The following is a 57317-nucleotide window of genomic DNA, read 5'->3' as shown; positions in this document are numbered from 1 at the left end:
CGTGATCACTGATGATGCCGGGGATGTAGCTGTTCGCGATCGCGGTGAGGAGGGCGATCGCCCGTTCGCTGCCGCCGAGCCAGAGACCGGCCGAGGCGAACGCGATGTAGAGCAGCCCGAACACGGCGAAGAGGCCCTGGTAGCTCATGCCCGCGGAGAGCAGGAATCCGTTGCGCTGCAGGAACCGGCGCCATACCCGGATCGGGAACGCCCGCATTGTGCGGCGGGTGAGCGCGGCGGCGCGCTCGATCGGCGCCTCGAGTCGCGCTCTCAGCTCCGAATCGGATTCCGCCACGCACTCACCCTAGCGACCGGCTGACACGCGAAGAGGCGCCACCCGCAAGGGGTGGCGCCTCTTCGACAGGCTCGGGGACCGGCGGCTCAGGGACGGCCGCGCAGGACCGCCTGCTTGACCTCGGCGATCGCCTTGGTGACCTCGATGCCGCGGGGGCATGCCTCGGTGCAGTTGAAGGTTGTGCGGCAGCGCCACACGCCCTCCTTGTCGTTGAGGATGTCGAGGCGCACGTCGGCGGCGTCGTCGCGGGAGTCGAAGATGAAGCGGTGCGCGTTCACGATCGCGGCCGGGCCGAAGTACTGCCCGTCGGTCCAGAACACGGGGCACGACGAGGTGCACGCGGCGCACAGGATGCACTTGGTGGTGTCGTCGAAGATCGCGCGGTCGGCGATCGACTGCACGCGCTCCTTGCCCTTCTCCGGCTCGCTGGTCGCGAGCAGGAACGGCTTCACCTCGCGGTACGCCGCGAAGAACGGATCCATGTCTACGACGAGGTCCTTCTCCAGCGGCAGGCCCTTGATCGCCTCGACGTAGATCGGCTTGGAGATGTCCAGGTCCTTGATCAGCGTCTTGCAGGCGAGGCGGTTGCGGCCGTTGATGCGCATCGCGTCGGATCCGCAGATGCCGTGCGCACAGGAGCGACGGAACGTGAGGGATCCGTCGACCTCCCACTTGATCTTGTGCAGCGCGTCGAGCACGCGGTCGGTGGAGTACAGCTCCACGTCGTAGTCGACCCAGTGCGGCTCGCTGTCGACCTCGGGGTCGAACCGGCGGATGTTGAACGTGACGAGGAAGGACTGCACGCCCGTGTCTTCGACGACGGCCTCTGCGGCGGTTTCCGTGGCGACGGCGGACATCAGTACTTCCTCTCCATCGGCGGGTAGTTCAACTCGCCCTGCTCGTTCTTGGTGAACACGACCGGCTTCCAGTCGAGCTTGATGTGGTCGCTCGGCGTCGACGAGTGCGGGTCGCCGGTCAGGTACGCCATCGTGTGCTGCATGTAGTTCTCGTCGTCGCGCTTCGGGAAGTCGTCGCGCATGTGACCGCCGCGGCTCTCCTCGCGGTTCTGCGCGGCGTAGACGACGACCTCGGCGATGTCGAGGAGGAAGCCCAGCTCGACGGCCTCGAGCAGGTCGGTGTTGAACCGGCTGCCCTTGTCGTCGACGTGCACGTTCTTGTAGCGCTCGCGGAGCTCGGCGATCACGCCGAGCACGTGCTCGAGGGACTCGTGCGTGCGGAACACCTGCGCGCCCTTGTCCATCTCCTCCTGGAGCTTCTTGCGCAGGACTGCGATGCGCTCGGTGCCGGCGTTGTTGCGCAGGCCCTCGAGCATCTCCTTGACCGCGGTCTCCGGGGCCTCGGGGAGGGGCAGGAAGTCGGCGGTCTTGACGTACTCGACGGCGTTGCGTCCGCTGCGCTTGCCGAACACGTTGATGTCGAGCAGGGAGTTCGTGCCGAGACGGTTCGCGCCGTGCACCGACACGCACGCGCACTCGCCGGCCGCGTACAGGCCCGGGACGATCGTGTCGTTGTCGGCGAGCACCTCGCCGTTGTTGTTGGTCGGGATGCCGCCCATGGCGTAGTGCGCCGTCGGCATCACGGGGACCGGCTCGACGACCGGGTCGACGCCGAGGTAGGTGCGCGCGAACTCCGTGATGTCGGGGAGCTTCGTCTCCAGGACCTCGGCACCGAGGTGCGTGCAGTCCAGCAGCACGTAGTCCTTGTGCGGGCCGGCGCCGCGGCCCTCCGCGACCTCCTGCACCATGCAGCGGGCGACGATGTCGCGCGGCGCGAGGTCCTTGATCGTGGGGGCGTAGCGCTCCATGAAGCGCTCGCCCGAGGCATTGCGCAGGATCGCGCCTTCACCGCGCGCGCCCTCGGTGAGCAGGATGCCGAGGCCGGCCAGGCCGGTCGGGTGGAACTGGAAGAACTCCAGGTCCTCGAGCGGCAGGCCCTTGCGCCACACGATCCCGACGCCGTCGCCGGTCAGGGTGTGCGCGTTCGAGGTGGTCTTGAAGATCTTGCCGAAGCCGCCGGTCGCGAAGATCACGGCCTTGGCGTGGAAGACGTGCAGCTCGCCCGTGGACAGGTCGTAGGCGACGACGCCGGCGATGCCGGTCTTGCCCGCCTCGTCCTTCACCGTGATGAGGTCGAGCACGTAGAACTCGTTGAAGAAGTTGATGCCGAGCTTCACGCAGTTCTGGAACAGCGTCTGCAGGATCATGTGGCCGGTGCGGTCGGCGGCGTAGCAGGCCCGGCGAACGGGCGTCTTGCCGTGCTCGGCCGTGTGTCCGCCGAAGCGGCGCTGGTCGATCTTGCCCTCGGGCGTCCGGTTGAACGGCAGGCCCATGTTCTCGAGGTCGATGACTGCGTCGATGGCCTCCTTGGCGAGGATCTCCGCCGCGTCCTGGTCGACGAGGTAGTCGCCGCCCTTGACGGTGTCGAAGGTGTGCCACTCCCAGCTGTCCTCCTCGACGTTCGCGAGCGCCGCGGCCATGCCGCCCTGCGCCGCGCCCGTGTGGGAGCGGGTGGGGTAGAGCTTCGAGATCACCGCGGTCTTCGCGCCGGGGCCGGCCTCGATCGCCGCTCGCATGCCGGCGCCGCCGGCGCCGACGATCACGATGTCGAACTGATGGTGGTGCACGCCGTTCTTGACGACGGAATCCTGGGTCTCAGTGGTCACTGGTTCTGCCTATTCTCTGAGCTTGGTCGCCGCTGCCGCGGGGGAGCTGGTCTCGCCGTGGTCGCCGGGCTATTTGCCCAGCGCCTTGCAGGTGTCCCACATGGCGCCGCTCTCGAACACGCCGTTGCAGGGGTCGAAGGTGAACACGACGAGGGTGCCGAGCAGGACGAGGAGTGCGGTGGCCAGGCCGAGCACGACCAGCAGGGTCTTGCGGATGCCCGTGTGGCCGACGTAGTCGTTCACGACGGTGCGCATGCCGTTGGCGCCGTGGATGAGGGCCAGCCACAGCATCAGCACGTCCCACCACTGCCAGAACGGCGTGGCGTACTTGCCGGCGACGAAGGCGAAGTCCAGCGCGTGGATGCCCTCGCCGAGCATGAGGTTGACGAAGAGGTGGCCGAAGATCAGCACGACGAGCACGACGCCCGAGACGCGCATGTAGATCCAGCCCCACTTCTCGAGGTTGACGCCCTTGCTGCGGCGCGGGGCCGCCATGTGCTGGGTGGTGAAGACGTCCGCGGCCATCAGCTCGCACCTCCCACGTGAGAGAACACGTTGATCAGGTGGCGCGGCACGAAGCCGGCCAGCAGCACCAGCCAGAGGCCGATCACGACCCAGAACATCTGCTTCTGGTACTGGGCGCCCTTCGACCACACGTCGATGAGGATGATCCGCAGCCCGTTCAGCGCGTGGAACACGATCGCGGCGACGAGCACAGTCTCGCCGAGCCCCATGATCGGGTTCTTGTACGTGCCGAGGACCGCGTCGTACGCCTCCGGCGAGACCCGGATGAGCGACGTGTCGAGCACGTGCACCAGGAGGAAGAAGAAGATGGAGATTCCGGTGATGCGATGCAGAACCCAGGACCACATGCCTTCGCGACCCCGGTAGAGGGTGCCGCGCGGCGTCTTGGACGTGGTTTCCGCAATCGAAGGTGTCAAGCGCGTGCTTGCGGACACAGTCGTCCTCCCTGATCGATAGCGAAGGATCGCGGCGCGCAGGCGTCCGATCCCCCTCATCCTATTCCTGTCAGATGGCTGGGAGCGACGAAGGCGACCCTTAGCGATCATGCGGTTCTGCGATCGGAACCATGCATGGATGCGATCGTGGGCACGGCGACCGACGTCCTACCGTGAGGGCATGAGCATTCGCTTCCCGAACGGCGCCGTCGTCCCGAGCATCGGCATCGGCACCTGGAACGTCGGCGACGATCCGGCGCGACGGGACGAGGAGATCGCGGCGATCCAGGTGGGGCTCGACGCCGGTCTGCGCGTCGTCGACACGGCGGAGATGTATGGATCCGGCCGCTCCGAACGACGGGTGGGGGAGGCGATCCGCGGGCGGCGCGACGACGCGTTCCTGGTGAGCAAGGTGCTCCCGCATCACGCCGACGCGGCCGGGATCCGTCGAGCGGCGCACGACAGCCTCGCCCGGCTCGGCACCGACCGGCTCGATCTGTACCTGCTGCACTGGCGCGGGCCGGTGCCGCTCGAGGAGACCGTCGCCGCGTTCGAGGACCTGCGCGACGCCGGCGACATCCTGGACTGGGGCGTGAGCAACCTGGATCCGGACGACCTCGCCGAGCTTCCCGCGGGAGCCGCGACCGATCAGATCCTCTACAACCCGTCCCGCCGCGGGCCCGAGCTCGATCTGCTCCCGTTGCTGCGCCGCCGCGGGATTCCGGCGATGGCGTACTCGCCGCTCGAGCAGGCGCGTGTGCTCGGCGATCCCGTGCTCGCGGAGCTGGCTTCATCGATCGGGCTGACAGTGGCGCAACTGGTGCTCGCCTGGGTGATCCGCTCCGGAGACGTGCTGGCGATCCCCAAGGCGGGCGACGTCGCGCACGCGCGGGACAACGCCGCGGCAATCGACGTCGAGCTGCCCGCGGAGGTGCTCTCGGCGATCGATGCACGCTTCCCCGCCCCTGCCCGTCCGGTGCCGCTGGAGATGCTCTGAGCAGGTGGCGACGGGGCCCTCGCTACGCTGGATCCCATGCGCGAGCCGATCCCTGACTTCTACGCCGTCATCCCCGCCGGAGGCATCGGGAGCCGGCTGTGGCCACTGTCCCGGGCCGATGCGCCGAAGTTCCTTCACGATCTGACCGGATCCGGACAGTCGCTGCTGCGCGACACCTGGGACCGGCTGGAGCCGCTGACCGGCCCCGACCGGATCGCGGTGGTGACCGGGCGCGCGCACCGCGCTGCGGTGGAGGCGCAACTGCCGGGCATCGCCGACAAGAACGTGTTCCTGGAGTCCGAGCCGCGCGAGTCGGCGGCGGCGATCGGGCTCGCGGCAGCGATCCTGCACCGACGCGACCCAGATGTGATCATCGGATCCTTCAGCGCGGATCATGTCATCCGCGGCACCCGCGTGTTCGAGTTCGCCGTACGTGACGCCGTCGAGGTCGCGCGAGAGGGGTACATCGTCACGATCGGCATCACGCCGACAGAGCCGGCGGTCGGCTTCGGTTACATCAAGCAGGGGACGGAGCTCGAGATCGAGGGTGCGCGAGAGGCCGCCCTGGTGGATCGGTTCGTGGAGAAGCCCGACCTCGCCACGGCAAGGAAGTACGTCGCCGACCGCAGCTACCTCTGGAACGCGGGCATGTTCATCGCAAGGGCCGACGTGCTTCTGGCGGAGATCGAACTGCACCAGCCCGCCCTGTACGCCGGTCTCATGGAGCTCGCCGAGGCGTGGGATGACCGGGAGCGACGCGGACCCGCGGTGGATCGGGTGTGGCCGGCGCTGCCGAAGATCGCGATCGACTACGCGGTCGCCGAGCCGGCGGCCGAGCGCGGCCGGCTGGCCGTGGTGCCGGGCCACTTCGACTGGGACGACGTGGGGGACTTCGCCTCGCTCACCAAGCTCATCCTTAACGGCCGCAAGAACGATCTCGCCGTGCTCGGCGCTTCCGCCCGAGTGCTGTCGGACGCGGCGAGCGGGATCCTGGTCAGCCAGACGTCTCGGGTGATCAGCCTGGTCGGCGTTCAGGACATCGTGGTGGTGGACACCCCGGACGCGCTGCTCGTGACGACCATCGAGCACGCGCAGCGGGTGAAGGGCGTGGTCGAGTCGCTCAAGCTCACCGGGCGCGGCGACGTGCTCTGAGGCCCCCGCGATCATCGGCAGATGCGCACGGGCCTGCACGAAAGCGGGGATGACCCGGGTGCTCTGCTCATATGAGCATGGACGAGCGCATGTGATCTCATGTTTGTAACCATTGACTCCAGCGACACGGACGAGGATGCCCGATCTTCGTCATAGTCGGTAACTTTCAAGTGACCCGCGATGGCCGCGGGCTCGTTTTCTGGAGGCCCGTGTGACCATCACCAAGAAGCTGATCGGCGCGACCATCGCCGCCGGTGTCATCGTCGCCCTCGCAGGTTGCGGATCCGCTCCTGCTCCGGCGAGCTCGAGCGGCGGTGCCAAGCCGGCCGACGCGAACTTCAAGCCCTGCCTCGTCTCCGACAGCGGCGGCTTCAACGACAAGTCCTTCAACGAGTCGGCCAAGATCGGCATGGACAAGGCGGCCAAGACCCTCGGCGTGAAGGCTCTCGAGGTCGAGTCGAAGTCGGACAACGACTACAAGAGCAACATCGACTCGCTGATCTCCGGCAAGTGCACCATGATCATCGGCGTCGGCTTCAAGCTCGACGCCGCGATCTCCACCGCCGCGCAGGCGAACCCGAAGATCAACTTCGGCATCATCGACTCGCTGGCCGACACCAACAACGACGGCAAGCCGGACGCGCCGAACATCAAGCCGATCCTCTTCGACACCGCCCAGGCCGCGTACCTCGGCGGCTACGCCGCGGCGGCATGGTCGGCGCAGGAGGGCGCCAACAAGGTCGGCACCTTCGGCGGAATGAAGATCCCGCCGGTGACGATCTTCATGGACGGCTTCGTCGACGGCGTCAAGAAGTACGACGAGGACAAGGGCGGAAACGTCGCCTCGGTCGGCTGGGACAAGGCCGCGCAGGACGGTTCGTTCACCGGCGCCTTCGCCGCGAACGACACCGCCAAGCAGACCGCGAACTCGATCCTGGGTCAGGGCGTCGACGTGATCTTCCCGGTCGGCGGTCCGATCTACCTCTCGGCCAGCGCTGCGATCAAGGACAGCGGCAAGAAGACGGTCATGCTCGGCGTCGACTCCGACCTCGCCGCGGCTGACCCGTCCGTCGCCGACCAGATCCTGGTCTCGGTCATGAAGCGCATCGACGACGCGGTCAACACCACGGTCCTCGACGCTGCCAAGGGCAGCTTCGACCCGACCCCGTACGTCGGCACGCTCCAGAACAACGGCGTGGGCCTGTCCTCGTTCCACGACTTCGAGAGCAAGCTCCCGAAGGGCCTGACCGACGAGCTGAAGGCGCTGCAGGACAAGATCATCAAGGGCGACATCAAGGTCGAATCGGCCGCGTCCCCGAAGTAACCCCCTCTGACGCGGGGCGCTCCGATCCCGCCATCGTCGCCGACCGGCGCGATGGCGGGATCCGGCGCCCCGCGCTCTTCTTGAGTCCCCCCTTCCCGGATAGGGTCACAGTTATGAAGCTCGAGCTCCGCGGCATCACCAAGCGCTTCGGATCCCTGGTCGCCAACGACCACATCGACGTGGTCGTCGAACCTGGCGAGATCCACGCCCTGCTGGGCGAGAACGGGGCCGGCAAGTCGACCCTGATGAACGTGCTCTACGGCCTGTATCAGGCCGACGAGGGCGAGATCCTGCTCGACGGCGTGCCGCAGCACTTCCGCGGCCCCGGCGATGCGATGGCGGCCGGCATCGGCATGGTGCACCAGCACTTCATGCTCATCCCGGTGTTCACCGTCGCAGAGAACGTCATGCTCGGGCACGAGCAGTCCAAGGCGCTCGGCGTGCTGGACATCGCGGCGGCGCGCGATCACGTGCGCGAGGTCGCCTCGCGGTTCGGGTTCGAGGTCGATCCGGACGCGATCGTGGGGGACCTGCCGGTCGGCGTGCAGCAGCGCGTGGAGATCATCAAGGCTCTGAGCCGTGACGCGAAGGTGCTCGTGTTCGACGAGCCGACCGCGGTGCTCACCCCTCAAGAGACCGACGAGCTCATGGAGATCATGAAGCAGCTGCGCGACGAGGGCACAGCGATCGTGTTCATCACGCACAAGCTTCGCGAGGTTCGCGCGATCGCCGACAAGATCACCGTGATCCGTCTGGGCCGGGTGGTCGGCGAGGCCGACCCGAAGTCCTCGAACACCGAGCTCGCCTCGATGATGGTGGGGCGCGCGGTCGAGCTGACGGTGCACAAGGATCCGCCCAGGATCGGCGAAGGCGGGCTGCACGTCAAGGGCCTGCGTGTGATCGCGCCGGACGGCGTCGTCGTGGTCGACGACATCAGCTTCGATGTGCGCCCGGGCGAGGTGCTGGCCGTCGCCGGCGTGCAGGGCAACGGGCAGACCGAGCTGGCCGAGGCGATCATGGGACTGGGCGCGCGCTCTACCGGATCCATCTCGCTCGACGGCATGGAGCTGATCGGCCGCAACGTGCACCAGGTGCTCGAGGCCGGCGTCGGGTTCGTCCCGGAGGACCGCAACGAGGATGGTCTCGTGGGCGCATTCTCCGTCGCGGAGAACCTCATCCTCGACCGCTCCGATGACCCCGCCTTCACCCGCTTCGGGACCATCATGCGCGGCGTGCTCGACACGTTCGCGAAGGAGCGCATCGTGGAGTTCGACATCCGCACGCAGGGACCGGGCCAGGCGGCTGGATCCCTGTCGGGCGGCAACCAGCAGAAGGTCGTCATCGCGCGCGAGCTCAACCGCGACCTCAAGCTGCTGCTGGCCTCGCAGCCCACGCGCGGCGTGGACGTCGGATCCATCGAGTTCATCCACAAGCGCATCGTCGAGACCCGCGACTCCGGCATCCCGGTGATCGTGGTGTCGACCGAACTGGACGAGGTCACCGCCCTCGCCGACCGCATCGCGGTCATGTACCGCGGCCGCATCGTCGGCATCGTCCCGGGGGACACCCCGCGCGACGTGCTCGGCCTGATGATGGCCGGCGAGAACCCCACGGAGGCAGCCGCATGAGCAACGAATCCGCGCCCACCTCCGGCACGCCGGCACCCGAGCCCGCGCCCAGCGCGGACGGCGGTCCGGTCGCGCCCGCACCTCAACCGCCGATGACCCGCAACATCCAGGAGATCCCGGTCTCGAACCGTGTGCTCCGGGAGATCCTGCGCGGGAGCGCGGTCACCACGGTGCTGGCGATCCTCCTGGCGCTCATCGTCGGCGGGGTGCTGATCGCCGTCACCAACCCCGATGTGCAGGCGGCGGCCGGGTACTTCTTCGCGCGTCCCACCGACACGCTGGGCGCCGCCTGGAGCGCAGTGATCGGCGCCTATTCCGCGCTGTTCAACGGATCGATCATCGACTTCGGAGCCAGCGACTTCTGGTCCGCCGTGAAGCCGCTCGGCAACACGATCTCCTTCGCCGCGCCGCTCATCGCCGCCGGCCTCGGCATCGCGGTGGCGTTCCGCGTCGGCCTGTTCAACATCGGCGCCCGCGGCCAGATGCTCATCGCCTGCGCGGCGGCGGCGCTCGTGACGTTCCAGCTGAACCTGCCTGCGATCATCCAGATCCCGCTCACCCTGATCGTCGGCATCGCCGCTGGGGCGCTCTGGGGCGGGCTCGTGGGCCTGCTGAAGGCACGCACCGGTGCGCACGAGGTCATCCTCACGATCATGCTCAATTACGTCGCGTTCTACTTCGTGACGTGGATGGTGCAGGTGCCGCAGCTGCTGCAGCGGCCTGGTCAGATTCAGCCGATCTCCCGGCCCACCCCTCCGAGCGCGATTCTGCCCAAGCTCCCCGGACTCGACCTGATCGACTGGGGCTTCCCGATCGTGATCGTCGCGACGCTGTTCGTGTGGTGGTTGGTCGAGCGGTCCGGTCTCGGCTTCCGGATGCGGGCCGTGGGGGAGAACCCCAATGCGGCACGGGCCGCGGGGATCAGCGTTCCGCGCGTCTACATCTACGCGATGCTGTTCTCCGGGGGACTTGCGGGCCTGGCCGGCATGTTCCAGATCCAGAGCACGATCACGAGCGGCTTCGACGGCGGCATCGACGCCGGTATCGGCTTCACCGCCATCACGGTGGCGCTGCTCGGGCGCAGCCGTGCGTGGGGCACGTTCTGGGCCGGACTGCTGTTCGGCGCGCTGAAGGCGGGTTCGTTCCCGATGCAGGCGCTGCAGTCGATCCCCGTCGACATCGTGCTCGTGGTGCAGTCGCTGATCGTGCTGTTCATCGCGGCGCCGCCGCTGATCCGCACCATCTTCTTCCTGCCCAAGGACGACTCGGAGCGCTCGCAGCGTTCCAAGGCGCGGATCGCGCGCCGGGCGGCCAAGAACTCCGATTCCTCCGACACGAAGGCGGCGGCAGCATGAGCACCTCCCTCACCTCGGCACCCGTGCTCGACGCGCCCACCGTCGTCAAGGTCCGCTCGCTGAAGGTCCCGATCACGCTGCTGGCGATCGTCGCCCTGCTCGGGCTGCTGTTCCTGTTCGTGCCCCGCTACGGGACCACGACGTTCCGCCTGTCCGAGGCGAGCGCAGTGATCCGCCTCGGCGACGTCGCCGTCCCCGCGGGACCGGTGCTCTGGACCACGTGGGTGATCGCAGTAGGACTCGGCGTGCTGGCACTGATCGCCGCGCTGCAGTACCGGAAGATCCCCCTGTGGGTGCCGATCGTGTACGCGGTGCTCGCGATGACCGCGTTCCTCACCTGGGCGGGTGCGGGTGCAGCGGGCGCGATCACGCTCACCGGCCTGCTCGGAGGATCCATCTCGCTCGCGGTGCCGCTCGTCTTCGGCGCCCTCGCCGGGGTGATCGGCGAGCGCGCCGGTGTCGTCAACGTCGCGATCGAGGGACAGTTCCTGCTCGGCGCATTCACGGCGACGATCCTCGGCTCTCTCACGCACAACCCGTTCGTGGGTCTCATCGGTGCGATGCTGGGCGGCATCCTGATCTCGCTCGTGCTGGGCGCGTTCGCGATCAAGTACCTCGTCGACCAGGTCATCGTCGGCGTGGTCCTCAACGTCTTCGCCTCGGGCCTGACCGGCTTCCTGTATCAGGGCGTGCTCGCGCCGAACGCGCAGACGCTGAACAGCCCCACCCGGTTCTCGCTGATCAAGATCCCGGTCCTGGGCGATATCCCCGTGATCGGCCCTGCTCTGTTCAACCAGACCTTCCTCGTCTACCTGATGTACGTCGTGGTCGCGCTGGTGGCCTGGGGCATGTACCGCACCCGCTGGGGCCTGCGCGTGCGCGCCGTCGGCGAGCACCCGCACGCGGCGGACACCGTCGGCATCAAGGTGAACCCGACGCGGTTCTGGAACCTGCAGCTCGCCGGTGCGATCGCCGGCATCGGCGGCGCCTACTTCACCCTGGTCTCGGTGCCGCAGTTCACCAAGGACATGACGGCGGGGCTCGGTTTCATCGCGCTCGCCGCGGTGATCTTCGGGCGCTGGGATCCGGTGCGGGCGGCGCTCGCTGCGCTGCTGTTCGGTTTCGCGACGAACCTGCAGAACCTGCTCGCGGTGCTGCGCACGCCCATCCCCGGCGAGTTCATGCTGATGCTGCCGTACGTGGTGACGATCCTCGCAGTCGTCGGGTTCGTGGGGCAGATCAAGGCCCCCGCGGCCGACGGCAAGCCGTACATCAAGTCCTAGGAGGGCGTTCATGGACATCGACTGGGATGAGCTGCGCCGCGTCGCCGACGAAGCACAGCACAAGGCTTACGCGCCGTATTCGCACTACCGCGTGGGCGCTGCCGCGCTCGTCGACGACGGCCGGATCGTCTCCGGCTGCAACGTCGAGAACGCCTCCTACGGCGTCACGCTGTGCGCCGAGTGCGCGATGGTGGGCGATCTGTTCATGTCGGGCGGAGGGCGCCTCGTCGCGTTCCTCTGCGTGAACGGCGAGGGCGACACGATCATGCCGTGCGGCCGCTGCCGGCAGCTGCTGTACGAGCACTCCGCGCCGGGGATGCTGCTGGAGACGGTGTCCGGGATCAGAACCATCGACGAAGTGCTGCCCGACGCGTTCGGGCCGAGAGATCTGGAGAACGTCCGATGAGTGCGGTCGAGCCTTTCGATGCGGTGGATGTCATCCGCGCCAAGCGCGACGGCGGGACCGTGCCCGAGCCGGCGCTGCGGTGGATGGTCGACGCCTACACGCGCGGCTACGTCACGGATCCGCAGATGGCGTCGTTCGCGATGGCGGTGTTCCAGCGCGGCATGGAGCGCGACGAGATCCGCGTGCTCACCGACGCGATGATCGCGTCCGGGGAGCGGATGAGCTTCGCCGCCCTCGGTAAGAAGACCGTCGACAAGCACTCCACGGGCGGCGTGGGAGACAAGATCACGCTCCCGCTGGCCCCGCTCGTGGCCTGCTTCGGCGTGGCGGTGCCGCAACTGAGCGGCCGTGGCCTCGGCCACACCGGCGGCACCCTGGACAAGCTCGAATCGATCCCCGGCTGGCGAGCCGCGCTCAGCAACGAGGAGATGTTCGCGCAGCTGCAGGGTGACGTCGGCGCGGTGATCTGCGCGGCCGGATCCGGTCTCGCTCCCGCCGACAAGAAGCTCTATGCGCTGCGCGACGTCACCGGCACGGTCGAGGCGATCCCGCTGATCGCCTCGAGCATCATGTCCAAGAAGATCGCCGAGGGCACCGACGCACTGGTGCTGGACGTGAAGTTCGGATCCGGCGCCTTCATGCAGGACATCGATCGCGCTCGCGAACTCGCCCGCACCATGGTGGCGCTCGGCACCGACTCCGGTGTGCAGACCACCGCACTCCTCACGGACATGAACGTGCCGCTGGGCCTCGCGATCGGCAATGCGAACGAGGTCCGCGAATCGGTCGAGGTGCTCGCCGGAGGCGGCCCCGCGGACATCCGCGAGCTCACGATCGCGCTCGCCCGGGAGATGCTGGCGCTCAGCGGACAGCCCGACGCCGACGTGGAGAAGGCGCTGGACGACGGCCGCGCGATGGACTCGTGGAAGGCCATGATCCGGGCGCAGGACGGCGACCCCGACGCGGCTCTGCCGACCGCACGCGAGACGCACACCGTGACCGCCGCATCGGACGGATTCGTGACCCGCATGGACGCGCTGCCGTTCGGCATCGGCGCCTGGCGCCTGGGAGCGGGCCGCGCCCGCGCGGAGGACGCGGTGGTGTTCGCCGCGGGCATCGACCTGCACGTGAAGCCCGGCGATGCCGTGCGCGCCGGCGACCCGGTGTTCACGCTGTCCGCCGACGACGCGGCGCGGTTCGACCGTGCGCTGGAGGCGGTGGACGGCGCGTGGGAGATCGGCGCAGAGCACATCGAGCGCGCGCCCCTCGTGCGCGAGCGCATCACGGCCTAGGCTGATTCCGGGCGCGGCGTCTGCGCGGCGCCCTGTCCGGTTCCTCTCGGAACATCCCTGACGATTCCCATCGATCGACCGCTGAGGAAGGATCTGTCATGCCCATCGACGCGAACGGCGACCTGGAGGTCGAGGGTCTGTCCCTCCGGAGCCTCCCCAAGGTCTCGCTGCACGATCACCTCGACGGCGGAGTGCGCCCCGCCACGATCATCGAGCTCGCCGACGCGGCAGGGATCGAACTGCCGCACACCGACCCGACCGGGCTCGCGATGTGGTTCCGCACTCAGGCGTCGGCCGGATCCCTGGTCGATTACCTGAAGACGTTCGACGTCTCCCTCTCCGTGATGCAGAGCGCGGAGAACCTGCGCCGCATCTCGCGCGAGTTCGTCGAGGACCTGGTGCGCGACGGCGTCGTGTACGGCGAGGTGCGCTGGGCGCCCGAGCTGCACCTCGCGAACGGACTCAGCCTGCAGCAGGCGGTCGACGCCGTGCAGGACGGCATCGACGAGGCGGAGGACGCCGCGGAGAGCCGGGGCAAGAGCATCCGGGTGGGACAGCTGCTCTCCGCGATGCGGCAGACCGAGCGTGTGCGAGAGATCGCCGAGCTCGCCGTCGCCAACAGGGATCGCGGCGTGGTCGGCTTCGACACCGCGGGCCCCGAGGCGGGGTACCCGTCGTCGCGCTACCGGGAGACCTTCGAGTACCTGGCCGGGCAGATGTTCCCCACGACCGTGCACGCGGGCGAGGCTGCGGGACCGGACTCGATCCGCTCCGCGCTGGTCGACGGTCGCGCGCTGCGCCTCGGTCACGGCGTGCGGATCGCCGAGGATCTGGAGATCGTCAATCGCGACGGCGAGGAGGTGCAGGTCCGCTTCGGCGATCTGGCGCGCTGGGTGCGCGATCGGGAGATTCCGCTCGAGCTCTCGCCGTCGTCCAACCTGCAGACCGGCGCGATCGCCGCCTGGGGGACCGAGTTCGCGGACCATCCGTTCGATCTGCTCTACCAGCTGGGCTTCGCGGTGACCGTGAACGTCGACAACCGCACGATGAGCGCGACCTCGCTGACGCGGGAGATGGCGCTGCTCGTCGACGCGTTCGGCTACGACCTCGAGGACCTCGAGTCCTTCCAGTTCAACGCCGCCGCCGGTGCGTTCCTCCCCGTCGAGGAGCGGGAGGAGCTGGTCGAGCTGATCGCCGAGGGCTTCGATGAGTGAAGACCCCGATGCGGGGCGGGTCGCCGTCGTCGGGGCGGTGTCGTGGAACACGATCGTGCTGCTGGACCGGTTGCCGGAGCCGACGCCGCACATGCAGTTCGCGGAGGCGGACTGGCAGACGGTCGGCGGAACGAGCGCCGGCAAGGCGCTGAGTCTGCACGGACTCGGGCGCGCCGTGTCCCTGCGCGCGCGGGTCGGCCGCGACGCGGCGGGACTGCGGATCCGCGATGCGCTCGGAAGAGCCGGGGTGCCCCTGCTGGGCCTCCGTGAGGCCACCGTCTCCGAACGCCATCTGAACCTCATGACGGATGCCGGCGAGCGGGTCTCGGTGTTCCTGTCATCGCCCGAGCTCGCCCCGGGGTGGGAGGACCTCGCCGGCGATGAGCCCGCGCTCGCCGGCGCCGCCGCGATCGTGCTCGACCTCTCCGCCGAGGGGCTCGCCGCGATCGACGAGGCGCGCACGGCCGGGGCCCCGATCTGGGTCGATCTGCACGACTACGACGGAACCGCGACGTTCCACCGGCCATTCGTCGCCGCTGCGGACGTGATCTTCTGCAACGCCGACCGGCTTTCGGATCCCGAGGGCTTCCTGCGCGACTGCATCGACGCGGGGGCCTCCCTCGCCGTCTGCACGCTCGGGGCCGACGGCGCGATCGCCGTCGATGGCGAAGGCGCGCTGCATCGCGTGGCGGCGGTGCCGGTCGACGTCGTCGACACCAATGGCGCCGGCGATGCCTTCTTCGCCGGCGTGCTCGATGCGACGCTGGCGGGCCATGCGGTGGACGACGCGCTGGCGGCCGGCGCCGCGAACGCCGCGCGGACGCTGCGCTCCCGGCATCTGCACCCGCTGCTCGACGATGTCCTCGCCTGAGCCGGCGGGCCAGGCCCCTGATGCCGGGGCCGGTGGTCGTCACCTGCCCAGCGCCTGGCCGCCCCTGCTGCTCGCGATCGTGTTGGAGGTCAGTGCGACGCTCAGCCTGCGAGCGGTGTCGACGGGCGGATCCTGGTGGTGGCTGTGCGTGGTCGTGCTCGGGTACGGCGGGTCGTTCTGGCTGCTCGGGATCGTGCTCACCCGCGGAATGCCCGTGGGCGTGGCCTACGGCATCTGGTCCGCGATCGGCGTGGCGCTCACCGCGCTCGCTGCGGCGGCGCTGTTCGCCGAGGCGCTGAGCCCGCTCTCCCTCGTCGGGCTCGGGGTGATCATCGCCGGCGTGCTGCTCGCCGAGTTGGGCACCAGGCACGCCCGCGGAGATACCGGGAGCGCCTCATGACCTGGCTGCTGCTGCTCGGCGCGATCGCCTCCGAAGTGACCGCCACCCTGAGCCTGCGCGCCTCCGAGGGCTTCCGCCGCCGTCGCCACATCCCGGCCATCGTCCTGGGCTACCTGGCCTCTTACGTGCTGCTGGGTGCGGTGCTGGCGCTGGGCATGCCGGTCGGCATCGCGTACGCGGTCTGGGCGGCGCTCGGCGTCGCCGCCACCGCCGTCCTCGGGCGCGTCCTGTTCCGCGATCACATCTCGGTCATGACCGCGATCGGTCTCGCCGTGATCGTGGGCGGCGTGATCCTGGTCGAAGCCGGCGCGCACTGACGCCGGGGCCCACGGACCGGGCGGCGTAGAGTGCGAGGCATGGCCATCCGCATGGACAACGTCGGCATCGCCGTCCGGGACCTCGAAGCGACCATCTCCTTCTTCACCGACCTCGGCCTCACCGTGCTGGGACGCGACACCGTCTCGGGCGAATGGGCAGACATCGCCGTCGGGCTCGACGGCAATCGCGCGAGGATCGCGGTGCTGCAGACGCCGGACGGGAACGGGCGCGTGGAGCTGTTCGAGTACTTCCACCCCGACGCGATCGAGACCGAGCCGACGCTCCCGAACGAGATCGGCATGCACCGCATCGCGTTCGCCGTCGACGACATCGACGAGGCGCTCGCGATCGCCGCCCGGCACGGCTGCTTCCCGCTGCGGGGCGTGGCGAACTATCAGGACGTGTACAAGCTGACCTACCTCCGCGGACCCAGCGGCATCCTGGTGATGTTCGCCCAGGACCTGCGGGCATCCTGACAAGCGGCGGAAGTCGACGGGAACGAATCGGTCTCAGCACGCGGTGACATCTTGCCCCGCGTGTTCCGCGCTCGCTAGCCTCACCGAGGGGGGGTCGCGAGAAGAGGAGCGGCATGGCGCCCGCAAGGAACAGGACCGGTGCTGCGCGCCGGGGATCGCCGTTGATCGCCGCCTCGGTGACACTGCTGATGGTCGGTGCCGTGGCGGGGTGCTCGGCGCCGCCGCAGGGCGGACAGTCGGTGCACGTGCAGACCGGGGCGGCGCCGAACCAGGACGTGATGCCGCTGTACACCGATCGCGCGACCGCCGTCGCCGCCGCACTGAAGAAGCTCCCGGCGCACGTCGCCGACGCGCTCAAGCGCACCGGTGTCCCCGGCGCCACGGTCGCCGTGGTCTCGAAGGGGAAGACCGTGTATGAGGGGGCGTTCGGAGTGCGTGACAAGCGCACCGGAGCCCCGGTCGACGTCAACACACTGTTCATGATCGCGTCGATGTCGAAGCCGATCTCGGCCACGATCGTCGCGCGGGCGATGACCGAGGATCCGAGCATCACCTGGAGCACCCCGATCAAGGATCTGATGCCGTCTATGACGTTCAACGATCCGTACGTCACGGCGAACGCGACGATCGGCGACGCCTTCGCGCACCGCACCGGCATCCCGACCGGCGGCGGCGATGAGCTCGAAGATCTCGGCTTCGACCGCGACTACATCCTGGCGCACCTGAACCAGATCCCGCTCGCGCCCTTCCGCACGACGTACCAGTACTCGAACTTCGGGCTCACCACCGGCGCGGTGGCCGTCGCCGCCTCCCGGCACGAGACCTGGGAGCAGACGGCGAAGGAGCTGCTGTTCGACCCGCTCGGGATGACCTCCACCACCTCCTCGCATGCCGAGTTCCTCGCCACGCGCGACCGGGCCGTGCAGCACGCGCGGATCGGGGCGGGCGACTTCGAGCCGCTGTTCGACCGCGACCCCGATGCGGAGGCGCCGGCCGGCGGCGTGGCGTCGACGGCGGGGGACGTGGCCAAGTGGATGGCGGTGGTCCTGGACGACGGCAAACTCGCCGGAAAGGACTTCATCGATCCCGCGCCGCTCACCCAGGCGTTCTCGGCGCAGATCGTGAACTCCCGGAACAGCGCGCTCGACCAGCGGCCCGGGCACTACGGATTCGGCAGCAACGTCGGGTCGGGCGCCGGCGGACGGGTCGTGCTGAGCCACTCCGGCGGGTTCGAGCTCGGTACCGCGACCGCCGAGGCGATGGTCCCGGATCTCGACCTGGGCATCGTCGTGCTCACGAACGGGGCGCCCATCGGCGTGCCGGAGGCGGTGAACCAGCAGTTCCTCGACGATGTGCTCTACGGCGCGCAGACGCGCGACTGGGTGAAGGCGTACGGTGGCGTCTTCGCGCATTACAACGCTCCTGTCGGCGACCTGGCCGGCGAGAAGCCGCCGGCCGGCGCTGCGCCGCAGGCACCGGACGCCGACTATGTCGGCACCTACACGAGCCCGTACCTCGGCACCCTCACGATCACGTCCTCCGGCGGAAAGCTGCACGGGGCGATGGGGCCCACGGGCGGTTACACGTTCGACATCGACCCGTGGAACGGGGACACGCTGTCCTTCGCGCCGACGGGGGAGGGGGCGCCTCCGGGTTCCCTCTCCTCGGCCGTGTTCACCCGTGCGGGCGGCGCCGTGCACGGCGTGACACTGGCGTACTTCGACAAGTTCGCGCAGGTGCCGCAGCCGTCGGGCCTCGGGGTGTTCACGAAGACCGGCTGAAGGGCGCCCGCGTCGTGACGGTCAGTCGGCGTGCACGACGTCCGGGTGCGTGCGCAGGTACTCCTCGAACGCCTCGGCCGAGGTGAGTCGCGGCGTGTAGCCGAACTCGTGCTTCAGGCGATCGTTGCGCAGCACCGGCCGGTATCGCAGGAAGCGGATCTTCTCCGGACCGTGCTGCGTCAGGCGCAGGGCGCTGCCGACCGCGAGGGCTATCGCGAGGAGCGGCGCCGGGATCGTCAGCAGCGGCTTGCGCAGCCGACGAGCGATCTGCGGGACGGTCAGAGCCCCGTCGCCCGCCACGTTGTAGATGCCGGCGGGCCCGGCGCCCAGCGCCGCACGCACCATCGCCGCGGCCACGTCGTCGACCCAGACGAACACGAAGGGGGAGTCGGATCCGGCGATGTGCAGGATCCGCTTCGCATCCCACAGTGCGGTGATCTGGTTGCGCACGGTGGGTCCCAGGATCGTGCCGATCCGGAAGACGACCTGCTCCAGCGCCGGATGCGTGGTGCGCGCAGCCGCGAGCATCTCCTCGACCATGCGCTTGTGCCGCGAATAGGGGAACTCGTCGTTGCCGCGCAGCGCGTCGGTCTCGTCGATCCAGTCCGGATTGTCGGGATGGTATCCGTACGCGGCGCCCGAGCTCGAGACCACGAGGCGGCGCACACCGGACTCGACGCATGCGGCCAGCACATTGGAGGAGCCCTGGACGTCGACGCGGAACTCGCCCTGCACGTCGCGGCCGGGGTTGACGATCGCGGCGAGGTGCACGACCGTGTCGACGCGATGTCGGCGCAGCAGTTCGGGCAGCCCGAGCGGATCCGTGACGTCCACGGAGACCGAGACGACACCGGGCACCTCGGATTCGCGGAGGTCGCCGCAGATCACGACGTCGACATCGGGGTGGTCGGTGAGGAGGCTGGTGACCCTGGTGCCGAGGAAGCCGGCGCCGCCGGTGACCATGACGCGTCTCATCGCTCTCCTGCCCGGACGGCTCGGCGGGAGGCATCGCCGGTGCGCGATCCCGTGCGGCGCGTGGTGTGCATGCCCCAGAGCGTAGCGACACATTCGAAGGTCATCGCCTTGCTCTCCCCGATGCGGTCGGCGCCGGGCCGTCGGCCAGGGCGGCCTTCTCGGTGCGCACGGCGCGCCGGTAGGCGTCCTTGTTGACGTAATACGACATGCGCGCGAGTCCGAGGTAGCGGTATCCGCCGGTGAGGTCGGGCCAGGAGCCGGTCGCGACCCGCTCCCGGAACGCGGCGGCGCGGGCCGGATCCGCGCTCTCCGCGGCGAGGTACGCGGCGATCAGCTCGGCCTGCTCGTAGCGGCCCTGCCAGCCGATGCCGCTGGCCTCGATCATGCCCATCATGTACAGGCCGTTGAACGACGGTGGGAACACGTTCAGGAACAGCCGGGGCGAGGCACCCGTCCAGTTCAGGTGCTCCCGGTCGACGAACGGGTAGTCCAGGGCGTAGCCGGTCGCGAGCAGGACGAGGTCGTAGTCGCCTGCCGTGCCGTCGCGAAAGCGCACGGTGCGTCCGTCGAACCGATCGACGTCTGCGCGGATCCGCAGATCGCCCTGACCGAGATGGTTCAGCACGAGGGTGTTCACGATGGGGTGCGACTCGTAGATGCGGTAGTCGGGCTTGGGGAAGCCGAAGCGCACGGGGTCGCCGGTGAACGCCCGCAGCACCCGGGAGTCGATCGCCTGCTTGAGGCGTGCCGGCAGAGGCCTGCCCTGGTTGAGGGTGTCGCTGGGGCGGCCGAAGAGGTAGCGCGGCACGAAGTAGTAGCCGCGACGCACGCTCATGTCGACGCCGGCCGCGTGGTGCACGGCGTCCACCGCGATGTCGCAGCCGGAGTTGCCGGCGCCGATGATGAGCACCCGCCTGCCGGCGAGTTGCGCCGGATCCTTGTAGGCGCTGGTGTGCATGATCTCTCCCGTGAACTCTCCGGGGAAGGCCGGGACGTTCGGTGCGGCGAGCGTGCCGTTCGCGAGGATGACGCCGTCGTGGCGCCGGACGACGGACTCGGTCCCGCCGTCGTCGCCCCGTGCCGTGGCGTGCAGGATCCAGCCGTCGCCGTCGCGCTCTAGTCGGTCCACCCTGATGCCGAACCGGAACCGCTCACGCAACCCGAAGGCGTCGGCGTACTCGTCGAAGTACCGCTTGAGCACGCGATGGCCGGGGTAGTCGACGTCGCTGTCCATCGGGAATTCGGTGAACTCCGTCGTGGTGCGTGACGAGATCAGGTGCGCCGAGGAGTACACGGTGCTGCGAGGGTTCGTGATGTCCCAGAGCCCGCCGACGCCGTGCGAGGCCTCGTATCCTGTGGCGTCGATGCCGGCCTTCTGCAGTGCGCGCATGACGGCGAGTCCGGAGGGGCCGGCGCCGATCACGGCATATGACTTCGTCGTCATGCTCTCCTCATTCGCGCGCGGCGTGCCGGGTGCTCAGCGCCGACGATCGAGCCGCGCGTCGAGGCTGTTGCGGACCGCGGGCCACTCGTGGGGGAGGATCGAGTACACCACCGTGTCGCGGAAGGCGCCGTCGGCCCCGATGCGGTGGTTGCGCAGGATCCCGTCCAGCTTCGCCCCGAGCCGCTCGATCGCCGCGCGGGACTGCCGGTTGTGGAAGTGCGTGCAGAACTGCACGCGGATCGCGTCGCAGTGCTCGAAGGCGTGCCCCAGCAGCAGGCGCTTGGCGGATGGGTTCACGGCCGTGCCGTGCACCTCGGGCGACAGCCACGTGTAGCCGATCTCGACGGTGCGGTTCGGCTGGTCGATGTCGCAGAACGTCGTCATGCCGACCGCGCGCCCGGTGTCCAGCCGCACGATCGCGAACGGGTTCATGGCGCCCTCGGCGGCCAGCCCACGGCGACGGGCGATCTCCGTGGGCACGCCTTCGGCGGACGGAACGGACGTATACCAGCGGTCCTCGAGCCCTGCGGTCGCGGCGGCGAGATCGTCGGCGTGCTCGGGGGCGAGCGGCTCCAGTCGGACGAAGTCGTTCTCGAGGGTGACGGGGGCGAGGAAGTCCATGGCTCGAGCGTATCCGGCGGCGAGATCTGTCCCGGACCGCAGGGCGCTGTTGCTACCGGTCCTGGTGACGGGCGACCTCGTCGCGCACGGCTGCGAACAACGGATGCCCGGCGTCGAGACCGGTCACCTCGACGGTGAAAGCGTCGGCGTCCAGGGTGCGCAGCAGCTCCTGCAGCCGAACGGCCTCCTCGTCCTCGGGCGCGTCGAAGGAGAGCGCGGCGCCGACCGCGGCGACGAGCGCCGCCGTGCCGAGGCCGCGCTCGGCGGCCTGTGCCGCCGGGCCGATGAACCGCTCGTGCCGGGAGAGCTTGCGCAGCGGCTGCCGGCCGACCCGGCGCACCGTATCGGGGAGGAGGGGGTTGCGGAACCGGTCCAGGATCTTCGCGCGGTACTCGGCGAGCTCGGCCGGATCCAGCCCGTGCACCGCGGACAGCACGCTCGACGTCTCCTGCAGTGCCGCCTCGACGGCCGCTGCGGTCGCGTGATCCTCGAGTGCCTCGGCGATCGTGATCGCGCCGGCGCGCTCGCCAAAGTACGCGGTCGCGGCGTGACCCGTGTTGACGGTGAACAGTTTGCGCTCGATGTACGGGGCGAGATCGGCCACGAGATGGGCACCCGGGATGTGCGGCGGGTCGTCGCCGAACGGCCCGCTCTCGATGGCCCACTCGAAGTAGGGCTCGACCGTCACGTCCACGCCCTGACCGGGCGCCTGCGCCGGGACGATCCTGTCGACGGCGGTGTTCGCGAAGACCGCGCGGGCGAGGAGGGCGGGTGCGTCCTCGCCCGCCGCGGTGGCGATCTCCGTGCGCAGCAGATCGGTGGCGCCGATCGCGTTCTCGCACGCCATGATCTGCAGCGGAGCCCGGCCCGCATCGCGCAGTCGCAGCCCCGCCACGATCGTCGGCGCTACGAACCGCAGTACGGTCGCCCCGACCGCGGTCGTGACGACGTCGGCGGTCGCGACGGCGGAGGCCGCCGCCTCGGGATCGGTGCGGCTGTCGACCGCACGGTAGCCCGTGACGACGTGGTCGACGCCCCCGGGACCCGCCTCGTGCACGGTGTACTCCGGCGCCGCGTTGATCGCGTTCACGAGATCGGCGGCCACGTCCGAGAACACCAGGTCGTACCCGCCCTCGTGCAGCAGCAGGCCGACGAAGCCGCGGCCGATGTTGCCCGCGCCGAAGTGCACCGCGACGGGCATCAGCCGTTCACCTCCGCGAGCATGCCGTACAGCTCTTCTGCGGACCCTGCGACGGTGAGGCGGGCGACGTCATCCTCGTCGGAGAACAGGATCGCGATCTGCGACAGGATCTCCAGGTGCTCGTCGCCGCGCCCGGCGATGCCGATCACGAACGTCGCGGGGTCTCCTGCCCAGTCCACGCCGCCGTCGTAGCGCACGACGCAGAGCGCGGAGGCGAGGATCTCGTTCTTGGCCTCGTTCGTGCCGTGCGGGATGGCGAGTCCGTTGCCCATGTACGTCGACACGGTCTGCTCGCGCTGCCGCATGGCGTCGAGGTAGGCGGGCGTCACCGCGCCGGCCGCGACCAGGAGGCCCGCCGCCTCCTGCAGCGCCTCCTCCTGGGTGGCGGAACCGGTGTGGATACGGACGCGATCGGGGGTCAGGATGCTCATCTCGGGATTCCTCTCGTTCGGTTCTCGCGGTCGGGATCAGGCGTCGCCGTCGTGCTGCTTGCGGACGAGCTCGACGACCTCGTCGTACTTCGGCGAGTTCATGAAGTTGTCGACGGAGACGTGCGTCGCCTCGCCGTTGCGCGCCCTGGCGCGGTCGGTCAGCTGCTGCTGGGTGACGATGAGGTCCTCCGTGCCGTCGAGGTTCGCGATGGCCTTGTTCGTGACATCGACGTCGGCGATGCCGGCCTTCTTGAACTTGTTGCGCAGCACGCTCGCGCCCATCGCGGAGGAGCCCATGCCGGCGTCGCACGCGAAGACGATGGTGGAGATCCGGCGATTCGTGGCGACGGCGGACGGCGCGGACGCGGTCTGCTGGCGCAGTCCCGCGAGCGCTGCCGACTCCTTGCCCTTGTTCGCCTCGGTCTGCGCGATCGCCGCGGCGAGATCGCCGGCGCCCTCGGTGGCGAGATCACGACGACGGGTGCGCAGCAGGAACACGGCCGAGACCAGGAACGAGACCGTGGCCGCAAGCACGACGGACAGATACACGACGAGCAGATTCCCGACTCCGGCCGGAGCGGCGGCGAGCGTGACGGCGATGATCGATCCCGGTGCGGCGGGGAACTTCAGACCGCCGCCGAAGATCGCGTTCGTCGCCACGCCGGTCATGCCTCCGGCGATCGCGGCCACGAGCAGGATCGGCTTCATGAGCACGTACGGGAAGTAGATCTCGTGGATGCCGCCGAAGAACTGGATGATGATCGCGCCCGGCGCGGTCGCCTTCGCCTCGCCGATGCCGAAGAAGGTGAAGGCCAGCAGGATGCCGAGTCCCGGGCCGGGGTTCGCCTCGATGAGGAACAGGATCGACTTCCCGGCCTGGCTCGCCTGCTGGATCCCCAGCGGCGTGAACACACCGTGGTTGATCGCGTTGTTCAGGAACAGCACCTTGGCGGGCTCGACGATGATCGAGAGCAGGGGGAGCAGGCCGTTCGCGACCAGCCAGGCCACGATCGTTCCGAGGAACGCGCTGACCGCGGAGATCACGGGACCGAATCCGAAGAAGCCGGCGATTGCGAGGATCATGCCGAGGATGCCCGCCGAGAAGTTGTTCACGAGCATCTCGAATCCGGGCCGGATCTTGCCGTCCCAGAGCCGGTCCATCTGCTTGGTGATCCAGCCGGCCAGCGGCCCCATGATCATCGCGCCGAGGAACATCGGGATCGTGGTGCCCACGATCACGCCCATGGTCGCGATCGTGGCGACCACGCCGCCGCGCTCGCGGTAGACCATCCGTCCGCCGGTGTTGGCGATCAGCAGCGGCAGCAGGTAGGTGATCATCGGCCCCACCAGACCCACGTACTGGCTGAACGTCTTGCCGTCGGGATCCTGCGCGAGGGTGGTCATCGCATGCTGCCAGCCAACCTTGCTGACGTCTCCGAATCCACCGAGCATGTCGGCGACGGGATGCCAGTTGCCCAGCCAGCCCACGGCGATGAAGAACGAGGTGATGAAGCCCCACGCGATGAACGCGGGGATGTTCGGCATGATCATGCCGGAGAGGAAGGTGCCGAAGCGCTGGACCGCGACGCGCGCGGATCCCGGCTGCTTGGCAGTTGTTGACGTCGTCGTCATGATGTGACTTTCTGTGTGTGTGGGGGGATTGCTGCGGGAGGGGTTCAGCCTGCGGCGTGAGCGGCCGCACGAGCGGATGTCGCGTCGTCCGCGGCCAGGGCGGCTGCGGCGATGCGCCGGGCGTCGTCGAGCGTCCGCTCTGCCAGGGCGCGGCGGACATCGGCGAGTGCCGAGGGCGCCATCGACAGGGATCCGACGCCGAGGCCGACGAGCACCACGGCGAGCAGGGGGTCGGCGGCGGCCTCGCCGCAGACCCCGACGGGCTTTCCGAGCTCGCGGCCGGCGCGGCCGACCTCGGCGACGAGGCGCAGTACGGCAGGGTGCCAGGGATCCTGGAACGAGGCCACGGAGCCGAGCAGGCGATCGGCGGCCATCGTGTACTGCGTCAGGTCGTTCGTCCCGATGGAGGCGAAGTCCGCGTGGGCGAGCAGACGGTCGGCGAGGAGCGCGGAGGAGGGGACCTCGACCATGATGCCAGCGGTGCGAAGGCCGTACTCGCGGGCGAGCGCCGTGAAGTACGCGGTCTCCTCGACAGTCGCGACCATCGGGGCCATGACCCAGAGATCCGCCTCGGTCTCGGCGTCCGCCTCCGCGAGGGCGGTCAGCTGCTCGCGCAGGATGTCCTCGCTGGCGCGGAGTGCGCGAAGCCCCCTGAGGCCGAGGGCCGGGTTCTCCTCGTGCGCGTCGTTGAGGAAGGGCAGCGGCTTGTCCGCACCTGCATCGAGCACGCGCACGACGACCTTGCGACCCGGGAAGGCCGCGAGGAGCTCGCGGTAGGCCTCTCGCTGCACCGATACGGTGGGCGCGTGCGTCGCCGAGAGGAACAGGAACTCGGTGCGGAACAGGCCGACCCCCTCCGCGCCCCTGGCCGCCGCGTCCACGGCGTCGCCGGGCTTTCCGAGGTTCGCGAGCAGTGCGATCGGGGTGCCGTCGGCGAGGGCGCCGGGCGAGGCCGGTGCGGCATCCACGGCCTTCCGCTCGGCCGCGCGCTCGGCGGCGCGCGCGAGCTCCTCGGCACTCGGGCCGGTGACCACCGTGCCCGCCGCGGCATCCACGATCACCGTCTCGTCGTCGGCGAGGGAGACCGCGTCGACCGCACCGACGACGGCGACGATGCCCTTCTCGCGGGCCAGGATCGCGGTGTGCGAGGTCGGGCCGCCATCCGTCGTGATGAGCGCGAGCACCTGGTCCAGGTCGAGCAGCGCCGTATCGGCAGGGGCGAGGTCGCGCGCGACGAGGACGAAGGGGTGGCCGGGGTCCGGGACGCCGGGGGCTGCGACCCCGCGCAGGCGCGCCAGAACGCGCTGGGCGATGTCGTCGAGGTCGGCGGCGCGTTCGCCGAGGTAGCCGCCGACAGCCTCGAGCGAGGCGCGGAAGCCCGCGAACGCATCGTGCACGGCCCACTCGGCAGTGGCTCCTGCAGCGACCCGCTCCTCGACCTCGTCGGCGAGCGTCGGATCCTCGGCGATCATCGCCTGCGCCTCGAGAACCTCGCGCGCGGTGCCGTCGACGGCCTCGGCGCGCCGGTTCAGATCGGCGGCGACGTACGAGATCGCCTCTGCGACCCTGGCGCGCTCGACCTCGGCGCCGACGCCGCTCGGCGTGTTCTCCGGGGCGGGCAGGGGCTCGGCCATCCGTCGGACGGGGCCCGTCGCGACGCCCTGGCCGATCCCGACCCCGCGGAGGGCGGCCATCAGATCGTGCCCTCGTCGTGGTCGGTGACGAGCAGCTCGGCGAGCCTGTCGAGGGCGGCCTCCGCGCCATCGCCTTCGGCGGAGAGGGTGGCATAGTCGCCCTGCTCGAGGCCGAGTGCGATGACGCCGAGGATGCTGGCGGCGTTGACCGCTTTGCCGGCGTCTTTCGCGATCGTCACCGGAATGCCGGTCTCCTTCGCGGCCTGCGCGAAGATCTTCGCGGGACGGGCGTGCAGCCCGTGTGAGGAGCCGATGCGGACGGTGCGGGACAGAGCGGTCATGGCGTTCCTTTCGGTGCGGAGTCGGCGGCGACCACGAACGCGTGGATGCGGCTGCCGTCGAGGTCGGTGAAGGCGTCCTCGGGAAGCACGACGACCCGGGCGCGGGGCGCCCTCCGGCCGATCTCCTCCGCGAGCGCGGCGATGTGAGGTCCCAACAGGATGAGGTCGGCGAACGGATCCGCGCCGTCGACGGGCGCCGCGGCGACCTCCCAACCGGAGCCCGCGGCGAGTGCCGCGCGGCGGAGTCGTGCGGCCACGAAGGTACTGGATGCACCCGCGCCGCAGATGACCTGGATCCTCATCGATTCGTTCCTCCTGCCGTCATTGTTCGACGCGGGCTAGAACCGCCGCCACCAGGATCTCTTCCGCCCGGGCGGAACGAGGGCACCCGAGCCCGACGGTCCCGATGCTGGCATCATGAGGATGACCGTGCGGTGCGCGGGGGACGGTGAAGGGACAACGGGTGTCTACTCGACGGCAGGACCGGCTGCTGAGTGTGCTGCTGCGCGAGGACTCGTGGATGACCGGTCCGAGACTGGCCGATCTGCTCGGCGTCACGCCCCGCAGCATCCGCGCGTACGTGACCGCCCTCAATGCGCGTGTGCCGGACGGCGATGCCGTCATCTCGGGTGCGGCGGGCTACCGTGCCGGCGCCTCGGCGCGGGCTGCACTCGCAGCCAAGGCGGGGGCGGACTCGACGCCGCGGGCGCGGTTGCATGGACTGGTCCGCGCGCTGCTCGACGACGAGGCCGGGATCGACGTCTTCGACACCGCCGATCGTCTGCACGTCAGCGAGGCGACGCTCGAGGCCGACCTGGTCCGGGTCCGCTCGCTGCTGGAGGGGACGCGCCTGACCCTGGAGCGCGACAGGGACGTCGTGCGGCTGCGGGGTGCGGAGCGCGACCAGCGCCGGCTGCTGAGCAGGCTCGCGCACGACGAGATGGACGCGGCGGACTTCCCGGTGGACCCGTTCCGCCTCGCGCTCGCCGGGGGCGCCATCCCGCCGGAGTCGGTGGCTCCCTTCAAGGACGCGCTGGTCGCGGCGCTGGGCGGACTCGGCTACTACGTCAACGAGCTCGCGATCGCGGATGTGCTGCTGCACATCGCCATCGCCGCGGATCGCGTCGCCTCGGGTCGTGAGCTGGAGGGGGCGGACCGCGCCGACGCCGCCGATTCCGCGATGGGGACCGTGTCGGACGCGATCCAGAGGCTGTCGCGTGAACAGCTCGGGATCGCGCTGGGCGCGGGGGATCTCACGCACCTCGCCCGCCTCGTGCTCACCCGGATCGTCACGCCGGGCGGCGCGGATCTGGCGAAGCTCGCGCGCGCAGGGCTCGACGCGGAGGTCGAGGCGGCGGTGCGCGCCGAGGTCGTGCAGGCGTCGTCGGACTATCAGGTGGACCTGGTGGACGACGCGTTCATCCTGCGCCTCGCCCTGCACGTGCAGAACCTGCTCCGGCGCGCGCAGGAGGAGTCGCGTGCGCGCAACCCCCTGACCCGGTCGTTGAAGGCGGCGTACCCGATGATCTTCGACGTCGCCGTCTCGGTGGTCAGCGGGCTGCAGGAACGACTCGGACTCCGTGCCGACGACGACGAGATCGCATACGTGGCGATGCACATCGGCGGCCGGCTGGAGCGCAGTCGCCGGGCGGAGACCCTCCTGACGGCAACGATCGTCTGTCCCGGCTACTACGAGCTGCACGAGGTGCTGCGCTCCCGCGTCGACCACTCGCTCGGTCAGGGGATCGAGGTGGTGCGGGTGATCACGGCGGTGGATCCGCGTGAATCCGAGATCGACAGCGATCTGGTGCTCAGCACCGTCCCGCTCCCGGCGGCGGCCGATCGGGTGGTGCTGATCCAGCCGTTCCTCACGGAGACCGATGTGGAGCGCGTGCAGCAGGCGGCCGCGCGGCTGCGGCGCGCGCGTCGGCTGGCGCGCCTCCGCGAAGAGCTGTCCCGCTACTTCTCCGAGGATGCATATGTGCATCCTCTGCCGGACACCGGAGAGGAGGCGATCATCCGGCTGTTGGGCGGCCGGCTGGTCGATGCGGGCCTGATCGGCGAGGACTACATCGAGAACACGATCCAGCGGGAGAGGCTCTCATCGACCGCGTTCAGCGATGCGCTCGCGGTTCCCCACGCCCTGCAGATGACCGCGCAGCGCACTGCGATCGCGGTCGGCGTCGCCGCGGGCTCGGTCGCATGGGGGAGCGGGCGGGTGCAGGTCGTCGCGCTCGCCGCGTTCAGCGAGCAGGACCGCGACGCGTTCCAGACCGTGTTCGAGCAACTCGTCGAGGTGTTCGGCGAGGGCGACAGCGTGCAGCGGATCGTCCGAAGGGGAGGGTCTTTCGCGGGCTTCCTGGATGAGCTCGTCGCGGTGATCGACGGCTGAACCGATATCGGCGTTCAGCCGTCGACCACCGAGCGCGGTCAGCTGAGCCGGGCCAGCAGGTCGCGGATCGCGGCATCGAGACCCGCCACCGCGTCGCGGGCGGCATCGGCGGAGTCCGCCCGAGCGTCGATGTAGACCTTGAGCTTGGGCTCGGTGCCGCTCGGGCGCACGATCACGCGGGAGCCGTCGGCAAGGCGGTAGCGCAGCACATCGCCGGCGGGAGCGCCCTCGGCGGCCGTGAGGAGGTCCTCGACCGACGAGATCGCGGTCTCGCCGAAGGCGGTGGGCGGATCCTGCCGCAGCGCGGCCATGATCCGGCCGATCACGGCGACGTCATCGACGCGGATCGAGACCTGACCGCTGGCGTAATGACCCACCTCGGCCGCCACCTCCTCCAGCAGGTCGGCGAGTGTCGCCTCGCGTCCGCGCGCCTCCGCGGCGAGGCCGAGCAGAGCCACCGCGGCGGAGATGCCGTCCTTGTCGCGCACCGTCTCGGGGTTCACGAGGTAGCCCAGGGCCTCCTCGTAGCCGAACGCGATGCCCGGGGCGCGCGAGATCCACTTGAAACCGGTGAGCGTCTCGTGGAAGTCCAGTCCGTAGTGCGCCGCGACCGCGCCGAGTGCGGGGGAGGACACGAGCGAGCACGCCAGTGATGTCCCCGGGGCGGCCGGACCCTCCGCCGTGGCGGCGCGAGCGGCACGCCAGCCCAGCAGCAGACCGACTTCGTTGCCGGTGAGGCGGCGCCAGCCGCCCTCGGCAGCCGGGTCCGGGATGCCGACGGCCAGCCGGTCCGCATCGGGGTCGTTCGCGATCACGAGCTCGGCGCCCAGCGTGCGCGCCTTCGCGAACGCGAGGTCCATGGCGCCGGGCTCCTCCGGGTTGGGGAAGGAGACCGTGCGGAACGTCGGATCAGGATCGCGCTGTTCGCTCACGGTCCACGGCGCCGGGTAGCCCGCTTCGCCGATGATGCGGGAGAACGTCTCCCAGCCCACCCCGTGCATCGCGGTGTAGACCCAGCGCAGTCCCGCGGTGCCGACCGGAGCAGGGGCCACCGCGGCGGTCGCGGCGACGTACGCGTCGAGGATCCCCTCACCGGCGGTCTCGTATGCCGTGGAGCGCGGGATGCTCAGGGCATCGCCTCGATCCGCCACCTGCTGGATGTGCGCGGCGATCTCGGCGTCGGCCGGCGAGACGATCTGCGAGCCCTGGTCCGCGCCGCCGAGGTAGACCTTGTAGCCGTTGTCATTGGGGGGATTGTGGCTCGCGGTCACCATGACACCGGCGTCGGCGCCGAGGTGGCGCACGGCGAACGCGAGCACCGGGGTCGGCAGCAAGCGCGGCAGCAGGATCGCGCGCAGCCCTGCGCCGGCGAAGATCTCGGCCGAGTCCTTCGCGAAGACGCGCGAGTTCTTGCGTCCGTCGTACCCGATCACGACGGTGGGTGCCGTGCCGGGCGCCTTTTCCTGCAGATACGCGGCGAAGCCGGCGGCGGCCTGCGCCACGAGCACGCGGTTCATCCGGTTGGAGCCCGCGGCGAGCTCGCCGCGCAGGCCCGCGGTGCCGAATGCGAGACGCGCCGAGAAGCGGTCGGCGAGGTCGCCGAGCGCCGCCTCGTCACCGGATCCGGCACGCGTGATCAGGCCGGCCAGCTCGTCGCGGGTCTCCGGATCCGGATCCTGGCGCAGCCAGGCGCGCGCCTGCGTGAGCAGCGCCGCCTCCTGCCCGCTCACAGCGCCCCGATCACGCGGGCCAGCAGATCCGAGATGACGGGCTCGGCCTCGCGGCCCGCCTCGATCACCTCGGCATGGCTGAGCGGGGTCTTCTGGATGCCGGCGGCGAGGTTGGTGATGAGCGAGAAGCCGAGGATCTCCATGCCGGCCTGCCGCGCGGCGATCGCCTCGAGCGCGGTGGACATGCCGACGATGTGGCCACCGATGGTCTTCGCCATTTGCACCTCGGCCGGGGTCTCGTAGTGCGGGCCGCGGAACTGCGTGTAGACGCCCTCGTCGAGGGTCGGATCGATCGTGCGGGCGAGGTCGCGCAGCCGCGCGCTGTACAGATCCGTGAGGTCGATGAAGGTCGCGCCCTCGAGCGGCGAGTCGGCGGTGAGGTTGAGGTGGTCGCTGATCAGCACCGGCTGCCCGGGCTTCCAGGTCTCGCGGATGCCGCCGGCGCCGTTGGTGAGCACCATGGTCTTCGCCCCGGTGGCGGCGGCGGTGCGCACGCTGTGCACGACCCGGCGCACGCCATGGCCTTCGTAGTAATGCGTGCGTGCGCCGATCACGAGCACGTTCTTGCCGCCCGGGGTGACGATGCTGCGGAGGGTCCCGACGTGCCCCTCGAGCGCGGGCTTGGAGAAGCCCGTGACCTCGGTGGCGGGGATGGTCGCGATCGTCTCGCCGATCAGCTCGGCGGCCTTGCCCCAGCCGGATCCGAGCGTGACGGCGATGTCGTGGCGCTCGACTCCCGTAAGCCGGTGGATGTCGGAGGCGGCCTCTGCAGCGATCGCGAAGGGGTCGGCACTCGGGTCGTCGAGGGGGTGGTTCCAGTCAGCCATGAGAACGAGGATACGGCCCCGTGCGCTGCCCGAGCGAGGTGAGCGCGGAAGAGCGGGAGCCGCGCTCTCGGGTGCTCAGGGTCTCCGACGGCGCGGAACGAGAGGCGAACGGCGTCGGAACGCTCACCCCGTGCGGGACAGGCTGATCCCGGCGGCGCGGCGGATGCGGAAGAATGGAACCCATGACCTTGATGTTCGAGCGCTCTCAGCGTGTGGCCGTCCTCGGCGGCGGTCCCGGCGGTTACGAGGCGGCGCTCGCCGCAGCACAGCTCGGTGCGGAAGTGACGCTCGTGGAGCGGGTCGGCGTGGGCGGATCCGCGGTGCTCACCGACGTGGTCCCCTCCAAGAGCCTGATCGCCACCGCTGACGCGGCCGTCGCGATCAGCGAGGCCAGCGACCTCGGGGTGCAGTTCTACGCGAAGGGCGCGGAGGGCAAGCCGCTCAAGCCGCAGGTCGCGATCAACCTCGCCGCCGTGAACAAGCGGCTGATGGCGCTCGCCGGGCAGCAGTCCGAGGACATGCGCACGACGCTGCTCGACGCCGGCGTGACGATCCTGTCGGGCCACGGCCGCCTGGACGGCCCGAACGCGATCGTCGTCTCCACCTCGGTCGACGGCACGGAGTTCGACCGCATCGAGGCCGACACCCTCATCGTCGCCGTGGGCGCTGCACCGCGCGAGCTCGATTCCGCCAAGCCCGACGGCGAGCGGATCCTCACCTGGACGCAGCTGTACGACATGAAGACGCTGCCCGAGCACCTCATCGTGGTCGGATCGGGCGTCACGGGTGCCGAGTTCGCATCGGCGTACATGAACCTGGGCGCCAAGGTCACCCTGATCTCCAGCCGCGACCAGGTGCTGCCGGGCGAGGACCAGGACGCGGCGCACGTGCTCGAGAAGGTCTTCAAGCGCGGCGGCATGCAGGTGCTGTCCAAGTCCCGTGCCGACAAGGTCGAGCGCACCGCGAACGGTGTCACCGTGACGCTGTCGGACGGTCGCACCGTCGACGGCAGCCACTGCCTCATGGCTGTCGGATCCATTCCGAACACCGCGGGCATCGGCCTGGAGGACGTGGGGGTCGAGCTCACCGAATCGGGTCATATCCGGGTCAACCGGGTGGCGCGCACCTCGGTCTCCAACATCTACGCCGTGGGCGACTGCACCAACTTCTTCCCGCTCGCCTCGGTCGCCTCGATGCAGGGCCGCACCGCGGTGTTCCACGCACTCGGCGACATCGTGATCCCGCTGGAGAAGCTCAAGATCACCGCGAACATCTTCACCGCGCCGGAGATCGCCACGATCGGCTTCTCCGAGAAGGACATCGAGGATGGCGTGGCCGACGGCATCGCCTACAAGCTGCCGCTCGCCGCGAACCCGCGCGCCAAGATGCAGGGGATCCGCGACGGCTTCGTGAAGATCATCGCGCGTAAGGGATCCGGCACCGTGATCGGCGCCGTGATCGTCGCGCCGCGCGCCTCCGAGCTGATCTACCCGCTCGCGATCGCCGTCGAGCGCCGTCTCAACGTCGACCAGGTTTCCCGCGTGTTCGCGGCGTACCCGTCCATCACGAGCAGCATCACCGACGCCACCCGCGCGATGCACCAGGTCTACATCGCGAAGTGATCCCGACGCGAAGAAGCGGCGCCCCCTTCCGCGGAGCGCCGCTTCTTCGTTCCGCGGATCTGATCAGCTGATCGTGAGGAGCTGGTGTCCGGCCGACACGGTCGCACCGGCGTCGGCGTTGATGTTGCCGATGACGCCGTCCTTGTGCGCCTGCAGCGGCTGCTCCATCTTCATCGCCTCGAGCACGACCACGAGGTCGCCCTTGACGACCTGCTGGCCCTCCTCGACGGCGACCTTGACGACCGTGGCCTGCATGGGCGACTTCACCGCATCGCCCGAGGCGCCGGCGTTCACGGTCTTGGCGTGGCTGCGCCGCGACGGCGGCACCGCGGCCGGGCGTCCGCCCGTGCCCACGACGGAGGCGGCGACGCGGTCGGGCAGGCTCACCTCGAGGCGCTTGCCGGCGACCTCGACGACGACCGTGTGGCGGCCCTTCGGCTCGGCCGCGGCCTCGAGCTCGCCATCCCACGCCGGGATGTCGTTGACGAACTCCGTCTCGATCCAGCGCGTGTAGACGCCGAAGCGGCCGTCCTCGGCGGTGAAGGCGGGGTCGTTCACGACCTTGCGGTGGAAGGGCAGCACGGTCGGCAGGCCCGAGACCTCGAACTCGTCGAGCGCGCGACGCGAGCGCTCCAGTGCTTCAGCGCGGTCCTTGCCGGTCACGATGATCTTCGCGAGCAGCGAGTCGAACGCGCCGGAGACGACGTCGCCCGCGGTCACGCCGGAGTCGAGGCGGATGCCGGGACCGCCGAAGGTCTTGAACACGTGCACGGGCCCCGGCTGCGGCAGGAAGCCCCGGCCGGGGTCCTCGCCGTTGATCCGGAACTCGATCGAGTGGCCCTGAGGGGTCGGGTCGTCGTAGTCGATGGTGCCGCCGGCCGCGATGCGGAACTGCTCACGGACGAGGTCGATCCCGGTGACCTCCTCGGAGACCGGGTGCTCCACCTGCAGGCGGGTGTTCACCTCGAGGAATGAGACCGTGCCGTCGGCGCCGATGAGGAACTCGCACGTGCCGGCGCCGACGTAGCCGACCTCCTTGAGGATCGCCTTGGACGCGGAGTACAGCAGCGCGTTCTGCTCGTCCGTGAGGAAGGGCGCGGGCGCCTCCTCGACGAGCTTCTGGTGCCGGCGCTGCAGGGAGCAGTCGCGGGTCGAGATGACGACGACGTTGCCTTCGGCGTCGGCGAGGCACTGGGTCTCGACGTGCCGGGGCTTGTCGAGGTACTTCTCCACGAAGCACTCGCCGCGCCCGAAGGCGGCGACGGCTTCGCGGGTCGCGGATTCGAACAGTTCCGCGACCTCGTCGAGCTCGCGCGCGACCTTGAGGCCGCGTCCGCCGCCGCCGTACGCCGCCTTGATCGCGATGGGCAGACCCACCTGCTCGGCGAACGCGACGACCTCGGCGGCCGTCTCGACCGGACCGGGGGTGCCGGGGGCGAGGGGGGCCCCGACCTTCTCCGCGACGTGGCGCGCGGTGACCTTGTCGCCCAGCGCCTCGATCGCCTCCGGCGAGGGACCGATCCAGACCATGCCTGCGCCGATCACGGCACGGGCGAACTCGGCGTTCTCGGCGAGGAAGCCGTAGCCGGGGTGCACCGCGTCGGCGCCGGCGCGGCGGGCCACCGAGAGGATCTTGTCGATCTGCAGGTAGGTGTCGGCGCTCGTGGAGCCGTCGAGGGCGTAGGCCTCGTCGGCGAGCCGGGTGTGCATGGCGTCCCGGTCCTGGTCCGCGTAGACGGCGACGGAGGAGAGACCGGAGTCGCGCGCGGCGCGGATGATGCGGACGGCGATCTCGCCGCGGTTGGCGACGAGCACCTTGGCGATGGCAGGCATGATTGCCAGCCTATCGACACGGCCGCCGATATTTTTGACGACTCTCCACAAGAATCGGCGCGGAACGCGTCTTGGATCCTACGAACCGGATCCGTCTGAGACGGAGCCTCGGATCCGCCGCGGACGGAGCCACGCGGAGGCGCGGACGGAGTCACGCGGAGGGCGGCACCGCGTTCCACAGATCGGTCCAGCGGATCCCGAGCCGTCCGATGAGATGGCGCAGCGTCGACAGCGACATGCCGACGACCGTGGACGGGTCGCCGTCCACCCGCTCGATGAAGGCGCCGCCGAGGCTGTCGACCGTGAAGGCGCCCGCGACCAGCAGCGGCTCCCCGGTGGCGACGTACCGCTCGATCTCAGCGTCGTCGACGTCGGCGGCGAACGTGACGGCGGCCTCCGCGACCCCGTACGCCTCTTCGGCGCGCTCGCCCGGGCGCACCAGGAAGACGCTGTGCCCCGAGTGCAGCACGCCGGTGCGGCCGCGCATCGCGTGCCAGCGCGCGATCGCGCGCTCCGGCGTGTGCGGCTTGCCGTGCACATCGCCGTCGAGCTCGAACATGGAGTCGCCGCCGATCACGATGCCCTCGAAATCGGGATGCTCATCGTGGATGCGTGCGGCCACCTCGGCCGCCTTCGCACGTCCCAGCAGCAGCACGACCTCCTCGGGGGACAGGCGCCGGCCGAGCCGCTCCGCTTCCGCGGCGGCGGCCGCATCCTCGTCGACATCGGGGCTCATGCTCAACGGCTCGATGCCGCTCTGCCGGAGAAGAGCGAGCCGAGCGGGCGAGGTGGAGGCGAGGCACACGCGCATGAGACCACGCTAGCGGTGCGCCGGATCGGGATCCGACGGCGGGCCGAGCGCGGAGGTCTGGGATGATCGAGAGGTGACCGACCCTTCGACAGGCTCAGGGACCGCAGCGTCCGAGGGCGCCCTTCTCGATCTCGACGTGACCGCCATCGCCCACGGCGGCGTCTTCATCGCCCGGCATGAGGGGCGCGTGGTGTTCGTCTCGGACGCGATCCCCGGAGAACGGGTGCGCGCGCGTCTGACCGACCCTTCGAGCGGTTCAGGGACCGCCGACTCGCGCTCGTTCTGGCGCGCCGAGACGATCGAGGTGCTCGAGCCGTCCGAGCACCGGCGCCCGCACGTGTGGGCGGAGGCCGACGTGTCGCGCGCCCCCGAGCAGCGCCCGGGCGGCGCCGATCTCGGGCACATCGCGATCGCGCACCAGCGCGTGCTGAAGCGCCAGGTGCTGCAGGAGGCGCTGGATCGGTTCGCCGGTGGAGGGATCGAAGCGCCCGAGGTCGCGGGTACTGGAACCGACGAGAACTGGCGCACGCGGGTCACCCTGCACGTCGATGACCAGGGACGGGTCGGTCCGTTCGCGGCGCGCAGCCACCGGGTGGTGCCGGTCGCCGAGCACGTGCTCGCCCGACCCGCGATCGACGCGGCGGCACGTGAGCTGCGCGGGCTGCCCGAGGGCCGGGTCGAGCTCATCGAGCCCGCCGACGGCGAAGTGCGCCGCGTGCTCCGCACCGAGGTCGAGCGCGTCGCGCACGGCCGGCGGGGGCGGCGCGGGCCGAGGCGTCCGGCGCCGGAGACCATCGTCGAGCGGGTCGGCGAGCGCTCCTTCACGCTCGATGCCGACGGCTTCTGGCAGATCCATCCGGCTGCGGCGGCGCTCCTCGACGGGGCCGTCGCCGAGCTGCTCGCCGGGCACGTCGATCCCGACTCGGCGCACCTCGACCTGTATGGCGGCGTCGGCCTGTTCTCTGCCACCCTGGCGCGACTCGGCGCGCACCGGATCACCACTGTCGAATCCTCTCCTCGCGCGACCCGGCACGCGGCCGCGAACCTGCGCGACCTCGGCGTGCAGGCGGTCACCGCGCGCGTGGATCGATTCCTGCGTGCGGGCGACGCGGGGCCGCAGGGTGTCGCCGGAGGCGCCGTGATCCTGGATCCGCCCCGCTCGGGGGCCGGACGCGCGGTCGTGGAGGACGTCGCCGCGCTGGATCCGGCGGCCATCGCCTACGTCGCCTGCGACCCGGTCGCACTCGCCAGGGACCTCGCCACGTTCCGTGCTCTCGGGTTCGAGCCGCGCGCGCTGCGCGCCTTCGACCTGTTCCCGCATTCGCACCATCTGGAGACGGTGGCGCTTCTCACGCGGTGAGCCGTCTCGGCGCGATGTCGTCGAGCGCACGATGGGGGCGTCGCTCGCCGGACCACGGGCTAAGGTGAGACGGTGAGCAGTGTAGCCCTGATCGACGATCACGAGTCCGTTCGCCTGGGACTCGCCGCCGCGCTCGAGCGGGCGTCCTTCGACGTGGTCTTCGCGGGTGCAGGCGTCGCCGAGTATCTCGACGCGCGAAGCCGTGCGGGCGTCGCGCCCGCCGATGTGGTGGTGCTCGATCTCACCCTGGGCGACGGCACCACCGTGACGGAGAACGTCACCCGCCTCGTCGTCGACGGATCCAGCGTGGTCATCCACAGCGTCGCCGACCGCCCGGTTTCTGTGCGTGAGGCGCTCGCCGCGGGAGCCGCCGGCGTGATCAGCAAGTCCTCTCCGCTGGACGACGTGATCGCCGCCGTCCGGACGGTCGCGCGCGGCGAGGCGCTGAACAATGTGGAGTGGGCGAACGCGGTCGACGGTGACACGGCGTTCGCGGACGCGCAGCTGTCCACGCGCGAGCGCGAGGTGCTCCGTCTGTATGCGACGGGACTGCCCCTGAAGGTCGTCGCCGAGCGCCTCGGCGTGGCCTATTCGACGGCCAAGGAGAACATCACCCGCATCCGCGTCAAGTACGTGGAGGTCGGGCGACCGGCGCCCACCAAGGTCGACCTGCTGCGACGTGCGATGGAGGACGGCATCGTGGAGGCGGCGCAGGAGGACCCGCAGGGTGTCGCCTGAACCGAGCGGACTCGCTCTCGTGAGCACGGCGTCGATGCCGACGTCGCAGCCGAGGGGCTGAGCGCGTGTCGGCGGATCAGGGCCTCCGGGAGGCATGGGAGAAGATCCCCACGCCCGGCGAGGTCGGGCAGGAGCTGGAGCGCTTCGCCGGACGGCGGATGGAGCGCATCATCGCGATCGTCGTCGGCGTCGGCGCGCTCGCGCTCGGCACCCAGGCGCTCGTGAACGCGCTCCTCAAGCTGCAGGTCGTGGATGTGCCGCACATCGCGATGATGGCCCTGGTGTTCGTGCCCTGGCTCGCGATGCTCGTGTGCTGCACGCTGGGTCGCGGGGTGCGGCTCACGGCCGGGATCTTCTTCGTCGCGTATCTCGTCGACCTTCTGCTGTGGCCGTTCGTGGCGACGCACAAGAACGTCGTTCCGTCGGATCAGCCGTGGATCTTCTTCCTCGTCAACGTCGCCGGTGTGGCGGCGGTCGTGGCCTTCCCCCTCGGCGTGCAGGTGCTGTGGGCGCTCGTGGGTCCGTTCATCTACGGCACGGTGCGACTCGTGCAGGGCGGGTTCGGAGCCGACTTCTGGATCGTCACGGCGTTCGACGTGTCGTTCACGCTGATCCTCGGGCTGGTGCTGGTCGCTCTGGGCTGGATGTTCCGCTCGGTCGCAAACGGCGTCGACGACGCGCGAGGGCGTGCGGTCGCGCTCTACACCGAGGCCGCCTCCGCAGAGGCGGTCGAGCACGAACGCGTCGCGGTGGCAGCCCTCATGCACGACAGCGTGCTGGCCGCGCTGATCGCCGCCGAGCGCGCGACGACCGAACGCGAGCGCGCGCTCGCCGTGGACATGGCGCGTGAGGCCCTCACCCGGCTCGCGAACGCGGAGGCTCCGGCGCAGGAGGGCAGCGACGAGCCGGTGCAGGTCGAACTCCTCGCGGAGGATCTGCGCCACGCCGTGACGCAGATGGGACTGACGATCGGGGTCGAACAGTTCGGCCATGGCGCCGTGCCCGACCGCGTGGCGCGTGCGATGGCCCTCGCCGCGCGGCAGGCGATCGGCAACGCCGTGTCGCACGCCTCCGCACGAGGTCTCGCCGTGGTCGTCGAGGGACATGGCGACACCGGTCTCACCGTCAAGGTGAGCGACACCGGGAGCGGATTCGATCCGGCGCAGGTCGGTGCGGACCGGCTCGGGATCCGCGCGTCGATCCTCGCGAGGATGGCCGCTGTCGGCGGCGTCGCCACGATCGAATCCGACCGCCACGGCACGATCGTCACACTGGGCTGGTCGCGGACATGAGGCTGACCGTCCGCATCGTCGCGACCGCGCTCGCGCTCGTGTTCGCCTGCTACTTCTCCGCACGGGCGCTGTGGTGGACCGTGATGCCGCCGCGACCGCTGCTGGTGCTGCTCGCCGTGGCGATCTACCTCGCCGCGATCGCCGTCGTCGCGATCGTCGGCGCAGGTCAGGCTGTGCGCATGCCGCGCTGGGCGGCCGCCCTGGCGCTGCTCGCGGCGGCCGCGATCCCGCAGCTGAGCAACTTCGGCCTGGACGCGAGCACGCTGCGCGCCCCGTACGCGACCTGGTACATCGGCGCGGTCGGACTGATCGGCGTGGTCTGCATCGTGCGCCGTCGCCCCCTCGCCGGATGGCTGGTGCTGGTGCTGCTCACCGTGGCCTCGACGGCGTGGATCGGGTTCCTCGACTCCCTCGGCCTGGGCCTGGTCGGATCCACGGTGTGGATGGTGATCGCCCAGCTGCTGGTCGCGTTCTGGCGGCGTGCGGTGCGCGACACCGACCGCCTGGCCGGAATACAGCAGGCCGCGTCGGCCTGGCAGGCGACGCAGACCGTCCGTCAGCGCGAGCGTCGCGAGCGCGTCCAGTACGCACTGGCGGTCGCGGGGCCCATCCTCTCCCGCGTAATCGCGACTCGGGGTGATCTTTCGGTCGAGGAGCGGCAGGAGGCGCACCTGTCGGAGGGGCGGCTGAGGGACGAGATCCGCGGCGGTGAGCTGCTCAACGAGCGCGCCCGCGCAGCGATCGAGACGGCGCGCGCACGCGGGGCCGCCGTCACAGTTTTCGACGACGGCGGGCTGGACGGCCTCGACGAACACACCAAGGGCCAGATCCGCGAGGAGCTGGCGGATGTGCTCGCGGACTCCTCCTCGGCGCGGCTCATCATCCGCGCCCCCAGGGATGCGCGTATCGCGGTCACCGTGGTCGGTCGCTCGGCCGCGGGGGAGTCCTCCGACGAGGACTCGGTCGAGCTGTGGCACGAGATTCCGCGTACGCCCGAGAGCTGAAGACGCTCGACGACCCGACAGAAAAGGAAGGGCGGGGGGCGGCGAAGCCGCCCACCCCCCGCCAGGGGCGGAACAGTTACCCGAAAACCGTTCCGCAAAGACCGGAGATCGTCTGCCTACCCTGTGGCAGAGATCCGGTCGAACGCGAAGCGTTGCAAGAAAGAGTCTTCCGGGTCGCAAGGGGGATGTCTGTAGGTATTTTGGGGGACAAATCCAGACGGAGGTGAATATCCCGTCGCAGAGCCCCGGGAGACGCCCCGAATCGGCGTCGATCCTCAGCCCGAGAAGCGCCCCCAGGGGACGTCTCGTCGCAGCGGCGTGCGCAGTGCGCGCTGATTACGCCCCCAGACCGACACCGGCTTCTGAGCAGCCACGGCATCCGCCTCCTCGGCCACGAACGCCTCGGACAGCACGGCGATGAGAGCCGCGAGCTCCTCCTCGGTGGCGGAGCCGCGCAGCACCTGGATCTCGACCGCGTCTGCGGCGTCCTCCGCGCTCACAGCGGGATGTTCCCGTGCTTCTTCGGGGGCAACTCGGCGCGCTTGCCGCGCAGCGCCCGCAGCGCCTTCGCGATCGAGACGCGGGTGTTGGCCGGCTCGATGACACCGTCGATCTCGCCGCGCTCGGCGGCGAGGAACGGGCTGGTGACGTTGTAGGTGTACTCGTTGGCCAGGCGGGTGCGCACGGCAGCGACGTCCTCGCCGGCTTCCTCGGCGCGCTTGATCTCGCCGCGGTAGAGGATGTTCACCGCGCCCTGGCCGCCCATGACGGCGATCTCGGCCGTAGGCCAGGCGAGGTTCACGTCGGCGCCGAGCTGCTTGGAGCCCATGACGATGTAGGCGCCGCCGTAGGCCTTGCGCAGGATCACGGTCACGAGCGGCACGGTGGCCTCGGCGTAGGCGTAGATGAGCTTCGCGCCGCGGCGGATCACACCGGTCCACTCCTGATCCGTGCCGGGCAGGTACCCGGGAACGTCGACGAGGGTGACGATCGGGATCGAGAACGCGTCGCAGAAGCGCACGAAGCGGCTGGCCTTCTCGCCGGCCTCGATGTTCAGGGTGCCGGCCATCTGCGACGGCTGGTTCGCGATGATGCCGACCGAACGGCCCTCGACGCGGCCGAAGCCGATCACGATGTTCGGGGCGAACAGCGGCTGCACCTCGAGGAACTCGCCGTGGTCGACGACCCGCTCGATGACGGTGTGGATGTCGTACGGCTGGTTGGCCGAGTCCGGGATGATCGTGTTGAGCGTGCGGTCCGCGTCGGTCGTCTCGAACTCGAAGCCGCTCTCATAGGTCGGCAGCTCGGCCATGTTGTTGTCGGGCAGGAAGCCGAGCAGCGTACGCGCGTAGTCGATCGCGTCATCCTCGTCCTCGGCGAGGTAGTGCGCGACGCCGGAGCGGGTGTTGTGCGTGTAGGCGCCGCCGAGCTCCTCCATTCCGACGTCCTCGCCGGTCACGGTCTTGATGACGTCAGGGCCGGTCACGAACATCTGGCTGGTCTTGTCGACCATGATCACGAAGTCGGTGAGCGCGGGGCCGTACACGGCGCCGCCGGCGGCCGGGCCCATGATGATCGAGATCTGCGGGATCACGCCGGAGGAGCGGGTGTTGGCCCGGAAGATCTCGCCGTACTTGCTGAGCGCGAGGACGCCCTCCTGAATGCGCGCGCCGCCCGAGTCGAGGATGCCGATGATCGGCACGCCGCTGCGCAGGGCGAACTCCATGATCTTGATGATCTTGTCGCCGGAGACCTCGCCCAGCGAGCCGCCGAAGGTGGTGAAGTCCTGGGAGTACACCGCCACGGTGCGACCGTTGATGGTCCCGACGCCGGTGACGACGGAGTCGCCGTAAGGGCGGTTCTTGTCCATGCCGAACGCGGTCGTGCGGTGCCGCACGTACTCGTCGAACTCGACGAAGCTCCCCGGATCGACCAGCAGTTCGATGCGCTCGCGGGCGGTCATCTTGCCCTTGGCGTGCTGCTTCTCCTTCGCCTTCGCCTCGGCCGCGACGACGGCCTCGTCGTAGCGGGCGCGGAGGTCGGCGATCTTGCCGGCGGTCGTGTAGAGGTCAGGCGTGTCCGTCACGGGTTCCACACTAGCGCCGGGGCTTCCACGTCCGTTGGATGAGAGGCACAACAGCGCGGCCGGATCCTCTGTGCGGACCCTCTCAGAGCGGCCGGCCGTCGATGTGCATCATCCGGCACGCGGATAGGGTGACCGGATGAGCTTCCCGCACAGCGGCGCGGCCGCCGCCCGCCTCGAGATCGTCGCCTCCACCGGCTCCACGAACGCCGATCTGCGGGCCCATGCGGACGACGAGGCTGGCTGGCCGCACCTGTCCGTGATCCTCACCGAGAACCAGGTCGCGGGGCGGGGCCGCCTCGATCGCGTGTGGACGACGCCGGCCGGATCCGCACTGGCGCTGTCGGTGCTGCTGCGCGTGCCCGCGATCCCGATGGCCGAGCGGGGCTGGATCCCGCTGGCGGCGGGGCTCGCCATGGCCGATGCGATCGCGGCGCAACTGCCCGACCGCGAGGTGGGGGTGAAGTGGCCGAACGATGTGCTGGTGGGGGAGCGCAAGATCTGCGGCATCCTCGCCGAGGCGATCGGATCCGATGCGGTGATAGTCGGATCGGGCGTGAACACCGCGATGACGGTCGAGCAGCTCCCGGTCTCCACGGCGACCTCGTTCGCTGTGGAGGGCGCGCAGGCCGACCTGGATCTGCTCGTCGCCGGCTACCTGGCCCGCCTGGACGGCTGGATCGAGGCGCTCGCCGAGCACGGTTCGGCCGTCGCGAGCGGCCTGCGCGACGCGGTCTCCGCGCGTTGCGTCACACTCGGCCGCACGGTGCGGGTCATGCTGCCGGGCGGGGCGGAGCTGGTCGGCGAGGCCATCGGACTCGGCGAGGACGGCTGCCTGATCGTCGATGCCGAGGGCGTCGAACACCGGATCGCGGCCGGTGACATCGTGCATCTGCGGCTCGCCTGAGCCTGCGGGACCTGTACGGCCGGCGGACTGGGCGACCGGTCAGTCGTGCCGCAGCGCCGAGATGCGGCTGAGGGCGCGCTCGAGCGATCGCGCCGGCACCGCGGTGTCCAGCGGGCGCTCCGGCAGTGCGCGTGCGTGCACATCGAGCCGGATGTCGCGGTCGTAGAGCACATCGATCAGGTGACAGAACCGGAGCAGTGCGTCGCGGTGCATCGTGCGGAGATCCGGGACATCCAGGAGCGTGAGCGCGGTGGTCCGATCCGCGAGCCAGAGATACTGCGGAGTGCCGAGCGGCGCGCCGCAGAGGTCCTCGAAGGTCGCGGTGATCCGTTCGGCAGACCGCGCGCGCACGGTGAGCACGATGCCGTTCTCGGTCGTCATCTCGATCGCCGGTGAGGGCGCCCGGGTGGGCGAGAGCGCCCAGGATCCGGCCGAGAAGCCGGTCGCGGAGCGGATCTTCGAGCCGACGCCTCGGTAGTCGGTGCCGTCCGCGACCTCGATCACGTCGAGGTGCTGCTCGATGAGTCGGATCGCCGGCACGAAATGCTCGTGCCACAGGCCCGGCATCAGTTCGCCCGGCGGATCGTTCGAGGTCGCGATCAGCAGCACATCCCGGTCGATGAAGTGTCGCAGAGTCGCCGTGAGGTATACGGCGTCTGCCACGTCGTGCGCGTGGAACTCGTCGAACAGGATCGCGCGGGATCCGCCGATGAGGCGGTTCAACGCCCGATCGAGAGGCACGCGCCGCGCTCCGAGCGCGCTCTGCAGCTCGAGGAAGAAGTCGTGGAAGTGCACACGGCGCTTGCGCCGAGTGGGCAGCGCCGCGAAGTAGGCCTCGGCGAGCAGCGACTTCCCGCGTCCGACCGGGCCCCAGAGATAGGCGCCGTGGCGATGCGGGGCGGCGAGCGCCGAGGCGGCTTCCTGCTGCGCCGCATCGAGCAGGGTCTCCTCGGGCAGGCGCCCTGTGATCTGCCCGACGCGCGCCGTCAGGGGATGAGCGACGGCTTCGTCCGGCATGGCGAGCGGGACGGCGGTCATCCTCCGAGCGTAGCGAGCGGTGGGCCAGACTACCCTGGAAGCCGACATGGCACATCTCCTCGGGGCCGAAGGCCTCCATCTCGAGTTCCCCACCCGGATCGTCTTCGACTCCGTCACCCTCGGCATCGAAGAAGGGGATCGGATCGGCATCGTCGGCCGCAACGGCGACGGCAAGTCCAGCCTGCTGGCCATGCTCGCGGGACGTCTGGATCCCGACGGCGGCCGGGTGACCGTACGCGGCGGCACCACGATCGGGGTGCTCGATCAGGCCGACGTGCTGGACGACAGCCTGACGGTCGGCGGAGCGATCGTGGGCGACACCCCGGAGCACGAGTGGGCAGGGGATCCGAAGGTCCGCGACGTCATCGACGGCCTCGTGAGCGATCTGGACTGGAACGCCTCCGTCGCCGACCTCTCCGGTGGCCAGCGCCGCCGCGTCTCGCTGGCGAAGCTGCTCGTCGGGGACTGGGACATCGTCGCGCTCGACGAGCCCACCAACCACCTCGACGTGGAGGCGATCGGCTGGCTCGCGGAGCATCTGAAGCGGCGCTGGCCGGCGAACCAGGGCGCGCTCATGGTGGTCACGCACGACCGCTGGTTCCTGGACGAGGTGTGCACCGAGACCTGGGAGGTGCACGACCGGATCGTCGAGCCCTTCGAAGGCGGGTATGCGGCCTACATCCTGCAGCGCGTCGAGCGCGACCGGATGGCGGCGGCGAGCGAGGCGAAGCGGCAGAACCTCGCTCGCAAGGAGCTCGCCTGGCTGCGCCGCGGCGCCCCTGCGCGCACGTCCAAGCCGAAGTTCCGCATCGATGCCGCGAACGAGCTCATCTCCGATGTGCCCGAGATCCGTGACCGGATCGGCCTGCAGTCGCTCGCCGTCTCGCGGCTCGGGAAGGATGTCGTGGACCTCATCGACGCCGGCGTGACGTTCCCGGCCTCCGGTTCCACACCGGAGCGCGAGGTGCTGCGCGACGTCGAGTGGCGGGTCGCGCCGGGCGAGCGCACCGGGATCCTCGGCGTCAACGGCGCGGGGAAGTCGACGCTGCTCGGACTGGTCGCGGGCACCGTGGCGCCCACGAGCGGGCGGGTCAAGCACGGCAAGACCGTGCAGGTGCGCACGCTCACCCAGCGCCTCGACGAGCTGCAGGACGTGTGGGACGAGCCGGTGCGCGTCGTGATCGGCCGTCTGCGCACGACCTACACGTTCGGGACCGGATCCAAGGCCGCCGAGCTGACGCCGGGCCAGCTGCTGGAGAGGCTCGGCTTCTCGTCGGCGCAGCTGTCCACCCCCGTGAAGGACCTCTCGGGCGGTCAGCAGCGCCGCCTGCAGCTGCTGCTCGTGCTGCTGGATCAGCCCAACGTGATGATCCTCGACGAGCCGAGTGTTCAAACGTGGTCGAATCTCGACCACCACCAACCTACCCGCGAGGTTTCCCGGAATCTAGCGGATCTCAGGGTTGCTCAAGGCGTGTGTCGAACGGTCGGGGTGGGACAACGCCGACCGATTCGCTCTCGATTGCGTGTCGCGTTCGGCCGCGGCGGCGCCGGCTCGCAAGTCGCCGAGTCGCGGGGATAGGCGGCATCGTGCAGGAGCTTGAGGTCGATCTCGAAGCGTTCGGGGATATCTTCGCCACGATTCAGAGCGCGCCGTTCACGGTGGTCGAGATCGATGTTGCCATGGCTGCCGCACTTGCCGATCAGCTCGGTGTCCCGGTCCGTCGTTGCTACATCTCGGACGAGACTCTTCAGGATCGGATCGCAAGGACGTCAGCTTCGTCCCAGGAGATCATTGCCACGAAGCTCCCGGATCGGGGCTCCACGATGGCCGGTGACTTTGGGGAGATTCTGACGGCTCTGTTCCAGGCCGCCGTCGAGCATCCTGGCGTGGTGCTCGATCCCAAGAAGTGGCGGTTGAAGCAAGATCGTACGAAGCCTGCACCTGGATCCGACGTTGTGCAGATGATCCTCCCGCACTGGCCAACAGCGTCGGAGGAAGATCGCATCATCTGCTCCGAGGTGAAGACGAAGTCGACTCCCGGCAACTGGAAGCCAATCGAGCACGCGATCGCTGACTCGAAGAAGGATAGCTCTCGGCGTTTCATCAAGACTCTGAACTGGCTCAAGGAGCGGGCTCTCGACACGGGGCTTTCGACGGTGTCGGTGGCGCAGCTGGACCGGTTCATTCACGCGATTGATCATCCGACGGCACAGCGTGAGTTCCGGGCGGTGGCAGTTATCTCCGCGAGTCTGGTGGCGGACGAGCTGGTGGATGTGGTGGCGCCGCCGGCGAGCGAGAGAGCGCTGATCGTGATTTCGGTGCCGGACCTCAAGTCGAATTACGAGCTGGTCTATGACGCTGCGCTGCTGAGCTCGGATGAGTCCGAGGCTGTCGCGTGAGGGAGACGCTGGGGCGCTGGATCGCGGACGCGGAGACGCAGTATGCGATTGAAGACTTTCGACTGGATGCGCGGCTGAGCCAGCTCGACTATCTCGAGGACCGCACCACGGACCTGTACTACTCCCTCGTCGGAGAGCTGTTCGATATGGTGCGGGCTGGCGAGGGTGACCCGCTGGACTGGGCATCGTTGGGGCGGGCGCTGGACTCGGTGAGTCGGGAGCTGGAGGACGGCGCGCGCGCCGATGCGTTGTTCTTTGCAGCGGTCGCGTTCTACCTGGGCGGGTATCCTGCCTCGGCAGTCATGATGATGCGCCGCGCGGATCCGCGGTATTGGGACACCGATGTCCAACGGGCTGCGCACGAGCTTTTGACGCGACCGGTGAGTTTCGCTGCGGAGTCGACCCGTGCGCTCGTCGATTCGGTCAGAAGCGGTGACACACAGGTAGTAGACGCCGTGGTCGCTGAGGCGCAGCTGGGTGCTGCGGTGGCACTTGAGATCGGCCCCGAGGAGTGGGTTGCGCATCGCTTGTACTTGGCGCTGCTCCAGCGATTCCAGCAGACCAATCTGCGCGCCGTGCTCCCGGTTGAGGCCTCGCGCCGGTGGGATCCTCTCGTCGAGTCGTTCCTCGATCGACGACCGCCTGTGTGGGACTTCTTCCCTTCTCAGATAGAGGCCATCGATGCCGGCCTTCTCACCAGCCCGCAGTCGTACACGCTCCAGATGCCCACGGGCGCAGGCAAGACGGCGCTCACAGAGACGCTCCTCTTCGATCACCTCACACGCTCACCGGACAGTAAGGCTGTGCTCCTCGTCCCTTATCGGGCGTTGGCGCGTGAACTTCGTGGAAGCGTTGGCAGACATCTGACGGGGATGGGGCTGCGCTCCCGCACGGTGTACGGGGGTACTGTGCCGGGCATCGAGGAGAGCGAGGATCTCGACGAGGTGCGCGTCATCATCGCGACCCCCGAAGCTCTTACAGGGCTGATCGGTGCTTATCCTGAGCTGCTGGATTCGATTTCGCTAGTTGTCTGCGACGAGGGGCATCTTCTCGACAGTGGGGCACGCGGGGTGGGCCTTGAACTGTTGCTGGCACGTTTTAAGGCACGGGTTCCGAGCCCGCGGATGGTGTTCGTCTCGGCGATTGTGCCCAATGTGGAAGAGATCAACTCCTGGTTGGGTGGGGCCGACTCGACGGTCGTGAGGAGTGACTACCGGCCATCGACCGCGGAGTTCGCTGTGCTGGTGCCGACTGGATCCGGTGCTCAGGCGAGAATCGGGCTGGAGCTTCACGAACCTTCGACGTCGGTGCCCTCTCACACGCTTCCGGAGTTTCTCCGCCCGGCGGACTTCCAGTTCGTGAACCCATCGACTGGACGTCGGAACACCTACCCGTACTCTTCGACGAAGGCGCGGGCTGTGGCGGCCGCGCGGAAGGCGCTCACCCTCGGCTCGGTGGCGATTTTTGCCACGGAGAAGGGAGGCGATCGCGGCGTCGTCGGGTTGGCCAACGAACTCCTGAAGCAACTCGACGCCGGTCTCGACCTTCCCTCGCCGCAAGATCACGTCAGCGACACCGAACTCGTCGAGTCTGCAGTGGCATATCTGGCCCGCGAGTTCGGGAACGAATGGGTTGGCACAAAGTCGCTCCGGGCAGGAGCTATCGTCCATCACGGTGACGTGCCGCAGGAGACGCGCGAGGTACTCGAAGAACTCGTTGCGGCCCGTCACATCCCGATGGTTTTGTGTACCAGCACTCTGGCCGAGGGCGTCAACCTTCCGCTTCGCACAATGGTGCTGTACTCCGTGAAGCGCAGCGCGGACGGAAGCGCACCCGAGGCGATGCTGTCCCGCGACATCAAGAACCTGGTGGGCCGGGCGGGGCGGGCGGGGAGCTCGACCCGAGGGCTGGTGATCTGCGCGAACCCGGATGACTGGGCAACGGTCGGCCCAGTCGCCGAGGGCCAGCCCGGAGAGGTGGTCGACGGTGCCCTCATCGACCTAATCCGCCAGCTCGAGCGCGCGCTCGCACGCAACCAGCGACAGCTCACCAACGGAGTCCTCGAAGCGAACTCACCCCTGTTCTCACTGGTCGACGGCGTTGATGCTGCTCTGATCGAACTGATCCGGGACGAGCTTGGAGCGGACGAGTTCGCGCAGATCGCAGAGCGGTTCGCGGCCGAAACGTTCGCTGCTGCGAAAGCGACCGAGCGAGAGCGGGCGCTCTTGCTCAGCGTGTTCGATCTGCGGGCCCGCCGGCTAGTGGAGATGCGGGCGACGGGGCGACTCGCTCTGGCACGTGCGACCTCGGCACGCCCCCGACTCGTGGATCGGGTCATTGACGACCTCATCCCTCGCTATTCAGCCTGGAGCACAGCGGAATCGCCCCTTGATCCTGAGCTCATTGGGCTATTCGTTACCTGGTGCCTGGAACAGCCCGGGTTTCAACGCGAGGCCGAAACGGCGTACCGCAGCACGGGGGTGACGGATATCAATTCCTCGCTGTCCGTGCTGCTGCGGGCCTGGCTCGAGGGTCGGACGTTCGAGGACATTGCGGTGCGCGCGGGCATCGGCATCGACGTGCTACTTCGCATTCACGCCAAGGTAGTTCTGTTCGATCTCTTGACGCTCATCGAGCAGGCGGTTGCCCTCGTTCGGGAGCATGCCGAAGAACGCGGAGAAGAACTCTCGCCGGTCATCGCTGCTTTCCCCGATTTTGTCCGGTTTGGGGTTTCGACCTCAGCGGCCCGTGAGCTCATGGCTCGTGGCGTGCGACACAGGGCCGCCGCGGTCGCGCTGGGTTCCGACCCGGCGATGGCAGCATCGGCGAACATCTTCGAGACCCCGTGGTCGATCGCACGGGATCTGCTGACTGACGAAGACGCCTGGCGCCCACAGCTCGGCGATCTCGTCTACCGGAGAACGGTCACCGACGTAGCAATTAGGAGACTTGTCTAGTGGCACACTTGCTCGGCGCAGAGGCGCTGCATCTTGAGTATCCGACCAAGGTCGTGTTCGACTCGGTCACCATCGGTGTCGAGGAGGGAGACCGCATCGGCATCGTCGGCCGCAACGGCGACGGCAAGTCGAGTCTGCTCGCGATGCTCGCCGGCAGGCAGCAGCCGGACTCCGGTAGGGTCACAGCGCGTGGCGGGGTGACGGTAGGTGTACTCGATCAAACGGACACGCTCGACGACGACCAGACCGTCGGTGGAACCGTCGTCGGTGATCGACCCGAATACGAGTGGGCAGGCGACGCGCGTATCCGTGACGTGATCGGCGGACTTCTCCGCGATCTCGACTGGGATGCACAGCTGGGCACCCTCTCCGGCGGACAGCGTCGGCGCGTTGCGCTCGCTCGGCTGCTCGTCGGCGAGCACGACATTCTCGCGTTGGATGAACCGACGAACCATTTGGATGTGGAGGCGATCACCTGGCTCGCCGATCATCTCAAGCGTCGATGGGCTGCGAAGGCGGGCGGGCTGCTCATGGTGACGCACGACCGGTGGATCCTCGACGAGGTGTGCACCGCAACGTGGGAGGTTCACGACCGGATCGTCGAGCCCTTTGAGGGCGGATACGCGGCCTACATTCTGCAGCGCGTCGAGCGTGATCGTCAGGCGGCTGCGTCGGAGCAGCGTCGCCAGAACCTGGCTCGCAAGGAACTCGCCTGGCTTCGCCGTGGTGCTCCGGCGCGGACCGCGAAACCGAAGTTCCGCATCGATGCCGCAAACGCACTGATCGAGGATGTTCCTCCTCTGCGGGATACGGTCTCGTTGCAGTCCTTGGCTGTCACGAGGCTCGGCAAACAGGTTGTCGACTTACTTGATGCCGGCGTCGCTTTCGGTGAGCGGGATGTGCTCCGTGATGTCGAGTGGCGGATCGCACCGGGTGAGCGCACCGGCATTCTGGGAGTGAATGGCGCAGGCAAGTCCACCCTGCTCGGGTTGATCGACGGCACCGTGGTCCCGACTTCGGGGCGGGTGAAGCGGGGTACGACGGTGAAGGTCGCGGCGCTTTCGCAGCGGCTCGATGAGCTCGACGCTTTCGCCGATGACCCGGTCCGGACCGTCGTGGGGCGGCTGCGCTCCACGTATACGTTCGGCTCCGGTTCCAAGGCGGCTGAGCTCACACCTTCGCAGCTCCTGGAGCGCCTCGGCTTCTCGTCGGCGCAGCTGTCGACGCCCGTGAAGGATCTGTCCGGTGGGCAGAAACGGCGCTTGCAGCTGCTGCTCATCCTGCTGGATCAGCCGAACTTGCTCATCCTCGATGAGCCTACGAACGATTTGGACACGGACATGCTGTCGGCGCTCGAGGATCTCCTCGATTCGTGGCCGGGAACACTCTTGGTCGTCAGCCATGATCGCTATTTCCTGGAGCGGGTGACGGACCAGCAGTACGCGATTCTGAACCAGCACCTGCGGCACCTGCCCGGCGGCGTGGATGAATATCTTCGGCTTCGTGCACTGGAGATGCAGCGCGCCGATGAGTCCGCGAGCCCCGCGCCTCGCGCTGGGGTGTCGACGGCATCTCTGGGCGGTGCGGACCTCCGTGCGGCGCAGAAGGAGTTCGCCTCGATCGAGCGGAAGCTCGAGAAGCTCCAGCAGCAGATCGATGCGGCGCGCACGGCACTCGCGGATCACGATCAGTCCGATTACATGGGCCTCGGCGCCGAGATGGAACGCATCGGTCAGCTCGAGGCGGAGCAGGTGCAGCTGGAGGAGCGCTGGTACGAGCTGGGTGAACTCGTCGGATAGGTCACGACGAGCGCGGCGTCACTGATCGCCGCCCGTCATCGGTGACTGTCCGTAGTCAGACATAGGCTCTCGGCATGGCTCTTGCGTATGCGTTCGTTGACGAAGATGGCACGCGGTTCGGCGAGGAGAACCCTGATGGCAGGTTCACCGAGTTCGAGTATGTGCCAGCTTCGGGGCCATTCGCCGGGCGCCGACTGACCGTTCATGCGACCACTTGGGACGGTTTCCCGAGCAACACGCGCCTCATGGCATCGGACCGGTGGGGCTGCCAGGCGACGATCGAGGTCGAGGACCTGCTCGGGATGGACCCGGTCGACCCGAAGAGATGAGAGTCAGGACTGTGGCATCCGCCTGCTGATTGAGTCGACCGGTAGCGAGCGTGCCGTATGTCCTACCTGCTGGACATGGAGAGGTCACGAGGCTTTGAGAAGCCAGAGCGCGGCAAACCGTATGAGCTAGAACAGATCCATGAGTTGGATCGAGGTACGCACATGACTCCGAACGTGGAACGGGTGCCCGCCTCGGCGCAGTGGCGTGACCTGGCTGCTCGAGCTGGGAGAAATGAGAAGCCGGCTCTGCTGGTGACCGCGGTTGGCGGGGGGCTGCTGGAGGATCCGCGGGAGCTTCGGACGGCGCTGGAGGACACGTGGACGACGTGCGAGTGGCCGGGCCTCGCTGCGTCGCGGGAGTTGTGGACGGCCTTGTTCTCGATGGCGACGCCGGCGGACACCTACCTCCACGAGGTAGAGCCGAGGCCGGTCAGATCGCTGCCGGAGAGCCTGCATGTGTACCGTGCCGCGGCGCCCGGGCACGAGGACGGGATGTCTTGGACGACGAGCTTCGAGAGGGCGCACTGGTTCGCAACTCGTCTGGGGGCGCTAGGAGGGCGCCCGCACGGCATCGTCGAGATGGATGTGCCGCGCGAGTTCGTTCTCGCCCTGTTCCATCGAACGCGGCAAGAGCACGAGGTCGTCGTCGATACGGAACAGTGTCCTGCCGGCCTTTCGCGTCCTGTGGAACGGTCGCGGTGGGATGAGTTGGTCGTCGCGGACATGGCGGGCTCTTCCGGGCAGGACTGATGCGGCCTTGAGGTTGAGAAGTACGCCGAAGGAAGCCATCATCGAACGCTCGTGACCGGGAGTCGCCGTACCTGTGGACTGCCTCGCAAATTGCGCGGGCGGTTGACAGGTTGGAGATCCTGATGACGAAGCTTCCCGCGGAGGGAGCCCGCGGCCAGTTGTGGTCGGTGCGCGTTCCGGTCGTCTTTGATGTCAACGCCCGATCATGGGCAGACGCAAAGGCCCTCGTCGAGAAGGCGATCACCGGCAGCGTCGCCGCCGCGCATCCGGCTGAGAGCGCGCCGGAAGGGATCCGCGGGTGGGCGCATCAGGAGAGCGCGTACCCGGCGAAGGACGTTCCGGACTCCGTGCATCAGACGTTCCTCTCGGATCTGACGACCGTGGAGGTGCTCCGGGCGTTGGTGGATGGTGAGAGCCACCGAGACCCAGCTGCCCGGACCTTGACGGACGAAGAGTTGGTACAGCTTCAGGTGACCCTGGCCAGCGCGGATCGATTCGTCGAGCTGGAGACGCCCGGCGTGCCCGGCGAGCCGCTCTTCGCCGGGCACGCGAGCGAGGCAGTCGGAGAGGTTCCGGAGGGGCTGTATGACGCGCGGGACTTCATGGGGCGCAGCGTGCAGCTGCTCGTCGGGCCGTCCCGTTTTGGACAGAGCGGGCAGGCCGCAGCCTCGTTGCCGATTGGTCAGATCGACTCCCGGGCGCTCTCCGATATCGCATCGCTGCTGCAGCATTTCGATCGCATGCAGCAGCCATCCGCCGTTTTGGAACGGGTGTCTGCAGTCGTCCAGCGCACCGGACATTCCGGCCTGCGCTCTGGCGAGCTGTTGGCGGCTCGCGCGGCTGCCGCCCGCCCTGCACCAGTCATGGTTGGCGTCGTCGACTGGTCGGACGACCCAGAAGTCGAACCGACGATTCGTGTCGGGACTCGGAGTGCCCCGTTCGTCCGGGCGCTCGCCCAGGAGGTCTTCGAAGAGCTGAGCAGCTCCGACGCATATGCCGGCGCCACCGAGTTCCTCAGCACTCACCGTCGTCCACAGGAATGGCGCACTCCGGAGGACGTCGACGCGTGGCTTGACGCTCTGCGTGAGGCGACACCTCACCCGCGGGTCACAGTCACGCAGATACCGCTCAACGAGGCGGCATCAGTCGGTCATGACGTCGGTCAGCTGATCTCAGCAGCTCTGCAGCGCCGCGAGGAAGACCTGAGACCGCCCACATCAGCCCCTCACGCTCCGACGTCACGTGGTCCGGAACTCGGCCTTTGACACACCTGATGCGTGAGGCGCAGCACGCGCCTACCGGGAAGGAGCACGGAAATGGCTGAGGAGTCAAAGAGGAAGCAGTACGTGATTCCGATCGCGTTCCAGATCGCCGGGGACAGCCGCGAGGACGCAGCCGGAGCGCTGTACGATCTGCTTACCACTGCGCGGATCGGGATCGACGACGAGGCCGACGCTGCGTTCACGTCCGCGCAGCCGGTGAACGCATGGTGGTTCCCGGAGCAGGAGCTCAAGCACATCGACGGCAACACTCGTTCGGCCAGAGCGCTGTATGACGACAGGCCGTTCCTGACCGCGTACGACGGATCGCCGGTGCTGGACACCTTGGAAGAGATCTTCCCCAAGGAACCGAACCAGGACGACTACCGTCGCGACGACGGCACGCTCGACGAAGCAGCGTACAACGATGCGTACATGGACTTCACGGAGGATGCTCTGGAGGTCCTTGCCGACGTTCAGTACTCGACTCGTGCGCAACGCAGGGTGGTGGAGGACCAGGATCTCCGTGACGCGTTGTCTGATCTGCTGGAGCGCGCTCCGTTGCCGGTTGAGCCACACAAAGACGACTACTTGGTGACCGTGGCGCCGGGATATGAGGGCGAGTTCGAAGGCGCCCGGTACAGGTGGGATCACACCCAGTGGGAGGCCGATTTCCTCACTGCGGCGCGCGCCCGCGAGGCGAGACTACGAGAGCTGGCCGTGCAGGGCGGTTCGCCGAGTCAGGCGTTGCCGGTGCGATTCCAGCATGACTGGGTGCCGCGGGACCTTGTCGCCCTGCAGGCGTTACGGGATCTCATTGACCAGGAAGCGTCGCCGCTTCCGCCTCGACGGCTACTTTCTCGTGAGGCGCGCGCCCGGCTGCAGGGCGTCTTGCATGAGGCGGATCTCGATGTGCGAGTGGAAGGGCCGAACGGGCAAGTCCTGTACGCCGGGGCGTCGTCGCGGGCGGCGGGCTCGCTCGATGCCGGCGTCTACGACGCCGTCACCGTCTTCGGGAACCAACCCGCCCGCCTCGTCGTCGGCCCGGTCGGACCTCATAACGCGCCCGTGTCAGCCGCGTTCCGCGTCAACGAGCACGAGAGTAGCGCGCTCGACGAAATCGCACTGACGATCCAGGCCGTGCCTGATGATGAGCTGCGTAGTCGACTGGCGCACGTCCTCGAGACGACAGGTCGATCGGGGCGACGGATCACCCAGGCCAAGACACCCCTCGAGCACGGAGTTCTGCTCAACGAACTCCTTCACAAGCGTCGAACACAGCTCGACCGCGATGCCGTATCTGATGGCAGCGACCCGCCCCCGCAACGCGTTATCGGCCCCGAGTACCCCGGCCGCTGACCCGCCCCCGCCCACGCGCCCCTCAACAGGGTGCGTGGGCTTTTCGTTGCGTCTGACCTTGCCGCGGATCGGTGCGCGCGCGGTGCGTGCTTCGTACCTGTGCTCCGGGCGGAGCATTCCGCCTCTTTGCACATGGAGGAGTGATAGATGAGTGTTCTGCTCTCACGTCCACAGGGCGTGGAACCCGGGCGGCCAAAGCCGCGACCGGGGTATCGGAGATTGCGGGGGCTGCTGATGGTCCTGCTCGTGGCCGTTACCGGCGGTGTGCTGCTGCCGCAGGCCGCAGAGGCGGCGACCCGAGGACCTTCGTACTGGAACGACTACGGCGTGCTCGGTGCCTACGTCGCGGAGTCCGACGGGATGCAGGTCTACTGCATCGACAGCGGGGCACCGAGCCCGCTCGGGATGACGACATCAGCCCCATCGACCGTGACCGCGCTGAACAGCCACACCGGGCAGCAGCTGTCGCAGACGGCTCTGGCGCAGCTGAACTACGTGCTGGCGAAATGGGGACCGTCCTCGGACCCGAACGTGACGGCCGCCGTGCAGATCTTCGCCTGGGAGGTCGCCGACCCCGATACGTACAACGCGTCCGGCGGCACCGACCACTACATCCTGCGCGTAGACCCCGCAGCACGACAGACCGTGCTCGACAACCTCGCAATCATGCGAGCCGAGGCAGCCACGAACGCGTCGGTGGCACCGACGGTGGACGTCGAAATCACGATGCAGGATCAGTACAACGGGTACCTTGACGTGACGGTCTCCCCGGCATCGATGGCCGGCAGCGTCGTGCTGAGCGGAGCGCGATTCCTGGACGGATCAACGTCCAAGCAGGCAGGCATCGGCCGTTACGACATTGTTGGCACCCCTGCCTCGGGCGTTCCGGCCTATCAGGTGTCTGCTTCTGCTTCCTACTCTGGGGCCGGGCTCGGCGCACGCGTGAACCTGTACTCCACCCCTGGATCGCAGCGCCTTCTCGCTGCCGGTACGCCGGCTGCTGCAACGGACTCCGACCAGACGCCGATGATCTCGTTGGATTTCCAGCCGGTCATCGGCACGCAGGTCGCCAGTCGTTTCGTTGCTGAAGGTGACGCCTTCGTTGACACCCTGGACGTATCTACGGTCGGCATGGGTGACTGGATCCACGTCGAGGGAACCCCAGTGCCGCTGGAGGCGACCGGCGTGCTGTACGGGCCGTTCGAGGAGCAGCCGGCCGAGTCCGAGACAGTCCCTGCGGGGGCGCCGGTCGCGGGCACAGAGACTCTTGTCTTGGACCGTGGGGTTGGCACATACGAGTCGCCCGGGACCGTCGTCGCGGCGGAGTCTGGGTTCTACACGTGGGTGTGGAGCATCGACCGGGACCAGCAGGGCGATGCTGCGCAGTACATTCGCGGATCGTTCACGGACTGGTTCGGGCGGGTCGCCGAGACTCACGTGACCCCGTTCCAGCCTGTTGCCGTCTCGCATGCTGACGCACGTCTCCTCGTGCCCGGCGACCCGGTCACCGACACCATTGAGGTGTCCTCCTCGAACGGTTCCTGGTTGCGTGTGGACGGCGCCCCTGTGCCCGTGACGTTCACCGGCACGGCCTATCAGGTGCCCGGCACGCTGCCGCCGCTCGAACAGGAAACGGTGCCCGCTGATGCTGTCGCAATCGACACGGTGCACGTGATCGCGGACGGGCCGGGCACGTACACATCCCCGGAGGTCGTGCTGCCGGATGCCGGGTTCGTGACGTGGGTGTGGGAAGTTCACCGGGCCGAGCAGCCGGCGGAGTTCCGCGATTACATCGCCGATGACTGGGCCGATCGCTACGGCATCCCTGTGGAGTCGACGAGTGTCCGCCACCCGGTGACCATCACGTCCGAGGTTCGGGAGTACAACGTCCACCCGGGCGGACGCGCGTTCGACACGATCACGGTGACCGGGTTCCCGGACAACCATGGCGAGTTCACCGGCGACGGGTACTGGGGCGCAGACCTCGACGAGATCACGCACACCGTGTACGGGCCCCTCGCAGAATCGGACCTGACAGACGAGCTGGATCTGGACGCAGCGCCCACGCTGACGACGATCACCACTCCGGCCCGTAACGGCGACTGGCGCATCGG

General features: G+C 69.0%; 51 protein-coding genes (2 of these 51 cut by a window edge). 30 read left to right on the top strand and 21 right to left on the bottom strand.

Going from position 1 to position 57317, the window contains the following annotated elements; all coding sequences use genetic code 11:
* The 5 genes from ACTJI8_RS10330 to sdhC form a co-directional block, all read right to left on the bottom strand.
* On the bottom strand, positions 1-295 hold the 5' end (the start) of the coding sequence (locus ACTJI8_RS10330; protein WP_440733348.1) for a YihY/virulence factor BrkB family protein. 968 nt of this gene lie to the left of the window's left edge; the window shows 295 of its 1263 coding nt (coding positions 1-295); its start codon is at positions 293-295; its stop codon lies off the left edge, out of view.
* Positions 296-381: 86 nt separating this feature from the next.
* Positions 382-1152 carry a succinate dehydrogenase iron-sulfur subunit gene (locus ACTJI8_RS10325; RefSeq protein ID WP_440733347.1) on the bottom strand — a complete coding sequence of 257 codons (771 nt, stop codon included), beginning with the start codon at positions 1150-1152 and terminating at the stop codon, positions 382-384.
* A complete protein-coding gene (gene sdhA / locus ACTJI8_RS10320; protein WP_440733346.1) occupies positions 1152-2978 on the bottom strand; it encodes a succinate dehydrogenase flavoprotein subunit in 1827 nt (608 codons plus the stop codon). Before sdhA ends, ACTJI8_RS10325 begins: the two co-directional genes overlap by 1 nt.
* A gap of 69 nt (positions 2979-3047) precedes the next feature.
* Complete coding sequence (locus ACTJI8_RS10315) at positions 3048-3503, bottom strand: succinate dehydrogenase hydrophobic membrane anchor subunit (protein WP_440733345.1); 456 nt, start codon at positions 3501-3503, stop codon at positions 3048-3050.
* On the bottom strand, positions 3503-3937 hold the full coding sequence (sdhC, locus tag ACTJI8_RS10310) for a succinate dehydrogenase, cytochrome b556 subunit (RefSeq protein WP_440733344.1): 435 nt from the start codon (positions 3935-3937) through the stop codon (positions 3503-3505). The genes ACTJI8_RS10315 and sdhC overlap by 1 nt, the downstream gene beginning before the upstream one ends.
* A gap of 181 nt (positions 3938-4118) precedes the next feature.
* Here sdhC and ACTJI8_RS10305 point away from each other — a divergent pair, with 181 nt between their 5' ends.
* The 14 genes from ACTJI8_RS10305 (at position 4119) to ACTJI8_RS10240 (ending at position 18434) form a co-directional block, all read left to right on the top strand.
* Complete coding sequence (locus ACTJI8_RS10305) at positions 4119-4934, top strand: aldo/keto reductase (protein WP_440733343.1); 816 nt, start codon at positions 4119-4121, stop codon at positions 4932-4934.
* A gap of 36 nt (positions 4935-4970) precedes the next feature.
* Positions 4971-6086 carry a mannose-1-phosphate guanylyltransferase gene (locus tag ACTJI8_RS10300; protein WP_440733342.1) on the top strand — a complete coding sequence of 372 codons (1116 nt, stop codon included), beginning with the start codon at positions 4971-4973 and terminating at the stop codon, positions 6084-6086.
* Positions 6087-6297: 211 nt separating this feature from the next.
* Positions 6298-7410 carry a BMP family lipoprotein gene (locus ACTJI8_RS10295; protein WP_440733341.1) on the top strand — a complete coding sequence of 371 codons (1113 nt, stop codon included), beginning with the start codon at positions 6298-6300 and terminating at the stop codon, positions 7408-7410.
* 113 nt (positions 7411-7523) lie between these two features.
* Positions 7524-9038 carry an ABC transporter ATP-binding protein gene (locus ACTJI8_RS10290; RefSeq protein WP_440733340.1) on the top strand — a complete coding sequence of 505 codons (1515 nt, stop codon included), beginning with the start codon at positions 7524-7526 and terminating at the stop codon, positions 9036-9038.
* The gene (locus tag ACTJI8_RS10285; RefSeq protein WP_440733339.1) at positions 9035-10393 is read left to right on the top strand and encodes an ABC transporter permease; all 1359 of its coding nucleotides are present in this window, start codon (positions 9035-9037) and stop codon (positions 10391-10393) included. Before ACTJI8_RS10290 ends, ACTJI8_RS10285 begins: the two co-directional genes overlap by 4 nt.
* A complete protein-coding gene (locus ACTJI8_RS10280; protein ID WP_440733338.1) occupies positions 10390-11676 on the top strand; it encodes an ABC transporter permease in 1287 nt (428 codons plus the stop codon). Before ACTJI8_RS10285 ends, ACTJI8_RS10280 begins: the two co-directional genes overlap by 4 nt.
* A 10-nt stretch (positions 11677-11686) precedes the next feature.
* Complete coding sequence (locus tag ACTJI8_RS10275; protein ID WP_440733337.1) at positions 11687-12082, top strand: cytidine deaminase; 396 nt, start codon at positions 11687-11689, stop codon at positions 12080-12082.
* Entirely contained in the window at positions 12079-13374 is a 1296-nt protein-coding gene (locus ACTJI8_RS10270) for a thymidine phosphorylase (RefSeq protein WP_440733336.1), read from the top strand. The genes ACTJI8_RS10275 and ACTJI8_RS10270 overlap by 4 nt, the downstream gene beginning before the upstream one ends.
* 98 nt (positions 13375-13472) lie before the next feature.
* Entirely contained in the window at positions 13473-14588 is a 1116-nt protein-coding gene (locus ACTJI8_RS10265) for an adenosine deaminase (protein WP_440733335.1), read from the top strand.
* Complete coding sequence (locus ACTJI8_RS10260; RefSeq protein WP_440733334.1) at positions 14581-15459, top strand: carbohydrate kinase family protein; 879 nt, start codon at positions 14581-14583, stop codon at positions 15457-15459. Before ACTJI8_RS10265 ends, ACTJI8_RS10260 begins: the two co-directional genes overlap by 8 nt.
* Positions 15446-15859: a DMT family transporter gene (locus ACTJI8_RS10255; RefSeq protein ID WP_440733333.1), complete on the top strand. Its 414-nt coding sequence runs from the start codon at positions 15446-15448 to the stop codon at positions 15857-15859. The genes ACTJI8_RS10260 and ACTJI8_RS10255 overlap by 14 nt, the downstream gene beginning before the upstream one ends.
* Complete coding sequence (locus tag ACTJI8_RS10250) at positions 15856-16176, top strand: DMT family transporter (protein ID WP_440733332.1); 321 nt, start codon at positions 15856-15858, stop codon at positions 16174-16176. The genes ACTJI8_RS10255 and ACTJI8_RS10250 overlap by 4 nt, the downstream gene beginning before the upstream one ends.
* Positions 16177-16215: 39 nt before the next feature.
* On the top strand, positions 16216-16653 hold the full coding sequence (locus tag ACTJI8_RS10245; protein ID WP_440733331.1) for a VOC family protein: 438 nt from the start codon (positions 16216-16218) through the stop codon (positions 16651-16653).
* 113 nt (positions 16654-16766) lie between these two features.
* The gene (locus tag ACTJI8_RS10240) at positions 16767-18434 is read left to right on the top strand and encodes a serine hydrolase (protein WP_440733330.1); all 1668 of its coding nucleotides are present in this window, start codon (positions 16767-16769) and stop codon (positions 18432-18434) included.
* Between the two features lie 21 nt (positions 18435-18455).
* Here the strand turns inward: ACTJI8_RS10240 and ACTJI8_RS10235 are convergent, their stop codons facing one another.
* From ACTJI8_RS10235 to ACTJI8_RS10195, 9 genes are all read right to left on the bottom strand, one after another.
* Positions 18456-19409 carry an NAD-dependent epimerase/dehydratase family protein gene (locus ACTJI8_RS10235; protein ID WP_440733329.1) on the bottom strand — a complete coding sequence of 318 codons (954 nt, stop codon included), beginning with the start codon at positions 19407-19409 and terminating at the stop codon, positions 18456-18458.
* A 100-nt stretch (positions 19410-19509) separates the two neighbouring features.
* Entirely contained in the window at positions 19510-20853 is a 1344-nt protein-coding gene (locus tag ACTJI8_RS10230; protein ID WP_440733328.1) for a flavin-containing monooxygenase, read from the bottom strand.
* 33 nt (positions 20854-20886) lie between these two features.
* Positions 20887-21474 (bottom strand): GNAT family N-acetyltransferase, encoded by a 588-nt coding sequence (locus tag ACTJI8_RS10225; RefSeq protein ID WP_440733327.1) that lies wholly within the window; start codon positions 21472-21474, stop codon positions 20887-20889.
* Between the two features lie 52 nt (positions 21475-21526).
* The gene (locus tag ACTJI8_RS10220; RefSeq protein WP_440733326.1) at positions 21527-22675 is read right to left on the bottom strand and encodes a mannitol-1-phosphate 5-dehydrogenase; all 1149 of its coding nucleotides are present in this window, start codon (positions 22673-22675) and stop codon (positions 21527-21529) included.
* Positions 22675-23106 (bottom strand): PTS sugar transporter subunit IIA, encoded by a 432-nt coding sequence (locus ACTJI8_RS10215; RefSeq protein ID WP_440733325.1) that lies wholly within the window; start codon positions 23104-23106, stop codon positions 22675-22677. Before ACTJI8_RS10215 ends, ACTJI8_RS10220 begins: the two co-directional genes overlap by 1 nt.
* A 36-nt stretch (positions 23107-23142) precedes the next feature.
* Positions 23143-24738 carry a PTS mannitol transporter subunit IICB gene (locus ACTJI8_RS10210; RefSeq protein ID WP_440733324.1) on the bottom strand — a complete coding sequence of 532 codons (1596 nt, stop codon included), beginning with the start codon at positions 24736-24738 and terminating at the stop codon, positions 23143-23145.
* 44 nt (positions 24739-24782) lie between these two features.
* On the bottom strand, positions 24783-26432 hold the full coding sequence (ptsP, locus tag ACTJI8_RS10205; protein ID WP_440733323.1) for a phosphoenolpyruvate--protein phosphotransferase: 1650 nt from the start codon (positions 26430-26432) through the stop codon (positions 24783-24785).
* Positions 26432-26713 carry an HPr family phosphocarrier protein gene (locus tag ACTJI8_RS10200; protein WP_440733322.1) on the bottom strand — a complete coding sequence of 94 codons (282 nt, stop codon included), beginning with the start codon at positions 26711-26713 and terminating at the stop codon, positions 26432-26434. The genes ptsP and ACTJI8_RS10200 overlap by 1 nt, the downstream gene beginning before the upstream one ends.
* Entirely contained in the window at positions 26710-27015 is a 306-nt protein-coding gene (locus tag ACTJI8_RS10195) for a PTS sugar transporter subunit IIB (RefSeq protein ID WP_440733321.1), read from the bottom strand. The genes ACTJI8_RS10200 and ACTJI8_RS10195 overlap by 4 nt, the downstream gene beginning before the upstream one ends.
* A 218-nt stretch (positions 27016-27233) precedes the next feature.
* Between ACTJI8_RS10195 and ACTJI8_RS10190 the strand changes: the two genes are divergently transcribed.
* On the top strand, positions 27234-29105 hold the full coding sequence (locus tag ACTJI8_RS10190; RefSeq protein ID WP_440733645.1) for a BglG family transcription antiterminator: 1872 nt from the start codon (positions 27234-27236) through the stop codon (positions 29103-29105).
* A gap of 38 nt (positions 29106-29143) precedes the next feature.
* On the opposite strand, the gene ACTJI8_RS10185 is transcribed toward ACTJI8_RS10190, so the two are convergent.
* Positions 29144-30835, bottom strand: a complete 1692-nt coding sequence (locus ACTJI8_RS10185) for a phospho-sugar mutase (RefSeq protein ID WP_440733320.1) — start codon at positions 30833-30835, stop codon at positions 29144-29146.
* Complete coding sequence (locus ACTJI8_RS10180) at positions 30832-31662, bottom strand: purine-nucleoside phosphorylase (protein ID WP_440733319.1); 831 nt, start codon at positions 31660-31662, stop codon at positions 30832-30834. The genes ACTJI8_RS10185 and ACTJI8_RS10180 overlap by 4 nt, the downstream gene beginning before the upstream one ends.
* A 182-nt stretch (positions 31663-31844) precedes the next feature.
* Between ACTJI8_RS10180 and ACTJI8_RS10175 the strand changes: the two genes are divergently transcribed.
* Positions 31845-33284 carry an NAD(P)H-quinone dehydrogenase gene (locus ACTJI8_RS10175; protein WP_440733318.1) on the top strand — a complete coding sequence of 480 codons (1440 nt, stop codon included), beginning with the start codon at positions 31845-31847 and terminating at the stop codon, positions 33282-33284.
* Positions 33285-33347: 63 nt separating this feature from the next.
* Here ACTJI8_RS10175 and ACTJI8_RS10170 read toward each other — a convergent pair whose 3' ends face one another.
* Both ACTJI8_RS10170 and ACTJI8_RS10165 read right to left on the bottom strand, forming a co-directional pair.
* A complete protein-coding gene (locus ACTJI8_RS10170; RefSeq protein ID WP_440733317.1) occupies positions 33348-35117 on the bottom strand; it encodes an acetyl/propionyl/methylcrotonyl-CoA carboxylase subunit alpha in 1770 nt (589 codons plus the stop codon).
* 151 nt (positions 35118-35268) lie between these two features.
* A complete protein-coding gene (locus ACTJI8_RS10165) occupies positions 35269-35928 on the bottom strand; it encodes a Maf family protein (protein WP_440733316.1) in 660 nt (219 codons plus the stop codon).
* A 73-nt stretch (positions 35929-36001) separates the two neighbouring features.
* Here ACTJI8_RS10165 and ACTJI8_RS10160 point away from each other — a divergent pair, with 73 nt between their 5' ends.
* From ACTJI8_RS10160 to ACTJI8_RS10145, 4 genes are all read left to right on the top strand, one after another.
* Entirely contained in the window at positions 36002-37288 is a 1287-nt protein-coding gene (locus ACTJI8_RS10160; RefSeq protein ID WP_440733315.1) for a class I SAM-dependent RNA methyltransferase, read from the top strand.
* Between the two features lie 72 nt (positions 37289-37360).
* The gene (locus ACTJI8_RS10155; protein WP_440733314.1) at positions 37361-38026 is read left to right on the top strand and encodes a response regulator; all 666 of its coding nucleotides are present in this window, start codon (positions 37361-37363) and stop codon (positions 38024-38026) included.
* Between the two features lie 65 nt (positions 38027-38091).
* The gene (locus tag ACTJI8_RS10150; protein ID WP_440733313.1) at positions 38092-39318 is read left to right on the top strand and encodes a sensor histidine kinase; all 1227 of its coding nucleotides are present in this window, start codon (positions 38092-38094) and stop codon (positions 39316-39318) included.
* Positions 39315-40322: a hypothetical protein gene (locus ACTJI8_RS10145; protein WP_440733312.1), complete on the top strand. Its 1008-nt coding sequence runs from the start codon at positions 39315-39317 to the stop codon at positions 40320-40322. Before ACTJI8_RS10150 ends, ACTJI8_RS10145 begins: the two co-directional genes overlap by 4 nt.
* Before the next feature lie 275 nt (positions 40323-40597).
* Here the strand turns inward: ACTJI8_RS10145 and ACTJI8_RS10140 are convergent, their stop codons facing one another.
* Together ACTJI8_RS10140 and ACTJI8_RS10135 are read right to left on the bottom strand one after the other, a co-directional pair.
* Entirely contained in the window at positions 40598-40822 is a 225-nt protein-coding gene (locus ACTJI8_RS10140; RefSeq protein WP_440733311.1) for an acyl-CoA carboxylase subunit epsilon, read from the bottom strand.
* Positions 40819-42417 carry an acyl-CoA carboxylase subunit beta gene (locus tag ACTJI8_RS10135; RefSeq protein ID WP_440733310.1) on the bottom strand — a complete coding sequence of 533 codons (1599 nt, stop codon included), beginning with the start codon at positions 42415-42417 and terminating at the stop codon, positions 40819-40821. The genes ACTJI8_RS10140 and ACTJI8_RS10135 overlap by 4 nt, the downstream gene beginning before the upstream one ends.
* A 127-nt stretch (positions 42418-42544) precedes the next feature.
* Between ACTJI8_RS10135 and ACTJI8_RS10130 the strand changes: the two genes are divergently transcribed.
* The gene (locus ACTJI8_RS10130; RefSeq protein WP_440733309.1) at positions 42545-43312 is read left to right on the top strand and encodes a biotin--[acetyl-CoA-carboxylase] ligase; all 768 of its coding nucleotides are present in this window, start codon (positions 42545-42547) and stop codon (positions 43310-43312) included.
* Between the two features lie 39 nt (positions 43313-43351).
* Here the strand turns inward: ACTJI8_RS10130 and zapE are convergent, their stop codons facing one another.
* The gene (gene zapE / locus ACTJI8_RS10125) at positions 43352-44350 is read right to left on the bottom strand and encodes a cell division protein ZapE (RefSeq protein ID WP_440733308.1); all 999 of its coding nucleotides are present in this window, start codon (positions 44348-44350) and stop codon (positions 43352-43354) included.
* A gap of 46 nt (positions 44351-44396) precedes the next feature.
* On the opposite strand from zapE, the gene ACTJI8_RS10120 reads away from it, so the two are divergent.
* The 9 genes from ACTJI8_RS10120 to ACTJI8_RS10080 form a co-directional block, all read left to right on the top strand.
* Complete coding sequence (locus tag ACTJI8_RS10120) at positions 44397-45929, top strand: ABC-F family ATP-binding cassette domain-containing protein (RefSeq protein WP_440733307.1); 1533 nt, start codon at positions 44397-44399, stop codon at positions 45927-45929.
* Between the two features lie 8 nt (positions 45930-45937).
* Entirely contained in the window at positions 45938-46750 is an 813-nt protein-coding gene (locus ACTJI8_RS10115; RefSeq protein WP_440733306.1) for a Hachiman antiphage defense system protein HamA, read from the top strand.
* The gene (locus ACTJI8_RS10110) at positions 46747-49707 is read left to right on the top strand and encodes a DEAD/DEAH box helicase (RefSeq protein ID WP_440733305.1); all 2961 of its coding nucleotides are present in this window, start codon (positions 46747-46749) and stop codon (positions 49705-49707) included. The genes ACTJI8_RS10115 and ACTJI8_RS10110 overlap by 4 nt, the downstream gene beginning before the upstream one ends.
* On the top strand, positions 49707-51506 hold the full coding sequence (locus ACTJI8_RS10105) for an ABC-F family ATP-binding cassette domain-containing protein (RefSeq protein WP_440733304.1): 1800 nt from the start codon (positions 49707-49709) through the stop codon (positions 51504-51506). Before ACTJI8_RS10110 ends, ACTJI8_RS10105 begins: the two co-directional genes overlap by 1 nt.
* A 74-nt stretch (positions 51507-51580) precedes the next feature.
* A complete protein-coding gene (locus ACTJI8_RS10100) occupies positions 51581-51835 on the top strand; it encodes a hypothetical protein (RefSeq protein ID WP_440733303.1) in 255 nt (84 codons plus the stop codon).
* A 57-nt stretch (positions 51836-51892) separates the two neighbouring features.
* On the top strand, positions 51893-52585 hold the full coding sequence (locus ACTJI8_RS10095; RefSeq protein ID WP_440733302.1) for a hypothetical protein: 693 nt from the start codon (positions 51893-51895) through the stop codon (positions 52583-52585).
* Between the two features lie 122 nt (positions 52586-52707).
* Positions 52708-53850, top strand: a complete 1143-nt coding sequence (locus ACTJI8_RS10090; protein ID WP_440733301.1) for a hypothetical protein — start codon at positions 52708-52710, stop codon at positions 53848-53850.
* A 51-nt stretch (positions 53851-53901) separates the two neighbouring features.
* Positions 53902-55203 carry a hypothetical protein gene (locus ACTJI8_RS10085; RefSeq protein ID WP_440733300.1) on the top strand — a complete coding sequence of 434 codons (1302 nt, stop codon included), beginning with the start codon at positions 53902-53904 and terminating at the stop codon, positions 55201-55203.
* 234 nt (positions 55204-55437) lie between these two features.
* On the top strand, positions 55438-57317 hold the 5' portion of the coding sequence (locus tag ACTJI8_RS10080) for a hypothetical protein (protein ID WP_440733299.1). The gene runs 775 nt beyond the window's last position; only the first 1880 of its 2655 coding nucleotides appear in the window; it begins with the start codon at positions 55438-55440; its stop codon lies beyond the right edge, outside the window.

This window comes from Microbacterium sp. 22303, from assembly GCF_052045265.1.
Classification (GTDB): domain Bacteria; phylum Actinomycetota; class Actinomycetes; order Actinomycetales; family Microbacteriaceae; genus Microbacterium.
The sequence above is the reverse complement of the archived record's forward strand: the minus strand, read 5'-3'. Positions and strand labels throughout refer to the sequence as shown.

What these genes read in the sequence shown, in the direction of transcription:
- ACTJI8_RS10325 (WP_440733347.1), bottom strand. Translation starts at nt 1,152, where the DNA reads ATGTCCGCCGTCGCCACGGAAACCGCCGCAGAGGCCGTCGTCGAAGAC.
- ACTJI8_RS10315 (WP_440733345.1), bottom strand. Translation starts at nt 3,503, where the DNA reads ATGGCCGCGGACGTCTTCACCACCCAGCACATGGCGGCCCCGCGCCGC.
- ACTJI8_RS10305 (WP_440733343.1), top strand. Translation starts at nt 4,119, where the DNA reads ATGAGCATTCGCTTCCCGAACGGCGCCGTCGTCCCGAGCATCGGCATC.
- ACTJI8_RS10300 (WP_440733342.1), top strand. Translation starts at nt 4,971, where the DNA reads ATGCGCGAGCCGATCCCTGACTTCTACGCCGTCATCCCCGCCGGAGGC.
- ACTJI8_RS10290 (WP_440733340.1), top strand. Translation starts at nt 7,524, where the DNA reads ATGAAGCTCGAGCTCCGCGGCATCACCAAGCGCTTCGGATCCCTGGTC.
- ACTJI8_RS10285 (WP_440733339.1), top strand. Translation starts at nt 9,035, where the DNA reads ATGAGCAACGAATCCGCGCCCACCTCCGGCACGCCGGCACCCGAGCCC.
- ACTJI8_RS10280 (WP_440733338.1), top strand. Translation starts at nt 10,390, where the DNA reads ATGAGCACCTCCCTCACCTCGGCACCCGTGCTCGACGCGCCCACCGTC.
- ACTJI8_RS10275 (WP_440733337.1), top strand. Translation starts at nt 11,687, where the DNA reads ATGGACATCGACTGGGATGAGCTGCGCCGCGTCGCCGACGAAGCACAG.
- ACTJI8_RS10270 (WP_440733336.1), top strand. Translation starts at nt 12,079, where the DNA reads ATGAGTGCGGTCGAGCCTTTCGATGCGGTGGATGTCATCCGCGCCAAG.
- ACTJI8_RS10265 (WP_440733335.1), top strand. Translation starts at nt 13,473, where the DNA reads ATGCCCATCGACGCGAACGGCGACCTGGAGGTCGAGGGTCTGTCCCTC.
- ACTJI8_RS10260 (WP_440733334.1), top strand. Translation starts at nt 14,581, where the DNA reads ATGAGTGAAGACCCCGATGCGGGGCGGGTCGCCGTCGTCGGGGCGGTG.
- ACTJI8_RS10255 (WP_440733333.1), top strand. Translation starts at nt 15,446, where the DNA reads ATGTCCTCGCCTGAGCCGGCGGGCCAGGCCCCTGATGCCGGGGCCGGT.
- ACTJI8_RS10250 (WP_440733332.1), top strand. Translation starts at nt 15,856, where the DNA reads ATGACCTGGCTGCTGCTGCTCGGCGCGATCGCCTCCGAAGTGACCGCC.
- ACTJI8_RS10245 (WP_440733331.1), top strand. Translation starts at nt 16,216, where the DNA reads ATGGCCATCCGCATGGACAACGTCGGCATCGCCGTCCGGGACCTCGAA.
- ACTJI8_RS10240 (WP_440733330.1), top strand. Translation starts at nt 16,767, where the DNA reads ATGGCGCCCGCAAGGAACAGGACCGGTGCTGCGCGCCGGGGATCGCCG.
- ACTJI8_RS10235 (WP_440733329.1), bottom strand. Translation starts at nt 19,409, where the DNA reads ATGAGACGCGTCATGGTCACCGGCGGCGCCGGCTTCCTCGGCACCAGG.
- ACTJI8_RS10230 (WP_440733328.1), bottom strand. Translation starts at nt 20,853, where the DNA reads ATGACGACGAAGTCATATGCCGTGATCGGCGCCGGCCCCTCCGGACTC.
- ACTJI8_RS10225 (WP_440733327.1), bottom strand. Translation starts at nt 21,474, where the DNA reads ATGGACTTCCTCGCCCCCGTCACCCTCGAGAACGACTTCGTCCGACTG.
- ACTJI8_RS10220 (WP_440733326.1), bottom strand. Translation starts at nt 22,675, where the DNA reads ATGCCCGTCGCGGTGCACTTCGGCGCGGGCAACATCGGCCGCGGCTTC.
- ACTJI8_RS10215 (WP_440733325.1), bottom strand. Translation starts at nt 23,106, where the DNA reads ATGAGCATCCTGACCCCCGATCGCGTCCGTATCCACACCGGTTCCGCC.
- ACTJI8_RS10210 (WP_440733324.1), bottom strand. Translation starts at nt 24,738, where the DNA reads ATGACGACGACGTCAACAACTGCCAAGCAGCCGGGATCCGCGCGCGTC.
- ptsP (WP_440733323.1), bottom strand. Translation starts at nt 26,432, where the DNA reads ATGGCCGCCCTCCGCGGGGTCGGGATCGGCCAGGGCGTCGCGACGGGC.
- ACTJI8_RS10200 (WP_440733322.1), bottom strand. Translation starts at nt 26,713, where the DNA reads ATGACCGCTCTGTCCCGCACCGTCCGCATCGGCTCCTCACACGGGCTG.
- ACTJI8_RS10195 (WP_440733321.1), bottom strand. Translation starts at nt 27,015, where the DNA reads ATGAGGATCCAGGTCATCTGCGGCGCGGGTGCATCCAGTACCTTCGTG.
- ACTJI8_RS10190 (WP_440733645.1), top strand. Translation starts at nt 27,234, where the DNA reads ATGACCGGTCCGAGACTGGCCGATCTGCTCGGCGTCACGCCCCGCAGC.
- ACTJI8_RS10180 (WP_440733319.1), bottom strand. Translation starts at nt 31,662, where the DNA reads ATGGCTGACTGGAACCACCCCCTCGACGACCCGAGTGCCGACCCCTTC.
- ACTJI8_RS10175 (WP_440733318.1), top strand. Translation starts at nt 31,845, where the DNA reads ATGACCTTGATGTTCGAGCGCTCTCAGCGTGTGGCCGTCCTCGGCGGC.
- ACTJI8_RS10170 (WP_440733317.1), bottom strand. Translation starts at nt 35,117, where the DNA reads ATGCCTGCCATCGCCAAGGTGCTCGTCGCCAACCGCGGCGAGATCGCC.
- ACTJI8_RS10165 (WP_440733316.1), bottom strand. Translation starts at nt 35,928, where the DNA reads ATGCGCGTGTGCCTCGCCTCCACCTCGCCCGCTCGGCTCGCTCTTCTC.
- ACTJI8_RS10145 (WP_440733312.1), top strand. Translation starts at nt 39,315, where the DNA reads ATGAGGCTGACCGTCCGCATCGTCGCGACCGCGCTCGCGCTCGTGTTC.
- ACTJI8_RS10130 (WP_440733309.1), top strand. Translation starts at nt 42,545, where the DNA reads ATGAGCTTCCCGCACAGCGGCGCGGCCGCCGCCCGCCTCGAGATCGTC.
- zapE (WP_440733308.1), bottom strand. Translation starts at nt 44,350, where the DNA reads ATGACCGCCGTCCCGCTCGCCATGCCGGACGAAGCCGTCGCTCATCCC.
- ACTJI8_RS10120 (WP_440733307.1), top strand. Translation starts at nt 44,397, where the DNA reads ATGGCACATCTCCTCGGGGCCGAAGGCCTCCATCTCGAGTTCCCCACC.
- ACTJI8_RS10100 (WP_440733303.1), top strand. Translation starts at nt 51,581, where the DNA reads ATGGCTCTTGCGTATGCGTTCGTTGACGAAGATGGCACGCGGTTCGGC.
- ACTJI8_RS10095 (WP_440733302.1), top strand. Translation starts at nt 51,893, where the DNA reads ATGTCCTACCTGCTGGACATGGAGAGGTCACGAGGCTTTGAGAAGCCA.
- ACTJI8_RS10090 (WP_440733301.1), top strand. Translation starts at nt 52,708, where the DNA reads ATGACGAAGCTTCCCGCGGAGGGAGCCCGCGGCCAGTTGTGGTCGGTG.
- ACTJI8_RS10085 (WP_440733300.1), top strand. Translation starts at nt 53,902, where the DNA reads ATGGCTGAGGAGTCAAAGAGGAAGCAGTACGTGATTCCGATCGCGTTC.